The organism is Prescottella sp. GW823-FHT02E09 (genome assembly GCF_058797375.1).
This window is the reverse complement of sequence record NZ_JBXAJP010000002.1, coordinates 459,539-515,423: the sequence shown is the minus strand read 5'-3', so window position 1 is coordinate 515,423 and position 55,885 is coordinate 459,539. Positions and strand designations below refer to the sequence as shown.

The window sequence follows — 55,885 nt, the reverse complement described above, 5'->3', positions numbered from 1 at the left end:
CGCGTCGCCGAGAACGTCCTCGACGGCCAGGGCGTCGGTGCGTGGCCGGTGTGCGGCCAGTACCTCACCGGCGGCAGCACCCCCGGTGCCTCGGTCGAGTCGATCGCGCAGCCCGCCCCGGCCCCGGTCGTCACGCAGGCTCCCGTCCAGCAGCAGGTGAACGAGTGGGCGCAGACCCTGCCCGCCGGTGTCGGCGCCTACGTCGTCCAGCTCGGCGACACGCTGTCGCAGATCGCCGCGAACCACGGTGTCTCGCTGGAGAACCTCGCCAGCCAGGTCACCAACCCCGATCTGATCTTCCCGGGGCAGAGCCTCTCCCTCTGATCGGCCCCGCGCCGAACAGCTCGCAGCCCCGCCGGTGTCCCCCTCCCGGCGGGGCTGTGTCATGTCGCAGGCACGGTGCAGTCCCATCGCACGACCTGTCGTCGTAACGATCGGTCTCCTCGATCCGACGGTTCGGGTACCACCTCTCGAACTCGAAGGAGTCATCGTGACCCGATCTGTTCGACGCGCCGCCGCGGCGTTCGCCGCCCTGGCCGCCCCGCTGGTGCTTGCCACGTCACTCGGTGCGGGTGCCGCGGACGCGGCGCCGTGGAAGTTCGGCCCCGTCTATCGGGGTGAATTCTCGGGCGAGGGCGCCGAGTATCTGTGCAACAAGGCGCTGTCGCTCGAGAAGGCCTATCGGGCGGTGGTCATCGAGCCCTGCACCTACGATGCCGCCGAGGACGTGTGGTACCGCGTGGTGTTCGCCCCTGACATCGTCGGCTTCGGCAGCAGCAGCTGAGTCTCTCGTCGGATCCGGTCAGGCGTTCGGTGTGCGGCGGTTCAGGCCGTGATCGTGCGTTCGGACCGCACCCGGCCACCGACCTCGACCCAGTCGTCGTGGCCGAACGTGGTCCGGATCTGCGAACCCCGTCCCTGTCTGATGAGCAGGGAGCGACGCAGGTGCGCCGTGATGTGGACGGCGGCCGAACCGGTGGCCTCGTCCTCGGGTATGCCGAGCCCGGGGGCGAACATCCGGGATCGGATCCGGCCCTCGAACTCGTCCTCCCACGCCCACACGTAGTGGTGGCCGGAGGTGAAGTCGTGCGCGCGGGCGGCGAGGACGTCCGCGACGTCCGGCATCGGGTACAGCGCGAACTCGGGCGCCCAATCGGCCTGTGCGCGAACCCAGGTCGCGCCGTGGCGCTCGCACGTGGCGACGCGGCCCGCGGGTACGTCGAGGGCCGCGACGCCCAGACCCTGCTCGCCGAGCCACCACGCCAGGCCCACGGTGGGATGCCCGGCGAAGGGCAGTTCGGCGACCGGCGTGAAGATCTGTGCCCGGGCGGTGTCGTCGCCGCGCCGGGGGAGATCGACGAAGACGGTCTCGCTGAAGCCGAGGTGCTTCGCGAGTGCCTGACGCCGGGAGACGTCCACGGCCGCGGCGTCGACGATGCCCAGTGGGTTCCCGTGCTTGCCGTCGGCGTCGGTGAATACGCGGACGACGTGAACCTCGATCGGCATGGGGCCCAGACTAACTCCATCGACGAGCGAAGGCCCGGCACGCGACGTGACGTCGTGTGCCGGGCCTTCGCTCGAACGGGGACCGATCAGGCGAGCGTCTCGCTCGCGACGACGGCCTGGGCGACACCCTGGAGAGTCGCGGCGACCTTGACGGACTCCCAGACCTGCTCCTTGGTGAGGCCTTCCTTGCGCACGACAGCGTCGTGTGCGGCGGTGCAGTCGTGGCAGCCGTTGATCGTCGACACCGCCAGCGACCACAGCTCGAAGTCGGCCTTCTCGACGCCGGGGTTGCCGATGATGTTCATGCGAAGACCCATACGCACCTGAGCGAACTCGTCACCGAGGAAGCTCTTGGCGCGGTAGGCGACGTTGTTCATGCCCATGATCGATGCGGCACCGAGAGCGGCGTTGTAGGCCTCCGCCGACAGCACGTCGGCGGCTTCCTCCGCGATCTCCTTGAGCACGGTCGCCGACTTGGTGGCGGCCGCGCAGGCGAGGAAGGTGCCCCACAGCTGCTGCTCGTTGAGTTCCGTCGAGCGTGCGAGGGAGCTCAGGTTGAGCTTGAGATCCTTGGCGTACTCGGGAAGCGAGTTCTTGAGGTTCTCGACCGACATGGGTCAGACACCCTCGGTCATGAGAGCGCCCGCGTCGATGGTCGGATCGCCCTTCTTCCAGTTGCACGCGCACAGCTCGTCGGACTGCAGGGCGTCGAGGACGCGCAGGACCTCGTCGACGTTGCGGCCCACGGAACCGGCCGTGACGGACACGAACTGGATCTCGTTGTTCGGGTCGATGATGAAGGTCGCGCGGTCCGCGACACCGTCGGCGTTCAGGACGCCGGTGGCCTCGGCCAGCTCGCGCTTGAGGTCCGAGAGCATCGGGAAGGGGAGGGTCTTGAGGTCCTCGTGCTGTGCACGCCACTGGAAGTGGACGAACTCGTTGTCGACCGAGGCGCCGAGCACCTGGGCGTCGCGATCCGCGAACTCGTCGTTCAGCTTGCCGAACGCGGCGATCTCGGTGGGGCACACGAACGTGAAGTCCTTGGGCCAGAAGAAGACGACGCGCCACTTGCCGGCGTAGTCGTCACTGGTGACGGTGGTGAAGTAGTCGTCGGGCTGCTTGGCGTCGACCTTGGACAGGTCGCCACCGATCACGGCGGTCAGGTTGTATGCCGGGAACTGGTCGCCGATGGTCAGCAGAGCCATGTGTCGTCCTCCTACTTGATTTGTGAACATCTGTCTGCGCAGGTCACACACCGTGGATCGGTGGTGGGCGCTACCTCGAGCGGGTCTGCGGTGGCTCTCGTCGGAGGCCCCGTGTCCTGCGCTCTTCGGTATGACTCCATAGTGCCCGAAACCTTTCAAAAGGTAAAGGTGATAGGTGGCACTACACTGATAGGTATGGCTGATGGGACTTATCAACCGACACTGTCACAGCTGCGTGCCTTTGTCGCGGTGGCGGAGTATCGCCACTTCGGAACGGCCGCAGCACGTTTGAGTGTGAGCCAACCCACACTTTCGCAGGCGCTGGCGTCCCTCGAGAACGGTCTGGGAGTCCAGCTGATCGAACGCAGCACCCGGCGTGTCCTGGTCACCGCGGCGGGGGAGCAGTTGCTCACCCAGGCCAAGCTGATCCTCGACGCCGCCGACGGTTTCGTAGCCGCAGCCGCCGGAGTCGGTGACCAGTTGGTCGGGCCGCTGCGCCTCGGGCTGATCCCCACCGTGGCCCCGTACGTGCTTCCGGCCCTGCTGCCCGCCCTCCGCACGAAGTATCCAGCCCTGGTGCCGCAGGTGATCGAGGATCAGACGGCCCGACTGCTCGAGGCGCTGCGCACCGGTGCGATCGACGTCGCGGTGCTGGCGCTGCCGTCCGAGGCGGCGGGGCTGATCGAGATTCCCTTGTACCGAGAGGATTTCGTTGTCGTGCTGCCGCGGGAGCATCCGCTCGCCGGTCGCGACGACCTGGCGCTCGACGTCCTCGACGAGTTGCCGCTGCTGCTCCTCGACGAGGGGCACTGCCTGCGTGATCAAACGTTGGATCTGTGCCGGTCCGTCGACGCGCACCCGCTGTCCGGCGACACCCGGGCCACGTCGCTTGCGACCGTCGTGCAGTGCGTCGCAGGCGGATTGGGCGTCACGCTGGTGCCGGACTCGGCGGTGCCCGTCGAGACCCGGCGCGGTGACCTCGCGACCGCGAGATTTGCCGCCCCGACGCCCGGCCGGACCATCGGGCTGGTGTTCCGCGCCTCGAGCGGGCGCGCCGACGGGTACCGGCAGCTCGCCGAGTTGCTTCGGGGCGCCGCACCGGCTGGAGTAGTCGCCGCGCTGGAGTGACTCGAGCGGCGGGCGCTCAGCGCCGCTTGCGGCCGCCCGGCTTGGCCTTACCGCCCGGCTTGGCCTTGCTGCCGGGCTTGCCGCGCCGCGAGTCCTTGGCGCGGGCCTTGCCGGACGTCGGAGCCGACTGCTTCGCGGTGCGCGCCGGAGCCGTCCGAGGCGCCGTGTCCTTGGTCTTCGGCGTCTCGTGTGGATTGGGTCCGCGCGAGGAGTTGGCGGTGCGCCCGCGGACGATGCCGATGAACTCCTCGACCAGTTCGGTGGTCCGGTCCTGGACCCAGGCCAGGCCCACCTCCGACTCCGGGGCGCCCGCGACCGGTCGATACGTCAGGTCCTTGCGGTGATGCAGTCGGGCCAGTGATTGGGGCACGATCAGGACGCCGACGCCCGCAGCGACCAACTCGATCGCGTCCCCGGTCGATGCCGGGCGGTCCAGCGCGGGCCGCCCGGGCAGCGCATCCCACGTGATCGGGGTGTCCAGTGGATCCAACACCAGTTCTTCGGCGAGGTCGGACAGCGTGACCTCGTCGGCCGCGGTGAACACGTGGTCCTTCGGCACCACGACGACCGGAGTCTCGGCGTACAGCGTGATGACGCTCAGGCCGTCGCGGTCGATCGGCAGTCGCACGAGCGCGGCGTCGGCGCGGTCGCCGAGCAGTGCCGCGGTGGACTCGGCAGCGGGCAGTGCCACCAACTCGAGCGGGGTGTCGGTGATGCGTTCGTTCCAGATGCGGACCCACTTGGCTGGGGTGACGCCGGGGACGTACGCGAGCCGGAACGGTCGGGGATCAGTCGCCTCTGTCACTCGGCAAGGCTACCTGCAGCGGTGGGTGCAGCCGCGCGGCGCGTGCTCGTTACCCTTGACGTATGACGTCGCAGAAGACCCCCCAGACGATGAAGCCCGCAACCGCGGCGAAGAAGCTGGGTGTGTACCTCCAGGCCACCCCCGCCGAGTTCCAGGACGGCGTGGTGACCCGCGACGAGCTCGACGAGTGGCAGACCAACCCGCCGGCATGGCTCACCGAGCTGCGCGCAGACGGCCCGCACCCGCGCCCCGTCGTCGCAGCCAAGCTGGGCGTGTCGATCTCGGGCCTGACCCGCGGTGGCATCGAGGACGCCCTGACCACCGAGCAGATCGAGGCGCTCCTGGCCGATCAGCCCGACTGGCTGGTGGCCGAGCGCGCCAACCTCGTCGAGGTCCGCAAGGAGGAGAAGCGGGTCAAGGAACTGCAGGCGGCCCGCCGCGAGGAATCCAACCGCCGGCCGCGCAACGCCGGGCCGTTCAAGCCCCAGAGCTAGCGTCGACGCTTTCCGTCGGGCTGTTGCTGCGGTCGCCGCTCGGCGGATGCCGCAGTAACGGCCCGACGTCGTCTCCGGACGGTCAGGTGTTCGACGGGACGGGCTGCGCGGAGTCGGCACGCCACTGGTCTCGGAGCAGTCGCTCACGTCCCAGCGCGCGGGTCTGCGTGATGGTGCCGGCGACGACGAGCACCACGTAGAGGGCGTACCACCACCATTCGTGCGTGACGGTCGCGGTGAGGGTTGCGTCGTCGAAGTCCGCCGTGTCGAACGTGCCGGCGAGCAGCATCACGCCGCCGGTGGCCGCGACCGCGCCACCGAGGACACTGACCACGACGAGCAGTACCGCGGGCAGGTTCACCGCCAGCGTGAGCGCCGCCAGCGCCACGCCGATCAGCACGCCCACCACAACGATCACCCAGTTCCAGGTCACGCCCAGCGCGGCCATCGCGGCCGCGCCGAGAGCGAACCCGACGGACGCCATCGTCAGTGTCACCGCCACCGCGTAGTACAGGTACGCCAGGACGGAGAAGAGCACCCCCACGAGGATGCCGACGATCCAGCCGAGGACGGTGCCGAGGTATCCGTCGCCGGTGATGGCGGCCACCAGCCCTGCACCCAGGTTGAGGCCGGCGAACGCACCCCACAGTGCGATGACGAACCGCATCGCCGGCACGCCGCGGAAACAGAACACCGCGCCGACGAGGATGGCCAGGATGCCGATCACGATGTCAGACATGCCGGAACCGTACCTGTCGGCGGCGCCCTCGTCGGGCTGTTACCGGATACGACACTCGGGCGCCGCGGGACTCAGCCCTCGGCGACCTCGAACTCGTCGAAGATCACCTCGCCGGCGGCATCGGACTCGGAGAGGTTGACCTCGGCCAGCAGCGCCCAACCATGGTCGCCCTGAGGATCCTCGAGGACCTGCCGGACCCGCCACAGCGTCGGTTCGACGGTGACCTGGAACAGCTGGGGGCCACGCGCGGACGGCCCGGTCCCGATCTCCTCGTACTCGTCGAAGTACAGCTCGAGCAGGTCGGCCCAGTCGTCGGCGTCCAGACCGTCGCCGAGTTCGGCGAGCTGGTCCCAGCGCCGACGCGACGCCAGTTCGACGCGCCGGAACATCGCGTTGCGCACCATGACCTTGAACGCTCGGGTGTTGGCGGTGATGGGACGCGGGATGTCGGCGCCGAACGCGACCTGCTGGTCGTCGGACTCGGCGCCCGGATTGGTGAGCTGCTCCCACTCGTCGAGCAGGCTGGAATCGACCTGGCGGATCAGCTCGCCCAGCCACTCGGTGAGGTCTTCGAGTTCCTCGGTGCGTGCCTCGGCCGGAACGGTCTGCCGCAGCGCGCGGTACGCGTCCGCGAGGTAGCGCAGGACCAGGCCCTCCGAGCGGGCCAGCCCGTAGTGGCTGACGAGTTCGGCGAACGTCATCGACCGTTCCACCATGTCGCGGACGACCGACTTGGGGGAGAGCGCGAACTCACTCATCCACGGATGACCGGCGCGGTAGATCTCGAACGCCGGGAACAGCAGATCCGCCAACGGCTTCGGCCACGTGATCTCCTCGAGCAGCTCCATGCGCTCCTCGTACTCGATCCCATCGGCCTTCATCTCCGCGACGGCCTCGCCGCGCGCGGCGTGCTGCTGCGCCATCAGGATCTGGCGCGGGTCGTCGAGCGTCGACTCGATGATCGACACGACATCGAGTGCATAGGTGTGCGATTCGACGTCGAGGAGCTCGAGCGACGCGAGCGCGAACGGCGACAGCGGCTGGTTCAACGCGAAGTCGCGCTGCAGGTCCACCGTCAGGCGAGCCATGCGGCCGTACTCGTCCGGCTCGTCGAGTTGCTGCACGATGCCCGCCTGCAGCAGGCCCCGGTACAGCCGGATCGCCTTGAGGATGTGCTTGCGCTGCGCCGGGCGTGACTCGTGATTGTCCTCGAGCAGATGCCGCATCGCCTGGAAACAGTTGCCGGGGCGCGCGATCACGTTCAGGAGCATCGAATTGCTCACCGAGAAGCGTGAACTCAGCGGCTCCGGCGAGGCCGCGATCAACTTGTCGAACGTGCCCTCACCCCACGACACGAAACCCTCGGGCGCCTTCTTGCGCTGCACCTTCCGGCGCTTCTTCGGGTCGTCGCCGGCCTTCGCCAGCGCACGCACGTTCTCGATCTCGTGCTCGGGCGCCTGCACGACGACGGTGCCCATCGTGTCGTAGCCGGCGCGGCCGGCGCGGCCGGCGATCTGGTGGAACTCGCGGGCACGCAGCTGACGGGTACGGGTGCCGTCGTACTTGGTGAGGCCGGTCAGCAGCACCGTGCGGATGGGCACGTTGATTCCGACGCCGAGCGTGTCGGTCCCGCAGATGACCTTGAGCAGGCCGTCCTGGGCGAGCCGCTCGATGAGACGGCGGTACTTCGGCAGCATGCCGGCGTGGTGCACGCCGATGCCGTGACGGACCAGGCGCGAGAGCGTCTTACCGAATCCGGTGGTGAACCGGAACGCGCCGATGGCCTCGGCGATCGCGTCCTTCTCGGCGCGGCTGCACAGGTTCACACTGGTGAGCGCCTGCGCGCGTTCGAGCGCTGCGGCCTGTGTGAAGTGCACGACGTACACCGGTGCCTGATGCGTGGTGACGAGTTCCTCGATCTCCTCGCCGATCGGGGTCTGCGAGTACGAGAAGTGCAGCGGTACCGGGCGCTCCGACCCCGACACTTCCGTGGTGGGTCGACCGGTGCGACGGGTGAGGTCCTCGCGCAGATGACTCACGTCGCCGAGGGTCGCCGACATCAGCAGGAACTGTGCCTGCGGCAGCTCGATCAACGGCACCTGCCACGCCCAGCCGCGGTCCGGCTCGGAATAGAAGTGGAACTCGTCCATCACGACCTGGCCGATGTTCGAGCCCGACCCCTCGCGCAGCGCGAGGTTCGCGACGATCTCGGCGGTCGCGCAGATGATCGGCGCCGACGAGTTCACCGACGCGTCGCCGGTCATCATGCCGACGTTGTCGGCCCCGAAGACTTCGCACAGTGCGAAGAACTTCTCACTGACCAGGGCCTTGATCGGCGCGGTGTAGAACGTGCGCCGACCTTCGGCGAGCGCGAAGAAGTGGGCGCCGAGCGCCACCATCGACTTTCCGGAACCCGTGGGCGTGGCCAGGATGACGTTGGCCCCGGAGACCAGCTCCATGAGCGCCTCTTCCTGCGCAGGGTACAGCTGCAGGCCGCGATCGCTCGTCCACGACGTGAACGCGTCGAACAGCGCGTCGGCATCTACGCCGTTGGGGTCGACGGTTTCGGGAAGAAGATCGGGAAGCAGCACCGTTACAGGCTAGAGCCTCACCGAGCGATGCCGGGCTTCCGGACCCGCGAGCCCGCCGCGATCGATGGTCAGGTGGCGCTGCGTTCGTCGGAGCCCATCGCGTCGAGCACCGCCATGCGGGTCGCCGGGGCGCCGGTGATGGTGCCCTCGCCGACGCCGTCGGTGAGCAGGTTGCGCCACCGGGTCTCGTCGAACTCCAGTGGTGCGGTCGACTCGAGGAACTTCTCGACGACACCGAGGAAGCGGAGCGGGTCGTCGCGGAACGGGAAGTGGCCGGCGTCCTCGAAGATCTCGAGGTGGGAGCCGGGCATCGCGGAATGCGCCAGATGCGCGTGACTGACGGGGATCACCGAGTCGCGGGCACCCCAGATCAGTTGCACCGGGAGGTTTTCGGTCAGATAACACCGGTCGAGCATCGTGACGACCTGGCCACGCCAGTCCACGACCGAGCGCAACGTCCGCAGGTACGCCTCGTATGCGGTCGGATCGGGCAGACCGCCGAGCACTCGAACCAGGTCGGGGGTGTCGTGCAGCATCGTGCCGGGACGCAGCGGCGACCCGTGGAGGCGGGACACGACCTCGCCGATCGCCCGCACCGATGTCATCGCACCCGGAAGGCGCAGCAGTTTGAGGGCCTCGTTGACGACCGGCATCGAGATCAGGCGCAACAGCGGATGCACGTCCTTGGTGACACCGCCCGCCGACACCAGCACCAAACGGTCGACCATGTGCGGGAACTGGTAGGAGAACTGCATCGCGACACCGCCGCCGAGCGAATGGCCGACGACGGTGACCTTGTCGATGTCCAGCACCGAGAGCAGATCGCGCATGCCGTTCGCGTACGCGGCCACCGAGTAGTCGGCGCGTGGCTTGTCGGAGCGTCCGTGGCCGAGGAGGTCCGGGGCGATCACCGTGTAGTTCTGCGCCAGGTGCGGGATGATCTCGCTCCACGTCGACGAGTTGTCGCCGATGCCGTGTAACAAGAGGACGGCCGGACCCTCCCCAGCGATGCGGAAGGCGCGCCGGTACCCGTGGATGGTGCGGAACATGAGCCGCGGCTCGGTGTCCGGCACCGGGCGGAGCATTCGCGTGCGGGAGTCGCTCATATCGCCTCCTGAAGCCGTTGCCCGGCACGCGGGCACCGCTCAGATATCGATCGTCCGAGTATATCCGTGCACCGAGACGCTATGCGCCATATGAGTCGTCAGTGTGACTTCGGATAACGGAAAGGTTTCGACGTCCACGATACCTGGACGAACGACCGAATGTTGGGTTGATCGGACGTCAGTTCTGATCGTCGTCCGGTGCGGTGTCGTCCGGTGCTGCGCCGTCGTCGAGTCGGGCCTGCTCGGCGAGGAAGCGCTCGAACTCCGCACCCAGTTCGTCACCGCTCGGCAGGTCGTCGTCGCTCGCGAGCAACGTCGACTGCTGTTCCTGCGCCGCGACGTACGAGTCGTACTGGTTTTCGAGCGCCCGGACCACCGACTGGACCTCCTCGTTGGACGCGATGTGCTCGTCGATCTGCTCGCGGACCCGGGCCGACGCCTCGCCCAGCGCGACGAGCGGCAGTTCGAGGTCGGCGATCTCCATGACGTTCTCGAGCAGCGTCTCCGCGGCGGCCGGATAGTCCGTCTGGGCCAAGTAGTGCGGAACGTGCACCGAGAAGCCCACGGACTCGTGGCCGTGCTGGCTCATCCGCAGTTCCAGCAACGACGAGGCGCTGCCGGGGACCTGGAGCTCGCCGGACCAGCGGTGGTGATCCTTGATCAAGTCCTTGTTGGTCGAGTGCGCGGTGACGCTGAGCGGTCGCGTGTGCGGGATGGCCATCGGAATGGCATTGATCCCGACCGTCCGGCGCACACCCAGCTGCTCGGCGAGCAGGCGGACCGCGGTGGTGAACCGCTCCCAGCGCAGATCCGGCTCCATGCCCGCCAGCAGCAGGAACGGGGTACCCGCGGTGTCGCGCAGCGCGTACAGGTTGAGCTGAGGAGCCTCGAAGTCCGAGAAGTGGTCGGCCTTGAACGTCATGGTCGGGCGCCGCGATCGGTAGTCGACGAGTTCGTCGACCGCGAACGACGCGACGAGTTCGGTCTCGAGGCTCTCGCGCAGGTGCGTGGTCGCCAACTTCACCGCGTGCCCGGCATCGGAGAATCCCTCGAGACCGTGAATCAGTACCGGCCCCAGGCCGTCGGCGGAAGACAGATGCGGTGCCGGGAACTCCAGCTCGTACATCTTCGACTGCTCGTCCATGACGGCTCCTTCCTTCGAACTTCTGCTTCCAGTGTCCCTCACCGGCTCCCGCGTGCAGAAACCGGAGCGGTGGACCAGCTGTGGAGCGCTGGGCGCCACTGTCGACAAGATCATCTGATCTCGTCTCCCGAGGGCCAACACCGGGTGGCGCTCGTTGATTCCCGGCGCCGGTGCGACGACGCCGTTGCCCGTCGTGATGGACGTTCACCTGGATCGGCGTACCGATGTGACAGGCTGTCCGCGCGGGACGGGAACGAGGCGGACGTCCCGACGCCGGGACGATGGAGGCTCGAGCATGTCGCAACGGAAGCGGTTCGCCGCAGCGGTGCTGCTGGGCACGGCCGTCCTCCTGGCGGGTTGTTCGGAGACGGTGACGGGTACTCCTCGCTCGGACGAGTCCGTGACCGCCGATGCTCGGCCGCTGGCGGACCTCCTCCTCGACCCGGCGGCGTTCCCTCCACGGTATCCGGCGGTCGTGCTTCCGCCGCAGGCAGTTTCGCAGGCAGCGCCCGACCTGGCCGGCATCGCGCCGGGCGCCAGGGTGGAACCCGCCGGCTGCAAGCCCCCGGTCCAGGACTACGGCCCCGGCGGCACCGCGATGGTGGTGGGCACCGACAACGCCAACCGGTCCACGATCACGGTCGAGCTGATCCGGGTCGCCACACCGCTCGCGGAACTCGGATCGCAACTGGCTCAGTGCCCTGAGGTGACAGCCACCCGGAACGATGTGGATTCGGTGGTCCGGACCGCCCTCACCCCGCCCCCGCCGATCGATGCCGACGACACCCTCGCGCTACGACGTTCGGTGAGCTCGGGCCAGGCGGGCCAGACGGTGACACAGTCGATGCTCACGCTGATCGCGCAGGTCGGCGACGTGCGTGTACAGGCGACGTTCATGTCGTTCGGTGCCGATGCCGACACCGCCGCACTCGACGAGTTGTTCACCGCGGCCGTCCTGAAGGTCCACGCGGGTTGAGTCGCCGAGGCTAGCAGGGGCAACCGACAGGGGAGTGGGCCCCGGGGGCCGTGGACCCGGGGTTCTGCACAGGCTGCGGGAACATCCACAGGTTCACCGAATCCCCAGGTCGTGTCGGTGCCCGAGGTCACCCCGCGCGGCAGGGTCGGGGCATGACGACACCGGCCTTCTCACACGACTCGCCCTGCCCCCACGACCCGGTCCTGTCCGGCGACCGCGACGGCGGGATCCCACGCGCGGTCCGGATATCCGATCCCGGCGACCTCATCAGTGCCGTGCCGGCGCTGCTGGGATTCCATCCCCGCCGTTCACTGGTGGTGATCTGTCTGACCGGAACCAGCGTCGGTGCGGTCATGCGCCACGACCTCGTCCTCCACGAGCGGAGGGAGATGAGCGATGTGATGGAGGTGGTTCTCGACCAGTTCGCGGCGGTCGCGGTCCGGGAGGGCGCCGACCGGGTCCTGGTGGTCGTGGTGGACGACCGGATCCCACCCCGCGCGCGCTCTGGCGACCTGGTGCGGCACCGCACGATAGTCGATCGGTTCCGGGAGATGTTGCGCGGCGGAGGAATCGAGTTGGCGGCCGCGCATCTCGTCCCGGTCATCGAGGCCGGCGCGTCGTGGCGCGACCTCGAGGGTGAGCACCGTGGAACGGTGCCGGACCCCAGCGCATCCGAGGTCGCGGCGGCCCAGGTGTTCGGGGGGAGAGCGATCCGAGGATCGCGTGAGGAGCTGGAAGCAGTGCTCGATCCGATTCCGCCCGGTCAGCGGGCGTGCATCGCGGAGATCATCGACGCGGCGCGGGAGGCGAGGGTGCGGGGGCGTGCGCTGGCCCACGCGGCGACCGATCCTGCGGGCGCGGAACGTGTGGACCTCGAACGTGTCCTCGCCCGCATCGCGGCCCTCGACTCGGGCGCCGCGATCACCTTGCGCGAGTGCTCCGACATGGCGCTGGCACTGGAAAATCCCCATGTCCGGGATGCGCTGCTCGCGCTGTCGGTCGGGGACTACGCCGACGCGGCCGAACAGATGTGGATTCTGCTGGGGCGATCGCTGCCGGATCCGGAGCGCGCCGAACCACTCGCGTTGCTCGGGTACAGCTCGTACGTGCGCGGCGACGGTCCGATGGCTGGTGTCGCGCTGTGTGCCGCGCTCGCGGCCGATCCGTCTCATCGGCTCGCGAATCTGCTCGACGACGCGCTGCAGGCCGGGATCAGGCCGAGTGCTCTGCGTGACCTCGCCGATCTGGGACACACGGTGGCGCAGGACCTCGGCGTGCAGCTGCCGTCGCCGTGATTACCGCCGGGCGGCGTGTGAACGGTCGCCGAGCGCCTGCAGGTACGTCCACGCGTCGGAGACGATCTCGTCGAGATCGGTGTGCCGAGGCTTCCAGCTCAACTCGCCGATCGCACGGTCGCTCGACGCGATGAGGACCGCCGGATCCCCGGCGCGACGGGGGGCGTCCTCGGCGGCAATGGGGAGTCCGGTCACCCGCTCGCAGGCCGAGATGACCTCGCGGACAGTAAATCCTGCGCCGCTGCCGAGGTTGTAGATCCGGTGGCGCCCGGGCTCGGACGACTCGAGGGCGAGCAGGTGGGCTTCCGCGAGATCCAGCACGTGGATGTAGTCCCGCACCGCGGTGCCGTCCTTGGTCGGCCAGTCGGTGCCGAAGACCGAGATCTTCTCGCGCTGACCGAGCGCGACCTGGAGCACGAGGGGGATGAGATGCGTTTCCACCACGCGGTTCTCACCCGCGCCCTGGTAGGCGCCCGCGACATTGAAGTAGCGCAGGCTCGTCGCCGCGAGGGAATGCGCGGTCGCGTACGACGTGATCGCATGGTCGATCGCGAGTTTCGTGGCGCCGTACGGGTTTGTCGGGCGAGTCGGATCGTCCTCCGTGATCGGCGTCCGCTCGGGCTCGCCGTAGGTGGCGGCCGTGGACGAGAACACCAGTCGCGGTGTGCCGGACAGGCGCATCGCCTCGAGCAGTGCGAGCGTCGTGACGACGTTGCCCTGCCAGTACTGCTCGGGACGCTCGACCGACTCGCCGACGAGCGACTGTGCGGCGAAATGCAGTACACCGTCGAATCGTGGTGCGCTGTCGCCGGATCCGAGAACGGATCCGGCGACAGCGGCCACGTCACCTTCGATGAACTCGGCGCCCACGGGCACCGCGTCGGCGTTACCGGTCGACAGGTCGTCGACGACGACCACCTCGTGGCCGCGCTCGAGCAGTACCGTCGCGCACACACTGCCGACGTAGCCGGCACCGCCGGTAACCAGAAGTCTCACCGTTCATCTCCTCTGGCACCGGCGTCGACCCGGCGAAGCGGTCTGTCAGACCTGCTTCACCTGGACCGCGTGGGCCATTTCCTCGGGAAGGTCGAATTCGTCGTGACCGGACACGGTGATCGTCACCGAGCCGGGTCGCGTCTCGACTGTAACCCGGGCATCGGGAACCACGCCCGCCTGACGGAGCTGGCCGATCAGTTCGGGATCGGACTGCACGTGCTCGGCGAGACGCCGCACCACGACGGCGGTCGGCTTGCCCGGCGGTACGTCGGTGAGCCGGATCAGCGTTTCCGTGCTGCCGGCCGGGCGGTCGAGTCCCAGTTCGGCAAGCCCGGGGATCGGGTTGCCGTACGGCGACGTCGTCGGGTTGTTGAGCACCTCCACGAGGCGTCGCTCGACGTCCTCGCTCATCACGTGCTCCCACCGGCAGGCCTCGGCATGCACCTGGTCCCAGTCGAGCCCGATGATGTCCACGAGCAACCGCTCTGCGAGACGGTGCTTGCGCATGACCGAGACCGCGAGAGTGCGGCCCTTCTCGGTCAACTCGAGATGACGGTCACCTGCCACCTGGAGCAGTCCGTCGCGCTCCATGCGGGCTACCGTCTGGCTCACCGTCGGCCCGCTCTGCTCGAGCCGTTCGGCGATCCGCGCGCGGAGCGGGACGACGCCCTCTTCTTCCAAGTCGTAGATCGTCCGGAGATACATCTCCGTGGTGTCGACCAGATCCTTCACTCTTACACCCCTTCGTCCGGAGTGATTCTACCGGGCAAATCTCTTTCCGGGTTCCGCTCGGTCACCAGGCGCGTCCTGTCCGCCGGACGGGTCCCGAACCGGCCTCCGACACGGCGCCTCGCGCCCGCGGTGCCGCGGCAAGTAACTTGAGTCCATGACCGCGTCGACAGGTCCCGTCGAGGGCATCTCAGCTTCCGGTAGCGACCGCGTCGTGGTGTGGAGCCCGGACTATCTCAGCTACCGCTGGAGTCCCCAGCATCCGATGAATCCGACCCGGCTCGAGTTGACGATGGACCTCGCGCATGGACTCGGGCTCGTCGAGGGTGCCGAGGTGGTGCGGCCGGCCGCGGCCACGGACACCGAACTGCTCCGCATCCACACTCCGGCGTACATCGATGCGGTCAAGCTCGCCGGGTCGGTGCAGGACGGCGCGCTGCCCGCGGAGATCGAGTCGCGGCACGGGCTCGGCACCGAGGACAACCCGGTCTTCCCCCGGATGCACGAAGCCAGCGCGATTCTGGCAGGCGGAACCCTGGCGGCCGCCGAGGCGATCGCGTCCGGCCGGGCCCGACGCGCTGTGAGCATCGGCGGTGGGATGCATCACGCGATGGCCGATTGGGCGTCGGGGTTCTGCGTCTACAACGACGCCGCGATCGCGATCTCGTGGTTGCTCGACAACGGATTCGACCGCGTCGCGTACGTCGACATCGACGCGCACCACGGCGACGGCGTGCAGCATGCGTTCCTCGGTGACCCGCGCGTGCTGACGGTCTCGATCCACCAGCACCCGGCGACCCTGTGGCCGAACACCGGCTGGTCCAGCGAGGTGGGTTCGGGTGCGGCCGAGGGCACCGCGATCAATCTCCCGGTGCTGCCCGGTACCGGCGATGCGCTGTGGCTGAGGGGATTCCACGCGGTGGTTCCCGCCGCGATCGCAGCCTTCCGGCCGCAGATCGTGATCAGTCAGTGCGGCGCCGACAACCATCGGGAAGACCCGCTGGCCGATCTCGCGCTCACCGTCGACGGGCAACGGGCGGCGTACCTGGCGATGCGCGACCTCGCGGACAGATACGCGGAGGGGCGGTGGCTCGCGGTCGGAGGCGGCGGCTACGGGTTGATCCGGGTGGTGCCGCGGTCGTGGACCCACCTGATCGCGGCCGCGCTCGACCGGGAGATCGACACCGGCACCGCGATACCCGAGTCGTGGCGTGAGAAGGCGCACAGCATCGCCCCGAGTGTCGCCCTGCCGACCACGATGGGGGAAGGGGGTGACACGAAGTACCTGCCGTGGGACGGACCCGGAGGTACACCGGAAACGGGTGTCGCCTCGATGGACCGGGCCCTGACCCGGATCGACGCGGCAATCATCGCGACCCGCCGCGCCACGTTCCCGCTCCTCGGCCTCGATCCGGAGGATCCCCGTGACTGACGGCACCGCCAAAGACGCCAACGAAGTCGCTGTCGAACGGGCACGGAACTTTCCGCGCCACTGGCTGGCGGACGTCCTCGCCTCCGACGGCGGTGTCGTCCACCTGCGGCCGATCGTGCCGGACGACGCGGACAAACTCGTCGAGTTCCACAGCAAGCTCTCCGAGCGCACCCGGTATCTGCGCTACTTCGGCCCGTACCCGACGATGTCCAAGCGCGACATCGTCAACTTCACCACCGTCGACCACCACAACCGGGTGGCGTTCGTCGCTATCCTCGGCGACGAGATCATCGCCGTCGGCCGCTACGAGCGGCTGCTCGACGTGGGCGACGGCCGGTCCGCGGAAGTCGCGTTCGTCGTCGCGGACGCACACCAGGGCCGTGGGCTCGGGCCTATCCTGCTCGAACACCTCGCCGGTGCGGCCGCCGAGAACGGTCTGAACATGTTCGTCGCGGAGGTGCTCGCGGAGAACCGGAACATGGTCTCGGTGTTCCGTGAGGCCGGATACCAGGTGAGCCGCAGCTTCGACGGCGGAGTGTTGCGCCTCGAGTTCGCGATCGACCCCACCGAAGCGCTGCTGTCGGTGCGGAACTCCCGTGAGCGCGCTGCCGAGGCGCGCAGCGTCCGCAACGTCCTGAGCCCGCGGTCCGTCGCCGTCATCGGCGCGTCCACCGACAGCTCCAAGGTCGGCAACGCGGTGCTGGTGAATCTGTTGCGGGGCAACTTCTCCGGGCCGGTGTATCCGGTGAACGCCGAACACCGGTCGGTCCGCGGCGTCCGCGCCTACCCCACGGTGCGCGACATCCCCGACGACGTCGACCTCGCCGTGGTCGCCGTGCCGGCGGAGTCCATCGACGCGGTACTCGACGACTGCCTCGCGAAGGGCGTCAAGGCGCTGGTCGTGGTGTCGGCGGGGTTCAGCGAGACCGGTCCGGACGGAAGGCACTCCGAACGTCGGCTCGTGCACGCCGCGCGGGCGCACGGCATGCGGCTCATCGGCCCCAACGCGCTCGGCGTCGCCAACAACGACGTCGCCGTCTCGCTCAACGCGACGCTGGCGCCGGTGCTCCCCGACCCGGGCAAGGTCGGCTTCTTCTGTCAGTCCGGTGCCCTGGGCATCGCGATTCTCGACCAGGCCGCCAAACGTCAACTGGGACTGTCGACCTTCGTCTCCGCCGGCAACCGTGCCGACGTGTCCGGCAACGACCTGCTCCAGTACTGGGACACCGACCCCGACACCGAGGTCGTGCTGCTGTACCTGGAGAGCTTCGGCAATCCCCGCAAGTTCTCCCGGATCGCCCGGCGGGTGGCCCGGAACAAGCCGATCGTCGCGGTCAAGAGCGGCCGGCACGCCGTGCCCCCGGCCCTCGCGGCCACCGGAGTCGAGATGGACGACTCCATCGTGCGGGCACTGTTCGAACAGTCCGGTGTCGTGCAGGTCGGGTCCATCTCCCAGTTGTTCGACTGCGCGATGCTGTTCGGATATCAGCCGCTGCCGGCGGGGCCCCGGGTCGCGGTGGTCGGCAACTCGACCGCCCTCGGGGTACTCGCGTCCGATGCCGCGCGCCGCGAGGGGCTGCAGGTGGGCGAACCCGTGGATCTCGGCGCACAGGCGACCCCCGAGATGTTCGCCGGCGCCGTCTCGCGGGCCCTCGCGTCGTTCGACGTGGACGCGGTCATCGCGGTGTTCGCGCCGCCGGTTGCGGTGGCCGTCGAACCGTACGCGCAGGCTCTGCGGGAGGCGGTGGTCGGCGCCGACAAGCCGATCCTCACCACGTTCCTGGCGACCGAGGGCATCCCCGACGTCCTGGCGGTGCGCGGCCCCGACGGGTACCCGACCCGTGGCTCGGTGCCGTCGTTCCCCGGCCCGGAACGTGCCGCTCTGGCGCTGGCGCGGGCGTGGCGGTACGCCGCGTGGCGGGGACGGCCGGTGTCGAAGGTGGTCCGCCCCAACGGGATCGACCCGGACCGTGCCAAGCGGCTGGTCGCCGGCTGGCTGGGGGAGTCGAACGGGCGGTGGCTGTCGGACTTCGAGGCGGCGCAGCTGCTCGAGTGCTACGGGATCCACGTGGTCGAGTTCAGGGCGGCGACCACCGAGGACGAGGCCGTCGAGGCGGCGGGGGAACTGGGCTACCCGGTCGCGGTCAAGGCGACCGGTGAACAGTGGCGGCACCGACCCGACCTCGGCGGTGTGCGACTGGACCTGGTGGGGCCGGACTCCGTGCGGCTGGCGTACCGCGACCTGGCGGCCGCGTCCGGCGAGCCGCTGCTGCACGTGCAGAAGATGGCAACCAAGGGCATCGGCTGCGTCGTCGGGGTGCAGGACGACCCGTCGTTCGGCTCGCTCATCTCCTTCGGTCTGGCCGGCGTGATCTCCGATCTCCTGGGGGACCGCGCCTACCGCGTGCTGCCACTGACCGAGGACGAGGCCACCGAACTGATCGACGCGCCCAAGGCCGCACCGCTGCTGTCGGGGTATCGCAGTGCGGTACCGGTCAACAAGAAGGCACTGGTGGATCTGGTGCAGCGGGTGTCTGCCCTCGCCGACGACCTGCCGGAGGTTCGCTCGCTCGCGTGCGAACCGGTGCTCGCGTCCGCTCAGGGTGCCGACGTGACCGACGCTCGGGTGCGGATCGGACCGGAGCCGAGCATGGTGGATCTGGGTCCGCGGCGACTGCGGGAGTGGTGAGGCCGCCGGGAAACCGCACGAGCCCGGCCGCGAAACGCGAAAACCCGGCCGGTCGTGGCCCCCGAGGGGGAGGGGGCACGACCGGCCGGGAAGCGGGGGACGAGGCTCGGGTCAGCTGGCGTAGGAGCGCAGTCGATCGGCGCGCTCACCCTGGCGGAGCTTGCCCATCACCTCGCGCTCGATCTGCCGCACCCGCTCGCGCGAGAGGCCGAACAGCTTGCCGATCTGGTCGAGCGTGCGGGGCTGGCCGTCGTCGAGGCCGTAGCGCAGGCGGATCACCTGCTGCTCGCGTTCGTCGAGCGTCGCCAGGACGCTGCGGACGTCGCTGTGCAGCAGACCGGCGATGACGGCGTTCTCCGCGGACGTCGCCTCGGAGTCCTCGATGAAGTCGCCCAGCGGCGCCTCCTCGTCGTTGCCGACCGGCATGTCGAGGCTCACCGGGTCGCGGCTGTGATCGAGCAGGTCTGCGATCTTGTGCTCGGGGATGCCCGACTCCTGCGACAGCTCCTCGTCGGTGGCCTCGCGGCCCAGCTGCTGGTGCAGTTCCCGCTTGATCCGGGCCAGCTTGTTCACCTGCTCGACGAGGTGGACGGGCAGTCGGATGGTGCGGCTCTGATCGGCCATGCCGCGGGTGATGGCCTGACGGATCCACCACGTCGCGTATGTCGAGAACTTGAAGCCCTTGGCGTAGTCGAACTTCTCCATCGCACGGATCAGGCCGAGGTTGCCCTCCTGGATGAGGTCCAGTAACGGCATGCCGCGTCCGGTGTACCGCTTCGCCAGCGACACCACGAGACGCAGGTTCGCCTCGAGGAGATGGCGCCGGGCGGCCTCGCCGTCACGAATGATCGTGGCGAGGTCGCGCTTCTTGACGGCCGTGAGGCGCTTCTTGGTCTCCAGCACGTGCTTGGCATAGAGCCCAGCTTCGATCCGCCGCGCCAGGTCGACCTCGTCAGCAGCTGTCAGCAGTGCTGTCCGGCCGATCCCGTTCAGGTAGACGCGAACGAGATCCGCGGCCGGGCTCTGGCTGTCCAGATCGGAATCGGCGGTGCGGGGTCGAGTGGTGCTGGGGCTTGTCATGACGTGCCTCCTCGTCGGGGTGTCTCATATGGCTCAACGCTCCGACGGCCCGGGAAAGTTCCCGAACGAATTCACCTCAGTGGCCCGTGACCTGCGCGTTTCGGGCGCCTCCCCTGAGAAGTTCCTGAGAAGGTGCGCACCGGGGAACGCGCGTCAGGCGGGCTCGATCAGCCCGTGACGCACCAGCGAATGGACCAGCGGTACTGCCGTGGCCGTCAGCGACTCCTCGTCCTCGCCGTGCGCGAAGGCGAGCAGCGTGATGAGTTCTTCCAACGCGAGCCCGTCGCCCCGCATTCCCGCGAGCAGAGCCGCGGCCAGATCGTCGACCTCGTGCTGCCACTGCGGACCGTTGCCGCGATGCACGCGCGCCACCACCTGAGCCCAGCCGTCCTCACCGGGGAGGAACACCCGCTCGAGCGCGGTGTCGGGCCGGACCGTGAACCGCGCGGACAGGACGTCGTGGTCACGCAGCCACGCGAGACGCTCGAAGTAGGCGAGGGCCTCGTCGCCGAGCGGGTCGGTGAAGCCGTGGCGCAGGTCCTCGCACAGGATGTCCGACGGCTCGTCCGTGCGCCGCAGGTAGACGAAGCCGAAGCCCACGCCCTCGACGTCTGCCTGCTCCAGGTGGTCGAGCCATCCCTCGGCGCGCTCCTGCACGGCCGGGTCCCGGAGGTCCCCGCCGCCGTCACGCAGCCACGTCCCGACATACAGGGCGGGGTCGGCGACGTCGCGCTGGACGATCCAGGCGTCGACTCCGTGCGCCGGCAGCCACGACGCGATCCGGTGCCGCCAGTCCTCACCCTCGACGTGCAGCCACGACGCCAGCAGCGCCGCCGTCCCACCGGGGTTCAGGTACTCCGCCGCCCGGGAGATCATCAGCTCGCTCGCCTCGTCCAGGTTCAGGCCCGAATCGCGGTAGCTGTTGACGACGCGGGCCTCGCTCACCACGAACGGCGGATTCGCGACCACCTGATCGAACGTCCGGCCGTCGACCGGCTCGAACCACGAGCCCTCGAAGAGCTCGAAGTCGAGGCCGTTGAGTGCCGCGGTGGCCGCGGTCAGATCCACTGCCCGCGGATTGATGTCGGTGGCGGTGACCGACCCGGCATAGTCCGCGGCGCGCAGAGCTTGGATGCCGCACCCGGTACCCACGTCGAGCACCGTGCCGACCGGGCGGGTGGGGGTCCCCTGCAGCAGCGACAGCGACGCGTGCCCGACGCCGATGACGTGGTCGTCGGCCGTCGGCCGGACGCGCATCGACCCGTCGAGATCCGACAGCACCCACCGGTTCCCCGTACCCAGGTCGAGCGGGCGGAGATCGAGTTCGGCGCGCACGCAATCGCCGGTGCGTGCGAGCAGGCCGGCCGCGACCGCATCATCCAGTCCGAGTGGTGCGAGCGCCGGCGCGACGTCGGCCGCGGCACAGTCGTCGCCGAGCAGGAACAGGCGCACGAGCTGTCCGAGGTCGCCGCCGTTCGCGGTGGCGCGGCGGACCGGTACCGGCTCGTGCCGGTCGAGCGCCGCGTGTGCCTCGGCGCCGAGTAGATCGAGAATCGAGTCGGTGTCGTACGCGCAGCGGGTCAGCGCCTCGCGGAGGGGGCCGCAGATGGAGAGCAGGAGGTCACGGGTCACGCCTGCATTGTCGCAGCCAGCTACGCACGGTCACGCCCTGGACGGATGAGTCCGCTCAGCCCTCGATCGTGCGGTGCGTCCTGGATTCGATCGCGTGCGACGCGTCCCGGTGGTCGTACCTGCTCGGCTCGTCCTTCGATCGCGGCGGCCTGTCGTTCGCGATGAGAACCGCGATCCAGGGCAGCGGGATGGAGGCGGCGATGATGGCGACCGAGAGCCAGCCGTTCTGGAACATGCCGTACGCGATGGCCGCGAGGATCAGCGCCGGGAACCGGAACGCCATGATCATCAGGTACTTCCGGACGCGCGCCCGATGCTGATCCTCGATGGACTGCGCAGCTTCGGTGATCAGAGCCGGGTTGCGGGGTGTGCCGCTCTCGGCCGACTCGCCGAACCCCGATGTTCTTGCCATGGGTTCCACTGTTCCACTCTCGCGAAGCAATTGCACATGCGGTTACGGCATTATTGGGGTGTGAGCACTTTGACGAAGGAACGTCCCGACACCACCACCGACGAGACGACCGACGACGACACCCCGAAATTCTTCCACTACGTGAAGAAGAACAAGATCGCCGAGAGCGCCGTGATGGGTACCCACGTCGTCGCGTTGTGCGGCGAGGTGTTTCCGGTCACCAAGTCCGCGAAGCCGGGTTCGCCGGTGTGCCCCGAGTGCAAGAAGATCTACGACGGATTGCGCAAGGGCGACTGAGCGGGCGCGTCGTCGGTGGACACGTCGGGCTCCGGGGCGTCCACCGATCCGCACGCCTCCGCTTCCGCCGCGGACTGTGAGCGATCCGACGTGAACCGGATCGGTCCGGTCGCGAGCCGTCGCGTCAGATTCGTCACCGGGCCGGCGTCCTCCGACGCCTCGATCGCGGCCTGCGCGGCGATCCAGTCGCGGACCTGTTCCATGCGGGTGGCGCGCGCCGGCCAGAACTCCTGGATCGTCGCGTTGAATTCGGCGCCGAGCACGACGGCGAATCCGAGGAAGAACGTGAAGAGCAGGAAGGCGATCGGCGTCGCGAGCGCGCCGTAGGTGTACCCGGTACCGGCCACCGCACTCAGGTACCAGCGCAGAATCGTGCTGGCGGCCATGAAGAAGATACCGGCGAGGAGTGCGCCCCCGAGCAATCGATGCCACGGGAGCGACCGCGGCAGCGCCACCTTGTAGAGGGTCGTCAGGCCGACGAGCAGGAGCAGGCCGACCGCGGGGTAGTAGAACGCGTCCACCATCTCCGTCCCGACCGTGTGCCAGGACTCCGGGAGCGCGCGGCCGATCATCGTCGGGCCCAGTGCGACCAGCGGCAGGGTGAAGACCGCGAGGACGAGGAACCCGACGTAGAGCAGCAACGCGAACACGCGCTGCCACACCGGGTGCCGGGCGTCCTGCTGCCCGTGCGCCTCCACGATCGAGTCGACGAAGGTCGAGATCGCCGACGACCCGGCCCACAGCGACAGCAGAAAGCCCACCGAGATGATCTCCGGGCGGCCTCGTCCGAGGACGTCTCCGACGGTCGGCTGGATGATCTGGTCGACGACATTCTCGCTGAACACGGTGTGACTGAAAGTGATGATCTTGGACTGGATGATCTCCACCGTGTTGGGGCCGAACCACCCGCCGACGTAGCCGAGACTGCCCAGCAGTCCCAGCAGCAGCGGTGGCAGCGACAGGGTCTGCCAGAACGCCGCGGTGGCCGACTTGCCGAAGATCGAATCGTTCCAGGCCTTGGATGCCGTCCGCCCCACCACCTGAGCACACCGACGGAGTGGTCGGCGTTTCGTGGCGGGCGGCGTCTCACTCATGATGCTTCCAGGATTCCTGACATTGCGCCGGGATGCCCGGTGGGGCGCCGCCGTGTCGCCGTCGATTCTGCCACCCCACCGATCCGCCGGGTCTGTTCAGGATCACCGCCGCGACCGCGCGGCTGATGCGGAATCGGTCGGTCCCGGGCGCTAGGCTCCTCGGGGGTCGTCGCCCGAGGGCGCGGCCGAGACTGTGGTCGGGCAGCGGCCGAGTGCCCCCGTCAGCGAAGCAAGGAGTGGGAACAACTGTGCGAAGCCAGTGGCGAGGTGCGATGTGAGCGCTGAACCCGGAAGTGTCGAAACTGCACCAGCTCCCACCGGCTCCCTCCGAGCGTGGCAGCGGCGTGCCCTGACCAAGTACCTGGCTACCAAACCCCGCGACTTCCTGGCAGTGGCGACGCCGGGCGCCGGCAAGACGACGTTCGCGCTGCGCGTGGCGGCGGAACTGCTACGTGACCGCACCGTCGACCAGATCACCGTCGTGGCGCCCACCGAGCACCTCAAGCATCAGTGGGCGGAGTCCGCGGCCCGCAACGGCATCGCGTTGGATTCACACTTCTCGAACTCGACGGGGCAGACGTCGTCGGACTACCACGGTGTCGTCGTCACGTATGCGCAGGTCGCGTCGCACCCGTTCAAGCATCGTGTCCGGACCGAGGCGCGCCGGACGCTGGTGATCCTGGACGAGATCCACCACGGTGGCGATGCGAAGAGCTGGGGTGACGCGATCCGGGAGGCGTACGGCGACGCGACACGCCGTCTGGCGCTGACCGGTACCCCGTTCCGCAGCGACGACAGCGCGATCCCCTTCGTGACGTACGAGCCCGACAACGAGGGCCTGATGCGCTCGAAGGCGGATCACTCGTACGGCTACTCCGACGCGCTGGCCGACGGCGTGGTCCGTCCGGTGGTGTTCCTCGCCTACTCGGGGGAGGCCCGCTGGCGCAACAGCGCCGGCGAGGAGTTCGCGGCCCGGCTCGGTGAGCCGCTCAGCGCCGAGCAGACCGCCCGCGCGTGGCGCACGGCGCTCGACCCGGCCGGAGACTGGATCCCGGCGGTCCTGACGGCCGCCAACACCCGTCTGGGGCAGCTGCGCGGCGGTGGCATGCCCGATGCGGGTGGCCTGATCATCGCGACGGACCAGACGGTGGCCCGGGCCTACGCGAAGACCCTGGAGACGATCACCGGTGAGGCGCCGGCGCTGGTGCTGTCGGACGATCCGACGGCGTCGAACCGGATCGCGGAGTTCGCCAAGAGCACGCAGGCGTGGATGGTTGCGGTGCGCATGGTGTCCGAGGGTGTCGACGTGCCGCGGTTGGCGGTCGGCGTCTACGCCACGAGCGCGTCCACACCGCTGTTCTTCGCGCAGGCCATCGGCCGGTTCGTGCGGTCGCGGACCAAGGGCGAGACGGCCAGTGTGTTCCTGCCGTCCGTGCCGGTGCTTCTGGACCTCGCGAGTCAGCTCGAGGCGCAGCGCGACCACATCCTCGGCAAGCCGCACCGCGAGAAGGACGGTCTCGACGACGATCTGCTCGCCGACGCGAACAAGCAGAAGGACGAGCCGGGTGAGGAGGAGAAGGCGTTCGTCTCGCTGGGCGCCGACGCCGAACTGGACCAGGTGATCTACGACGGCTCCTCGTTCGGCACCGCGACGTTCTCCGGGTCCGACGAGGAGGCCGATTACCTCGGCCTGCCCGGACTGCTCGATGCCGAGCAGATGCGGGCGCTGCTGCGGCAGCGCCAACAGAACCAGCTCGACAAGCCCGCCGCTGCCGCGTCGGCCGCACCACCGGTCCCGGCACCTCAGGTGGCGGAGCGGGTGGCGTCCGCGGGTCAGTTGGCGAACCTGCGCCGTGAACTCAACTCACTGGTGGCGATGCACCACCACCGGACGGGCAAGCCGCACGGTGTCATCCACGGTGAACTGCGTCGCGTGTGCGGCGGCCCGCCGACGGCGATCGCGACCGTCGACCAGCTCACCGACCGGATCGCGACGCTCCGGCAGTGGTAGTCGACGGGTAGGTCGTTCCGGAACGCCGAAGCGGGTGACCACCGATGGTGGTCACCCGCTTCGGGAACTGGGGACGGACGAGCGTCCGCCCGGAGGGCTGACGCGCTAGACGGTCGCCGCGGATGTTTCCGAATCGCTCACGATGGTGGCGTTCATCTCACGAAGACGATCTGCATGCTCGTTGGCGTGGTGCTGGCAGAAGAGAAGCTCTCCACCACTCGCGAGCACGGCGCGCACGCGGGCTCCTGCGCTGCACCGGTCGCACCGGTCGGCAGCGGTCAACGGGGGGCTGGTCAGTGTTCCGGGCATGACTCCTCCGAACTGGCTGTGGGGTGGTACCCACTGCCTGGGGTCTTCCGCCGCGTCGGGGGTGACGCGGTAGGTCCACTCTGTCAGACGTTCGACTTGATCGGGTTGTTCCCGATACTTCGTCGGTGTGTCCTCCCTAACACCACCCGTCCTGAACTCGCACTATGCGATTCAGGACGATTCGGGTGTTCGCTGACAGCTGAGCGCTGTCCTATCGTTCGGGGTCTCGGCGGCAGAAAGGACGACACATGTCGACACCGGAACAGGCGGGCCACATCGCGGGCGGACGGCTGCTGCACCTGTGCAGCAGGGACGAATGGGCCGCAGCGCAGCGCGTCGGCGAGCGCGTGCCGCGCGGCTTCGCGGACGACGGCTTCGTGCACCTGTCGGCGCCGGCGCAGGTGCACCTGCCGGCGAACCGGCTCTTCGCCGGCCGCCGGGACCTGGTGCTGCTGAGCCTCGACCCCGACCGGCTCGGTGCCGAGGTGCGCTGGGAGCCGGGCATGCAGTCCGACCCCGCCTCGATGCGGTTCCCGCACCTCTACGGACCCCTCCCCGTTGCCGCGGTCGTGGAGGTGACCGACTATCTCCCGGACGACGCCGGAACGTTTCCTCCGATCGGTCGGCCGTAGTCCGACAGGTTGGCGCTACCGTTGAGCCATGAACGTGGAAGTGACCCCGCTGCCCGGTATCGGAGTTCGTAAGGACTTCGCGCTCGCGACGGGCCGACGCATCGGTGTGGTCACCCACCGGGACGGCCGAACCGAGCTGATCGTCTCCAAGCTCGACGACCCGGATGCGTGCATGGCCTCGATTCCGCTCGAGTCCGAGGAGGCATCGGTGCTGGCGAATCTGCTCGGGGCGCCGCAACTCGTTGCCCAACTCCGTGAGGAGCACCGGGACCTGCCCGGAATCAGCACCCGCCAGATGCCGATCACCGAGAACTCGCCGTGGGACGGTCGCACGCTCGGCGAGACCTCGATGCGGACCCGCACCGGGGTGTCGGTCGTCGCCGTCATGCGCGCCGGGCAGGTGGCACCGTCGCCCAACCCCGACTTCACCTTCACGGAAGGCGACCTGCTCGTGGCGGTCGGGACGCAGGAAGGCCTCGACCACGCGGCCAAGATCCTCGCGCACGGCTGATCCCGACGCGGCGACGCACACACGATGACCGGAACCTCCCTGGCACTCGTCGAACTCGGCGCCGTCTTCTTCGCTCTCGGTGTGCTCGGTCGACTCGCCGGACGCATCGGCCTGTCACCGATCCCGCTCTACCTGATCGGCGGCCTGTGCTTCGGTCAGGGTGGATTCATCCAACTCGGCGACATCGGCGAGTTCAGCCACCTCGCGAGCGAGATCGGCGTCGTCCTGCTGCTGTTGCTGCTCGGTCTGGAGTACACCGCCGCCGAGTTGGTGACCGGTCTGCGCCGCTCCTGGATGGCCGGCGTCGTCGACCTGGCCCTCAACGCGGTGCCCGGCGCGGTCATGGCGTTGATGCTGGGCTGGGGTCTGGTCGGTTCGCTCGTGCTCGGGGGCGTGACCTACATATCGTCGTCCGGCATCATCGCCAAGGTGCTCGGCGACCTGGGGCGACTCGGTAACCGTGAGACGCCGATCGTGCTGTCGATCCTGGTGTTCGAGGATCTCGCGATGGCCGTGTACCTGCCGATCCTGACGGCCGTCCTGGCCGGTGTCAGCTTCCTCGGTGGGCTGCAGGCGGTCGGCGTCTCGTTCCTGGTCATCACCGCCGTGCTGCTGATCGCGCTGCGGTACGGGAACGTCGTCTCGGCCGTCGTCGACAGCACGGACCGCGAGGTGTTCCTGCTCAAGTTGCTGGGCGCCGCGCTCCTCGTCGCCGGGTTCGCTTCGTCGTTGCAGGTCTCGGCGGCCGTCGGCGCGTTCCTGCTCGGAATCGCGATCTCCGGTTCCACGGCCCGCAACGCGACCCGACTCCTCGAACCGCTGCGGGACCTGTTCGCCGCGATGTTCTTCGTCGTGTTCGGCCTGAACACGGATCCGACGACCATCCCGCCGGTGCTGCTGCCCGCGATCGGCCTCGCCGTCGTGACGACCGCGACCAAGGTCCTCACCGGATGGTGGGCCGCCGGACGGCAAGGGATCGGCGTGATGGGCCGCGCCCGCGCGGGAGCCGCGCTGATCGCGCGTGGAGAGTTCTCGATCGTCATCGCCGGGCTCGCCGTGTCCGCCGGCGCGGTGGAGGGCGAACTCGCGGCACTGGCCACCGCCTACGTACTACTGATGGCCGTGCTGGGTCCGGTCGGCGCGCGGGTGGCAGAACCGTTGGCCCGGCTGTGGCAGCGCCCTCGACCGAACGAAGAAGGGGCCCCGAAGGACCCCTTCCTCAGGGCCTGACCGGGGTTGGTTCCGACCGCTCCCGTGCCCCACTGATACCCTCAGGGGGTATCTCTCACTGCGTGACGGAGTGTGACTGTGACAGCTCGGACCAGCCCCTCGAACGTCGTCGCCTATGCGGCGGCGTTCGCATTTGTACTGCTGATGGTGGGCATCGCCGACCTGGTCGACGACCGCGAGATCGTGCTACCGGAGATTGCGGCCATGGCCGTCGGACTGTGGGTCTACCGGATGCCGGGCTGGGTGCGGCGGCCCGAGATGGTGTTCGTGGCGCCGACAGTGACGGCGGTGATCGGGTTCGGCGTGAACGCCCTCGCGCTTCCGTACGCGGTGAAGCTCGTCGCCGTGCTCTTGGCAATGCTCGCGGTGTTCGCGGTCGTGCGCTATGCCCTCGCACCGGCCCTTGCGACGGGATTCCTCCCCGTCGTGACGAACGCGACCGAGTGGACGTTCATCGCGTCGATCGTGGTGACCACGCTTGTCCTCGCCCTCGGGGTGTGGTTGCTGCGACTGAACGAGGGTGTCGACCGTGCTGCCGACCTGTCGCTCGAACGCGTCGCGGTGTACGGCGCGATAACACTCATGGGAATCGCCGTCGCGACGGCCTCCGGGGCCGAGCACTTCGCCGTCGTTCCGCCGATCGCCGTAGTGGTGTTCGAGGCGTTGAACGCTCCGATGTACCGCGCGCGGATGTACGTCCGTCACGTTGCGGTTCTGACGATCTCCGCGACGGTCGGCGTGCTTCTGTTCCTCGCGATCGACGCGTGGGTGCTGGTGGTCGCGCTCGACCTGGTCTTGATCTATGCGCTGCTGCGCGTGCTCGGGATGCGTCTGCCGGCGGCATACGCGTTCCCGCTCCTCCCGTTCGTCTTCCCCCGCGAGAGTGTCGCCGCGATGCCGATCGCCGCGTTCGTCGTCTCCACCGTGATGCTCGGTGCGGTTCTCGCCTACCGCGTGTACAGCCCGCGGTTGGTGCGGGACCGCACACACGCCTGACCCTGACCCCATCGGCGCAAACGACGAAGGTCTCCCGTCGGTGAGTGGCTGATTCGACAGCTCCACTTCACGACGGGAGACCTTCGTGGTTCAGTGCATCTAGTCCAGGTAGTCGCGCAGCACCTGCGAACGCGACGGGTGGCGCAGCTTGGACATCGTCTTCGATTCGATCTGGCGGATCCGCTCGCGGGTCACGCCGTAGACCTGGCCGATTTCGTCTAAAGTCCGCGGCTGACCGTCGGTGAGACCGAAGCGCAGACGCACCACGCCGGCCTCGCGCTCGGAGAGCGTCTCGAGGACCGACTGCAACTGGTCCTGCAGCAGCGTGAAGCTGACCGCGTCGACGGCCACGACGGCCTCGGAGTCCTCGATGAAGTCGCCGAGCTGGCTGTCGCCCTCGTCGCCGATCGTCTGGTCGAGCGAGATGGGCTCACGCGCGTACTGCTGGATCTCCAGCACCTTCTCCGGCGTGATGTCCATTTCCTTCGCGAGTTCCTCCGGGGTGGGCTCGCGGCCCAGGTCCTGGAGCAGCTCACGCTGGATGCGGCCGAGCTTGTTGATGACCTCGACCATGTGCACCGGGATACGGATGGTGCGGGCCTGGTCGGCCATCGCGCGGGTGATGGCCTGACGGATCCACCACGTGGCGTACGTCGAGAACTTGTAGCCCTTGGTGTAGTCGAACTTCTCGACCGCGCGGATCAGGCCCAGGTTGCCTTCCTGGATGAGGTCCAGGAACGCCATGCCGCGTCCGGTGTATCGCTTGGCCAGCGACACCACGAGACGCAGGTTGGCCTCGAGCAGGTGGTTCTTGGCGCGGTTGCCGTCGCGGGTGATCCAGTTCATGTTGCGGCGATCGGCGGGGGAGGGCTTCTCGCCCTTCTCGGCCATCTCGGCCATCTTGAAGGTCGCGAACAGGCCGGCCTCGATGCGCTTGGCGAGCTCGACCTCCTCCTCGGCGTTGAGGAGCGCGACCTTGCCGATCTGCTTGAGGTATGCGCGCACCGAGTCGGCGGACGCGGTGAGCTCGGCATCCTTGCGGGCCTGGCGGAGTGCCTCGGACTCCTCCTCGTCCCACACGAAATCGCCGGACGCCTTGTCCTTCTCGGTGGGCTCGGCGGTCTCCTCGTCGTCTTCCTCGACGACGACGTCCTCGACCTCTTCCTCGACGAGTTCGCCGTCGGCGACGTCGAGATCGGCGATGTCGATGTCCTCGTCCTCGCCGATGTCGTCGCCGCCCTTGGCGGCCTTGGTGGTCGCCTTCTTGGTGGTCTTCTTCGCGGCCGTCTTCTTCGCGGCGGCCTTCTTCGCGGGCGCCTTCTTGGCGGCGGCCTTCTTGGCAGGCGCCTTCTTGGCGGCGGCCTTCTTCGCGGGAGCCTTCTTGGCGGCGGGCGCGCTACCGGTAGTGGCCTCGGCAGTGGAAGCAGGGGTCGCTGATTCGGCTGTGGAATCGGCGGTCTGACGCGTATCGGTGGCTGCCACGTACGCCCTTTCGTGACGGTGTCGTGCGGCGTCACGCCAGAGTGGAATTCCGGCGGAGAGGTCTGTCGGGTTTCGCCGACTCACAGTCGGCCGCTATCCATTGTAACGACAGCTTCGAAATTGTTACGGAGCGATGCCCTTTTCCAGGCTGTTCTGCGTGGCCATGGCCGCTCCGACGATCCCCGCGGTGTTCAGAAGTGCGGCGGGAACGACGGGGGTGCGGTTCTCCAGACGGGGGATCCACTTGTCGTGTTTGCGGCTGATGCCGCCGCCCGCGACGAACAGGTCGGGCCACAGCAGGTCCTCGAACCGGCACAGCACGCGGGTCACCTCCGCGGCCCATTCCTTGTACGACAGCGACCGGGTGTCCTTGACCGACGACGCGGCACGATGCTCGGCCTCCATGCCGTCGACCTCCATGTGGCCGAACTCCGTGTTCGGGAGCAGGACGCCGTTGTGGAGCACGGCCGAGCCGATCCCGGTGCCGAACGTCAGCAGGACGACGACCCCGTCGACGTCCTTGCCTGCCCCGTACCGGTCCTCGGCCAGTCCGGCCGCGTCGGCGTCGTTGAGTACCGTCACTGTGCGGCCGCCCAGCGCCGTGGAGAACAGTGTCCGGGCGTCCGTCCCGATCCACGACTTGTCGATGTTCGCCGCGGTCCGGGCGATGCCGTTCGTGACGACACTGGGCAACGTGATTCCGACCGGCCCGTCCCATCCGGCCCGGGCGGCGATCTCGGCGACGGTGGCTGCGACGGCGTCGGGGGTCGACGGGTGTGGTGTGGCGATCTTGATCCGTTCCTCGACGAGCTCGCCGGTCTCGAGATCGACGAGTGCGCCCTTGATGCCGCTGCCGCCGACATCGACTCCGAAGCCGCGCATGCCCACGATGGTTCCCTTCCGTCGAGATGACCGCCTGGGTCGGAACAGTAGTTGGTTCCGGCACGTTCGGCCCCGGGATACGGGTGGTGGGGTGTCCGTGGTCTGTGATGCGATACCTCCATGCGTGCCACCGACAGCCCCACCCACGAATCCAGTTCGATCGATCCGGGAGTGCTCCTCCGCACCGCGATCGCGGTCGCCGAGGCGGCGGCCGCGCACGTGCGGTCCCGTCGACCGGAGGTGTTCGGCGTCATGGGCGCCGTGGTGCACGGGAGCGACGGCGACTCGGTGCAATCCAAGAGCACCCCGACAGATCCGGTGACGGTCGTCGACACGGAGACCGAGCAACTCATCCGGGCGCGCCTCGCGGAACTGCGCCCGCACGACAGCATCCTGGGCGAGGAGGGTGGCGGTGAGGAGCACGGTGTGGCCGGCACCCGCTGGGTCCTCGATCCGATCGACGGCACCGTGAACTTCCTCTACGGCATCCCGGCTTACTCGGTGTCGGTGGCCGCGCAAGTGGACGGGGTGTCCGTTGCGGGAGCGGTCGTGGACGTCGCCGGTGGTGTCACCTACTCGGCTGCGCTCGGCGGGGGCGCCTCGTTCACCGACGCGGACGGCAACACCGGAGCGCTCTCGTGCAACCCGGTGACCGATGCCTCCCTGGCGCTGTTGGCCACCGGGTTCGGCTACGGCGCGCAACGCCGCGAAGCGCAGGGCAGGCTGATCGGTGAACTGCTTCCCCGCGTCCGCGACATCCGGAGGATCGGGTCGGCCGCCCTCGATCTGTGCATGGTCGCGTCCGGCCGAGTGGACGCGCATTTCGAGCACGGCCTGAACCCGTGGGACTGGGCCGCGGGTGCACTGATCGCGAGCGAGGCCGGCGCCCGGGTCCACGTCCCGGCGCCCGACACGCGTAGTGCTGCGGGCGAAGTCGTGATCGCGATGGCGCCCGGCGTCGCCGACGATCTGGAGGCCGTCTTCCGGTCCGCGGGTGCGTTCGACCCGATCCCATGACCGGATCGGGTGTCAGCAGCGCGCGGTGCGGGCTGCGGAGAGCAGACCCGGGTCCAGTGGGGCCGGCTCGGTACCGGCAGGTGGATCCTTCAGCGCGTTGAGGACTTCCGCGGCGTCGGGATTGGGATCGATCTGCTTGGCGAAGTAGGTGCCCAGCGCGAGATCGACGGTGTCGTCGGTGCGGGCGTCCTGGATCAACTCGGCACAGGGCGCGACGAGCCACAGTGCGCTCGCGGCGGACAGTCCGTTCGGTCCGAACCGAATCTGGCCGTGGCACTGCAGGTTCTGGTCGACGTACACCGGGTCGTTGCCGACCTGTACGTCGGGCGCGCCCGCGAACCCGTAGTCACGCAGCTGGGTCGCGACGTCGGACGCCTGGCCGCGTTCGCCGTTGGCGTTGAACACACGAACCTTGGTCGCGGACAGCGCAGCCGGTTCGACGTCGAGCAGGGTGTCGCGCCCCACCTTCTCGCCGAGCGGCTGCGGCGCGGGCGCATCGGCCGCCTTCGGTTTGACCGGGGGATTGCAGTCCACCGTGGTGGCGTACACCTCGGGCTTGGTGAGGATCTGGACCCAGACGACGACGCCGAGCAGCGCCAGCACCGAGATCAACGCGAGCACGGGGACCGCGCGCCGGCGACGGAACGGACGGCCCTGATCGTCGGTCGAACTGCCGTCGGTGATCAGTGAAACCACGGTGTATGTCGGCCTCTCCGTAGGCGAGTGCGGGGAGTGAACCCGCGACAAGGAAAAGAGTTGGTGTGGTTCCGGCCACCATCTCGGTGCCGCCGCCGTCCCGCTGCCCACTGTAGATCCCCGGCCGATCACCGTCCGGCACATGGGCGGTGCAGGAATGTCTCGGCTCGAGCAGTGGTTGGTGACGATTGACGGACAGTTTCCGACAGTGTCCGGTTCGGTTGCCACTTTTCCTGACGCGTCGGCTATTGTCTGGCGGCCCCAGTCGTGAGAACACACGATTTCGAGAGGGTCCGGAGAGAACGGAAGGTGAGGTGTAGGTCATGTTTTCCGGAGGGCTTTTCGGGCACTTCCGGGCATCCTGGGGCGTTGTCAATGCCACAGGAATGGATCTGCATCTCTGACGGTTCTCCAGGATCGCCGACCCCGTGAGGGGCGGCGGCCCGGGCACCGGGGATACACGCAAGAGGACGAGGGGAAGAGGAAATGGCAACCGACTACGACGCACCCAGGCGATCGGAAACCGACGAGGTTTCGGAGGATTCGCTCGAAGAACTGAAGGCACGACGCAACGAGGCGCAGTCGGCAGTCGTCGACGTGGACGAGTCCGACACCGCGGAGTCGTTCGAACTCCCCGGCGCCGACCTGTCCGGCGAAGAACTGTCCGTGCGGGTGGTGCCCAAGCAGGCGGACGAGTTCACCTGCTCGAGCTGCTTCCTGGTTCACCACCGCAGCCGTCTCGCGAGCGAGGAGAACGGCGTCATGATCTGCATGGACTGCGCCGCCTGACGCGAGTCCTGAAGCAGACGGACTAGTCCTTCGGGGCTGTCTCGCGGCCGATGGCGGCCAGCAGTTCGGCTGGCCGCCTCGTGCTCACCAACCAGTAGGGCGTGGGGTCCTCGGGATCGTCGAGGACGATCAGCGCAGTCTGTTTGATCCAGGATCGGTTCTGGACGTATGCGGCCGGATCGAGCTGGCGCCCCATGGCTGCACTCTTCGCCGACGGCGGAATTGTGGCCGTGCGGGAGATGGCGGTCAGCGGCAGATGTGCACGACCCACCCGCAGTTCACCCTCGGGGCCGCCGTACACCTCGATCCGGAGCCTGGACACCCACAGCAGTGCCCACACCGGGAACGGGAACAGCAGGACGTAGGGCAGCCAGGCACGGACGCCCGGCGAACCCATGTGGACCTCCGCCGCGAGCAGGCCGGCGATGAGCAATCCAGCGGGCCACCACCACAACGGCACCCACAGGCGCTCCGAATAGATCGGTGCTCGGGCATTGTCGGGCGTGGTCGCTGCGGGCTGAGACGATTCGGACACGTAGTCCAGAGTAGTCTCGGTGCACGTGAGCGATCTTCCTGCCATTGCGCTGAAGCGACTGGACCCCGGTATCCCGATTCCTCAGCGCGCGCACGACGGTGATGCCGGCGTCGATCTGTGCACCACCACCGATGTCACGATCGAGCCGGGCCGCCGCGTCCTGGTCGGTACGGGCATCGCGGTCGCGCTGCCGATCGGTACGGTCGGCCTGATCCATCCGCGTTCCGGCCTGGCCGCGAAGGCCGGGCTCTCGATCGTGAACACTCCGGGCACGATCGATGCCGGCTACCGCGGAGAGATCAAGGTCTGCCTGATCAATCACGACCTCGAGACGCCCATCGAACTGCGCCGCGGTGACCGTGTCGCGCAGTTGGTGGTCCAGAGGGTCGAATTGGTCGACTTCGTCGAGGTCGACTCGCTGGACGAAACTGTCCGCGGCGCAGGCGGTTACGGCTCCAGTGGGGGTCACGCGAGCCTCGTCGAGCACAATGCCGATCAGGATGTCGACGGTAAGGAAGGCCGCCCGCACGAGCTGACGCGGCTGCCGAGGGAAGGGGCCTGATCATGTTCGGACGTCGCAAGAAGAATGAGGCCGGCCGGTCCGAGGCCGTCGAACCTGCGGATCTCGTCGACACCGAGACGCCGGACGAGGACGCCGCGTCGGACGAGCCCGTCGGCGCGCTCGACGGCGGCCCGTACGACGCTGCAGATCTTCCGGAGGGCGAGGAGCCGGCGGCGACGCGGCTCGATCTCGGCTCGGTCCTGCTGCCGATGCCGCAGGGGGCCCAGCTGCAGGTCGAGATGTCGCCCGAAGGTGCGCCGCAGGCGGTGCACCTGGTCACCGAGCACGGCCGTATCACCGTCTCCGCGTACGCCGCTCCCAAGTCGCCCGGTCAGTGGCGCGAGGTTGCGTCCGAGCTCGCAGAATCGCTGCGTGCCGACAACGCCGAGGTCAGCATCGAGAGCGGCCCGTGGGGTCGTGAGGTGGCCGCGACCACCCCGAACGCCGACCTGCGTTTCATCGGTGTCGACGGCCACCGCTGGATGCTCCGGTGCGTCGTCGCCGGCCCCACCGGTGCGGTGGCGGCCGGTGGTCCGCTCGTCGCGATCGCGCGCGCCGTCCTGCTCGACACGGTCGTCAATCGCGGCACGGAGCCGTATCCGGTGCGGACCCCGCTGTCGGTGGTCCTGCCGCAGGCACTCGTCGACCAGCTGATGGCTGCCCACCAGCAGCAGCAGTTGGCGGCCCAGCAGCAGGCACAGCTCGCGGCCACGGACCAGGCCCAGCAGCAGGCCCAGCAGCATCCGCAGCAGCAGTCCGCGCCGCAGACGCCGCAGCCGATTCAGGAGTCCCCGAACGGGGCCGAGCCGCCCCGGCGCGGGGAGTCCGGTTCGGCGATGCAGCAGCTCGGGCTCTAGCGCACCGCGCTCAGCCGATCCGGTCGAGCGCGGCGAAGCACGCCTGTCCCAGCACGCCCGGGTCCGCGCCGATCTCCTGCAACGTGAGTTCGGCCAGTGCGGCGTGCGGAAGCGTCGCCGCCCACTCCTTCGCCACCGTCAACGGGTGGACGGCGTCGTCGACGGCCGCGGCGATGCCCACGGGAACGTGGATGTCGGCGAGCGTCGCCGGGTCGGGTGCGTGGTACGCGGCGGCCTCCTCCAGCGCGGCCGGCAGATCGGGCCACTGGCTGCGCCAGGACCGGGCCAGTTCGTCGGCCAGCCAGGGCGGGCTCGACGCCGTCATCTCCGCGGTCACCGCTGCGAGTCCGTGCGCGCGCAACTGCGACGCCGTGAACGTCGCACTGGCCGCCGCCGGCGCGTCGCGCGGTGACCCGGTCCATGCCGGCAGTGCGGCCAGTACGGCGCCGACGCTGTCAGGGTTCTCCGCCGCCCACGCCAGGGCCACGGCGGCCCCGATCGACACGCCGCCGACCAGGATCCGGCCGTGTTCGCGCGCGGCGCGGTCCATCGCGTCGCGGTAGCTCGCGACGATCGCCCGCGGATCCGGTTCGACCGCCATCGTCGAGACGCCTACCTGCATCATTGCGGGCCGGAAGGCGCGGTCCGCGAAATCCGCATCCGACCCGGTTCCCGGGAGTACGACGGCCACTTCGGGCCAGGTTCGTTGCTGCATGAATCGATCTTGCACTGCCCGGTTCGCGGGGGTTCCGGACGGCGGTGGGTTTCGGATCACTTTGGGGTTACAGTGGCCCTCGTACAGACCTATCGCGCGGCGCGAAGATGCGCCGCCATTTGTCCAGGAGCACGCTATGGCCCCCGCCGCGGCAGGTTACTTTCGCCGGCTCACCCGCAGACTCACCGAGGACCTCGAGCAGTTGGATGCCGAGGAGATGGTGGAGACCGCGCAGGCATCGGGCGCCAAGCGCGCCTGCGACTGTGCGCGTGGTGAGGAGGTCACGATCCTCGGGCGCCTGCGCAGCGTCGAGGCGTGTCCCAAGTCCGCGAACGCCAGCGTCCAGGCGGAGTTCTTCGACGGCACCGACCCGGTCACGCTCGTCTGGATCGGCCGTCGACGGATCCCCGGTATCGAGCCGGGCAAGACGCTGATGGTGCGTGGCCGCATCGGCGACCGTGACGGTCAGAAGGTGATCTTCAATCCCTACTACGAACTTCGCGGCGATTCCTGAGCCGATGCCGTTGCACTGCAACCGGGCCCGTCGCGGGACGGGCCTCGACGGCGTACCGCCCGGATATGGCAGTCTCGTCGCGTGACCGAAACGAAGCAGCAGACGATCCTCGAACAGCTCGGTGGACTCAGCGGGCTGGTCTACTCGTCGCTGCCGATCGTCGTGTTCGTGCCGGCGAACAGCCTGTGGGGTCTGGCCCCGGCCGTGTGGATCGCGCTCGGTGTGGCCGCCGCGATCCTGGTGTGGCGAATCGTTCGCCGCAGTCCCGTGCAGCCCGCGATCTCAGGTTTCCTCGGAGTCGGCGTCTGCGCGTTCATCGCCTACCGCACCGGTGACGCGAAGGGGTACTTCCTCTTCGGGATCTACACCAGCCTGGTGTACGCCGCTGCGTTCGTCGTGTCGATCCTGGTCCGGTGGCCGCTCGTCGGTGTCGTCTGGGGCTACCTCAACGGGCACCGCAATGCGTGGCGTGCCCACAAGGGCGCCGTGCGCGCGTACGACATCGCCACCGTCGCGTGGGCGGCGGTCTTCGGTGCCCGGTACCTGGTCCAGTCTCAGCTCTACGACGCCGATCAGACGGGATGGCTCGCGGTGGCACGGATCGGCATGGGCTGGCCGCTCACCGGTGTGGTGCTGCTCGTGACGATCTGGGCCGTTCGACGTGCCGACCGGATCGTGGAGCCTGCCCCCGATGAGACCGAGCCGGAAGCCGCCGACGGCAAGACTGCCGACGGAAATACCGCCGACGGCCCTGTTGCCGACGCGTCAGATATCGATCGCGGCGCGTAGTTCGTCCTCGACCTCGACGGCCGCGACGAACAGCAGCTCGTCGCCGCCCTCGACCGGGTCGTCGGGCTGGGGGACGATCACCCGGCCGCCACGCAGGATCGTCACCAGGGCGACGTCACGCGGGAGCCGAATCTTGCGCACCGGCTTGCCCGCGAGCGGGGTGTTGTCGGGCAGGGTGATCTCGACGAGGTTCGCCTGACCCTGACGGAACGTCATCAGTCGAACCAGGTCACCCACCGTGACGGCCTCCTCGACGAGCGAGGCGAGCATGCGCGGCGTGGAGACCGCGACGTCGACGCCCCACGACTCGTCGAACAGCCACTCGTTGCGGGGGTCGTTCACACGGGCCACCACCCGCCCGACCCCGAACTCCGTCTTCGCGAGCAGGCTCAGCACGATGTTGGCCTTGTCGTCGCCGGTGGCGGCGATCACGACGTCGTACGTCTCCAGCTGCGCGGCTTCGAGCAGGCTGAGCTCGCACGCATCCGCATGGATCCACTCGGCCTGCGGAATCACCTCGGGCTCGACGTGCTCGAGCTTGCGTTCGAGCAGCATTACGTGGTGGTTGCTGCGGACGAGTTCGCGGGCGATGGAGCGGCCTACGGCGCCGGCTCCTGCGATGGCCACTCTCATCGGAGGTTTCCAATCGGGTAGTCGATCGAGAAGGGAGTCATTGACCGGTCTCGGGCTGTCAGTCGTCGGACGGCGGGGGATTGCCGGCCAGGGCGACGGCCTCGGCGACGGTGCCCGACACGGCGGCGACGTACACCTGGTCCTGGGACTGGATGACGGTCTTGCGGTCGGGAAGGATGCCCGATCCGAAACGGATGACGAACGAGACGCGGGAGCTGGTCGCGGCTTCGAGTTCGGAGATGTTGCGGCCGACCCAGTCCTCGTGGAAGGGCAGTTCGGTCACGACCACCGTGCCGGACGGATCCCGCCACTTCGAGATCTGATCGTCCTGCGCGAGGGCGAGCATGAAGCGGTCGGTGGTCCACGGCACGGTTGCGATGGTGGGGATGCCGAGACGCTCGTACACCGCGGCGCGCTTGGCGTCGTAGATCCTGGCCACGACCCGCTCCACGCCGAACGTCTCGCGGGCCACGCGGGCCGAGATGATGTTCGAGTTGTCGCCGGAGGACACCGCGGCGAATGCCTCGGCGCGCTCGATGCCGGCACGGACCAGCACGTCGCGGTCGAATCCCATCCCGACGACGGTGTGCCCGGTGAATTCGGTTCCGAGTCGGAGGAATGCACTCGCGTCGCGGTCGATGACGGCCACCTCGTGGCCGATCCGGCACAGTGCGGTAGCGAGGGAGGAGCCGGCGCGGCCACATCCCATGACTACTACGTACACCTGTCCACTCCGTTCATCGAAATTCGCGCCCGTGCGGGATGCCGCCGGCGTCGAATCGAACCGTACAGCGCGCGCAGGGAAGAGCAAGTTGCCACCGCAGGGAAACGCCGACTTCGGCTCCTGGCTGCTGTGCATTCCCTCGGACGGCTTACGCTTTGGCAGTGTCGAAGGTTTCCACCGCTGCGAAGCGGCTGATTCTGGGCCGGCCGTTCCGGAGCGACAAGCTCGGGCACACGCTTCTGCCCAAGCGGATCGCGCTGCCGGTTTTCGCCTCGGATGCGATGTCGTCGGTCGCCTACGCACCGGAAGAGATCTTCCTGGTGCTGTCCGTCGCGGGCATTTCCGCGTACGTGTACGCACCGTGGATCGGGCTGGCCGTCGCCGTCGTCATGGCGGTGGTGGTCGCCAGCTATCGGCAGAACGTGCACGCGTATCCGTCCGGCGGCGGTGACTACGAGGTCGCGACCACCAATCTGGGGCCCAACGCCGGTCTGACCGTGGGCAGTGCGCTGATGGTGGATTACGTGCTCACCGTCGCGGTGTCGATCTCGTCGGCGGCGTCGAACATCGGTTCCGCGGTGCCGTTCGTGGCGCAGCACAAGGTGCTGTTCGCGATCGCCGCGATCGTGCTGCTGACGGCGATGAACCTGCGGGGTCTGCGGGAGTCCGGCACCGCCTTCGCGATCCCCACGTACGCGTTCATCGTCGGCATGCTGATCATGCTCGGGTGGGGCCTCGCCCGGATCTACATCTTCGGCGACGACGTCCAGGCGGAATCGTCCGGCTTCATTCTCGATGCCGAGGATTCGCACCTGTACGGCATCGCGTTCGCGTTCCTCATCGCCCGGGCCTTCTCGTCCGGCTGCGCGGCGCTGACCGGCGTCGAGGCGATCAGCAACGGGGTGCCGGCATTCCGGAAGCCGAAGTCCCGCAACGCTGCCACCACGCTGCTGCTGCTCGGCACGTTCGCGATCGTCCTGCTGATGGGCATCATCATTCTGGCCCAGAAGATCGGGATCGTGTACGCGCACAATCCGGAGACGCAGTTGATCGGGGCTCCGGAGGGCTACCACCAGAAGACACTCATCGCGCAGCTCGCCGAGGCCGTCTTCTCCGGATTCCCGGCCGGCTTCTACTTCATGGCGATCGTCACCGCGCTCATCCTCGTGCTCGCCGCGAACACCGCGTTCAACGGTTTCCCGGTGCTGGGCTCGGTACTGGCGCAGGATCGCTACCTGCCGCGCCAGCTGCACACCCGCGGCGACCGTCTCGCGTTCAGCAACGGCATCCTGTTCCTGTCGGGTGCGGCGATCGCGTTCGTGGTGGTCTTCGGCGCCGAGGTCACCAAGCTGATCCAGCTCTACATCGTGGGTGTCTTCGTCTCGTTCGTGTTGAGCCAGACCGGAATGATCCGACACTGGACCCGGCATCTGAGGGCCGAGACCGATCCGGCGCAGCGCCGGCGGATGAAGCGCTCGCGCGTGGTCAACTCGATCGGTCTCGCGATGACCGGTGCGGTGCTGGTGATCGTGCTGCTCACGAAGTTCGCGGCCGGTGCGTGGATCGCGATCGTCGCGATGGTCGTGATCTTCGTGGTGATGAAGTCGATCCGGCGCCACTACGACAGCGTCGCCGCCGAACTCGAGGAACAGGAGTGGGACGGCGTCCTGCCCAGCCGCACCCACTCGATCGTGCTGGTGTCCAAGATGCACATGCCGACGATGCGCGCGCTCGCGTACGCCCGTGCGACGCGTCCGGACACGCTCGAGGCGGTCACGGTCAACGTCGACGAGCCCGACACTCGCGCGCTCGTCCGTGAATGGGAGAAGAGTGACATCACGGTGCCGCTCAAGGTGATCGAGTCGCCGTATCGCGAGATCACCAAGCCGGTGCTCGACTACGTGCGCCGAGTCCGGAGGGACTCGCCGCGGGACGTCGTCACGGTGTTCATCCCGGAGTACGTCGTGGGGCACTGGTGGGAGCAGATCCTGCACAACCAGAGCGCCCTGCGGTTGAAGAGCCGACTGCTGTTCCAGCCGGGCGTGATGGTCACCAGCGTGCCGTGGCAGCTCAGTTCGTCGGAGAAGGTCAAACGTGAACGCGTCGACAACGCACCCGGTGCGACTCGCCGCGGGTTCGAATCAGAAGGCAAGTGACGGGCGGTACGTGGTGAGTGAGAACTGGACGGGTCTTCGGCTCGAGGTGGAGTTGGGGAATCCCGGCCACGGTGGCTTCTGCGTGGCCCGCCACGAGGGCCGGGTGCTGTTCGTGCGGCACGGGTTGCCCGGTGAGCGCGTCGTCGCACACGTCACCGAGGATCGCGGCGGTTCGTTCTGCCGCGCCGACGCCGTCGAGATCATCGAGCCGTCACCGGACCGGGTCGCACCGTTGTGCCCGATCTCCGGTCCGGGCGGGGCAGGATGCTGCGACTACTCGCACGCCACGCTCGATGCGCAGCGGGCGATGAAGGCAGCGATCGTCGCCGAGCAGTTGCGCCGGATCGCGGGTCTCGACCTCGAGGTCGCCGTCGAGGAGTTGCCGGGGACCGGGCACGGCGCGGGGTGGCGCTCGCGGGTGCGTCTCGCGGTCGACACCGCCGGACGTCCGGGTTTCCACCGGTTCCGCAGCAACGACATCGAGACCTTCCTGGCGTGTCCGCAGATCGACGCGTCGGCGTACTCCGGTCTGGCCGAGCGGTCCTGGCAGCCCGGGGCCGAGGTGCAGGTGGTGCTCGACGCGGTCGGTGAACGCCACGTGGTCGAGATCGCGCCGGCCAAGATCTCGCGGACCGGACGTCGCAGCCCGGGACGGCGCGGCGCGACGGCGCGCCGGGCGGCGTCGGCGGGCAGTCGCGCGGAACGGGTCGTCATCGGCTCCGGGCGAGCCGTCGAGCGGGTCGGCGACCGGGAGTGGACGCTGTCCGCCACCGGATTCTGGCAGGCACATCGGAGTGCGGCGCAGACGTATTCGGAGGTCGTGGGGGAGTGGGCGCAGGCGTCGCCCGGCGCTGCCGTCTGGGATCTCTACGGCGGTGTCGGCGTGTTCGCCGCGACGCTCGCCGAGCAGGTCGGCGTGACCGGCCGGGTCGAGTCGGTGGAGTTCTCCCGCACCGCGGTGGCCGACGGGTCGGCGGCGCTGGCGGACCTGCCGCAGGTGCAGTTGCATGCGGCGCGCGTCGAACGCGCGCTGCAGGATCTCCCGGCCCCCGAGGTCGTGGTGCTCGATCCGCCCCGCGCCGGTGCCGGAAGGGACGTCGTCGCGGCCCTCGCGGCGGCGGGTCCGGACCGGATCGTCCACGTCGGCTGCGATCCGGCGTCGTTCGCGCGTGACATCGCGCTCTACCGCGAGCACGGCTTGACCGTGGCGCAGGTCCGGGTGTTCGATGCCTTCCCCCTCACGCACCACATGGAGAGTCTCGCCCTCCTCACCCGCTGAGGTGTTCGGCACACCCCTCGAGGTCGAGCTTCGCAAAAGCCCAGGTCAGGGCATATGTAGTGCGGTATGTCGCTTTTGCGAAGTAATTGCTTGACGCACGCAACTATGCCTATAGTTGCGTTCTGCAAGTAATTCACCAATCCATTCAGGGGATTCGGGGTGTCCGATGGCCGTTCAGGCCGACACGGCGCAGGCCTTGGTCGACGCGATCTTCCTCTTCGGACGATCGCTGCGTACCGCCCTCACCAGCGCCGTCGACGATCCGCTCGCGCCGGCGCTGGCCGCGGTGCTGTTCGTGCTGTCGACGCGGGGTCCGTGCCGGCAGAACGAGCTCGCGTCGGTGTTGTGCGTGAGCCAGTCGGCACTCAGCCGGCAGATGACGGAGCTGGTGGACTCCGGTCTCGTCGACAGGCAACCGGACGCGGACGACAAACGGGCGTTCCTGGTCCAGGTGTCGGAAAAGGGCGACGAGGTCCTGCGGAGCACCAAGGAACGCAGATCGGCGCGATTGCACGAACTGCTCGGCGGGTGGAGTCAGGACGAAGCGGCGGCGGCGTTGTCGACCATCGAACGTCTCACCGACACCCTCGCCGCCCGCAACGAATCCTCGCCGCTAGCTGCAAATGACCGTGGGAGAGCACTTCAATGACGACATCAGTGGGGGAGAGTCGGGCAGGCTCCGGCAACGAGGCGATGACCCACCGCCAGATTCTCGAGGTCCTCGCGGGCCTCATCGCGGCGCTGTTCACCGCGCTGCTGAGCACGACGATCGTCTCGACGGCACTGCCGACGATCATCGGCGACCTGAAGGGCACCCAGACCCAGTACGCGTGGGTCATCACGACCGCGCTGCTCGCGAACGCGGCGTCCACCCCGATCTGGGGCAAGCTCGCCGACCTGTTCAACAAGAAGATCCTGGTCCAGACCTCGATCGTGATCTTCGTGATCGGATCGGTCATCGCAGGCTTCGCGCACAACGTGCCCGTCCTGCTGGCGGCCCGCGTCGTGCAGGGCATCGGCATGGGAGGTCTGACGGCGCTGGTGGTCGCGATCATCGGCAGCATCATCCCGCCGCGTGACCGCGGGCGTTACTCCGGATACATGGGTGCCGCGATGGCAGTGTCCATGTCCGGCGGCCCGATCCTCGGTGGCGTCATCGTCGACAGCCCCCTGGGCTGGCGGTGGACGTTCTTCGTGTGCGTTCCGCTGGCCGTGATCGCCCTGTTCCTGCTGCAGCGCACGCTGCACATCGCGGCCGACCGCAAGGAGGACGTCTCCATCGACTGGTGGGGCGCGATGCTGCTCACGGCGGGCGTCAGCGTCCTGCTGATCTGGGTGTCGTTCGCCGGCAAGGCCGACTACTACGCGTGGTTCTCCAAGGAGTCCGCGATCTACGTCGGTGTCGGGCTGCTGCTGCTGATCGCGACCGTGATCGTCGAGTCCAAGGTGAAGTCGCCGATCATCCCGCTGAAGATCATCACCGAGAAGACCACCGGTCTGGCGATCATCGCCTCGATCGCGGTCGGTGTCGGCATGTTCGGCGCCACCACGTTCCTCACCCAGTACTTCCAGACCGCCCGCGGTCACAGCCCGACCGTCGCCGGTGTCCTGACGATTCCGATGGTGATGGGCATGCTCGTCTCGTCGGTCGTCTCGGGCCAGTTGATCACCCGGTTCGGAAAGTGGAAGCCGTTCATCGTTGCCGGCGCCGGGTTGCTCGTGGTCGGCTTCGGTCTGCTCTCCACGATCGATCACGCGACCAGCCTGTGGCTGATCGGTGTCTACATCGCCATCGTCGGCGTCGGTGTCGGCAGCCTGATGCAGAACCTGGTGCTCGCGGTGCAGAACACCGTCAGCGTCGACAACATCGGCGCGGCCAGCAGTTCGGTCGCGTTCTTCCGCACCTTCGGTGGTGCCATCGGCGTGTCGGTGCTGGGCTCGATCCTCGCGACCCGGGTCACGACCCTGTCCGCCGAGGGCTTCGCGGAACTCGGTATCGACACCCACGCGGCGGGCAGCGGCGGCAACCTCGACATCAACGCCCTGCCCGCACCGATCGCGGCCGTCATCCGCGCCGCGTACGGTGACGCGACGGGACGGTTGTTCCTGGTGGCGGCGCTGGTCGCGCTGATCACCCTGGCCTGCGTCATCGTGATCCCGAACACCCCGTTGCGCAGGACCATCGACATCCAGAAGCCGGCCGAGGGCGAGGAGTCGGACGCCGCTCGCGACACCGAGCAGGACGTGAAGGCGTAGCTGCCCGAGCGGACGACCGGAGGCCCGCAACCGACACGGTTGCGGGCCTCCGGTCTGTCGGGATATCTGCTAGGTCTTGCGGTTGTACAGCCGCATCGTCAGCGGGCCGAACACGACGATGAAGCCGGCACACCAGATCAGTACGACGGAGAGCTGCCCGAACTCGAACGAGCCCTCGCACAGCGCCCGCAGGGTCGTCACGAGGTGACTGATCGGGTTCACGTCGACGAACGCCTGCAGCCAGCCCGGCATCGTCGACGGGTCGACGAAGATGTTGCTGGCGAACGTGAGCGGGAACAGGATGAACATCGAGACGCCCATGACGGCCTGCTCGGTCCGCATCAGCATCGCGAACATAGTCCACACCCACGACAGGCTGAACGAGAACAGCAACAGCAGCAGCACCGACGCGACGACGCCCACGATCCCGCCGGCGGGGCGGAAGCCCAGGATCAGACCCAGGATCAGCACGATCACCGACGCGATCGTGTAGCGCACGATGTCGCCGAACAGGGCGCCGACGAGCGGTGAAGGCCGCCAGATCGGCAGCGAGCGGAAGCGGTCGAACACGCCCTTCTCGATGTCCTTGTTCAGGGTCAGCCCCGTGTACATCGTGATCATCACGACGGTCTGCACCAGGATGCCGGGGATCAGGAACTGCACGTAGGCGTCGGTCGAGCCGGCGAGCGCGCCGCCGAACAGGAACGTGAACATCAGCGTGAACATCACCGGGAACATGGTCACGTCGAAGAGCTGCTCCGGGACGTGCTTGATCTTGAGCAGCGCCCGCCATCCGAAGGACAGGGACGTCGACAGTGCGTTGGGGCGCGCCGGTCGGGGACCCGGCATCTGCAGGACGTTGCCGACCGCCTGCGCCGAGGTGGTGATGGTGTCGGTCATGACGCGCTCTCCTCGATGATGTCGGTGTCGGCAGTGCCCTCGGCGTCCTCGGTGCCGTGGCCGGTCAGGGCCAGGAAGACCTCGTCGAGGCTGGGTTGGCCGAGGGCGAAGGTGGTGACGGCGAGACTCGCGTCGTCGAGCGCCGCGAGTGCGCGGGCTACCCGCTGCGGGTCGTCGATCCGAGCGGTCAGGGCCGCCGGGTCCGATTCGAGGCTCACGGGAACCCCCAGAACCGGTTCGAGGATCGTGGCGGCCTCGGCCCGTCGGGCCGGCTGCGCGACCCGCACGTGCAGAGCCCCGGAACCCACCGACGCCTTGAGCTCACCGGTGGTGCCCTCCGCGATCACCTTGCCGCGGTCGATGACGGCGATCCGGTCGGCCAGCTGGTCGGCCTCGTCGAGGTACTGCGTGGTGAGGAGCACCGTGGTGCCGCCCGCAACCAACGCGCGGACGATCTCCCACACCTGGTTGCGACTGCGGGGATCGAGGCCGGTGGTCGGTTCGTCCAGGAAGATCAGTTCGGGTGTCACGATGATGCTGGCGGCGATGTCGATGCGCCGCCGCATGCCGCCGGAATAGGTCTTGACCTGACGACTCCCGGCCTCCTGCAGGCCGAAGGCGTCGAGCAGTTGCTCGCACCGGGACCGCGCGGCGGCCCGCGAGTAACCGTAAAGGCGGCCGAGCAGGACGAGATTCTCGACGCCGGTCAGATCTTCGTCGAGCGATGCGAACTGGCCGGTCAGCGACACCTTGCTCCGGACGGTTTCCGCCTCGGTGGCGACGTCGTGTCCCAGGACCCGCGCGGCGCCCCCGTCCAGGGGGAGCAGGGTGGCCAGCATCCGGATCGTGGTGGTCTTGCCGGCGCCGTTGGGGCCGAGCACGCCGTACACGCCGCCGGCCGGTACGGCGAGATCGACGCCGTCGACGGCGACATTGGAGCCGAATCGTTTGATCAGGCCGTGCGTTTCGATTGCCAGTGCGTTGTCGGGGAGCATAAGGTCCTCGTGGTCTGCGTCGGGCGCGGATGGTGGACGAAACTGTTCGCTCGTCGCCCCAGACTGGCGGACGACGGGTACCCGGTGCAAACACTTTTCCGGGACCCGCGGCGCGGCGTGGTCCGATTCGCGGGCAGCGGCGGCGTGCGGTATACGAGACGTGTGGACTCCGAATTTACCCTGACCGTCGTCGTGCCCGCGTACAACGAAGAGACCTATATCGGTGCCTGTCTGGTGTCGTTGCTCGAGCAGGAGCGGGAGCTGCACGAGATCGTCGTGGTCGACAACAATTCGACCGACGGCACGGCCGCGATCGTCGAGGAGTTCGCCGCCCGGCATCCCATCGTGCGGCTGATCCGGGAAGAGAAGGCCGGCACCGTGCACGCGCGCAACGCCGGATTCGACGCCGCAACCGGTGACATCATCGGACGCATCGACGCGGACACCCGGGTCGCGCCCGACTGGGCCCGCTCGATTCTCGACTTCTTCACCCGTACCGACACCGCGGACATCGGGGCTGTCACCGGGCTCAGCAACTCGTACGACTCGCCGTACCGCGGCCTCAAGGGCTGGTACGTGGACCGGCTCGTCCGGAAGGGGATCCTCGGTGGCGAGCGGCGGATCCGGAACCTCCACGGTGCGAACATGGCGGTGCGCCGGTCCACCTGGGATCGGGTCCGCGGAGCGGTCACCGCAGACCTGGACGTGCACGAGGACGTCGATCTCGCGTTGTGCATCTGTGCCGAGGAGATCGGCATCGTGCAGTTGACACAGATGCGGGCGGATGTGTCGCCGCGCCGCGCGCTGACTCCGCCGTTCGAGTTCTCCCGCTACCTCGACGCCGGCGTCAAGACGCTGGAACGGCACGGCGCGATGACACCGCAGCATCGCAGGATGCTGCGGCTGCACTGGTTCACACACCTCGCCGGCTACCTCGCGTACCGCCCGTACGATCCCGATCTGGGTAAGTTCACCGTCCGCAGGTTCTTCTTCGGTGGACCGGCGCGGACCATGCCGGTGGTCGCGACGACCGGTCGGTAGATCCGCCGGCGACACCGACGTGTCAGGCGCGCCCGCGCTGTTCGAAGCTGTGCAGCAGCATCTCCAGTTGCCCGTATGCGGCCATGGCGAGGCGTTCGAGCAGCGCCGACTTGATCTGTGGGGCCTCCGCGGTGAGCCGGACGAAACCGTCGGGCGGCAGCACCGCGAGGGTAACCGTGGTGTCGGCGCGAACGTCGTTGAGGAACGTCGAGTCCAGTAGCGTCGGCATCTCCCCGAAGGTCATCCCCGCAGCCAGGGTCGTGATCCGATGGATCGCGCCGTCCGCGGAGGTGACGGTGGTGCTCGCGCGGCCGGACAGGATCAGGAAGATGCCGGCGGCGGGGTCGCCACGGCGGGCGATCAACTCGCCGCGGGCGACGGTCCGCGACTCGAGTTCGTCGGTGAATCTCTCGAACTGGTCGGCGGTGAACTCGGCCAACAGAGGGTGCTGCTCGAGCTCGATCGCTTCGGGCTGACGGCCCCCGCGGCAGTGCCGGGCGAGCAGGACCTCCTCGCACCACTCGGTGGCCCAGTCCAGGTCCGCGAACACCCGTCCGCCGGGATCCTCGGGGGCGAGGCTCGACAGGGTGTGCCCGAAGTGCCCCTCCGGGTCGACGAGAGCGCTGTGGCACCCGCTGTCGGCGAGATCGGCCCGCAGCGACTCGATCATCCGGCGGGCGATCCCGCTGACCTCGTCGACCCGGCGCACATCCACCACGACCGCTTCGAGGTCGGCGCGTTCGGCGTCGATCTCCCGGACCGCCGTCTCGGCGCCGGTGAACAACAGATCGCCGTGCAGTTCGTAGATGCGCGCGCGGCCGCCGAAGGCGTCGAGGGTGGCCCTCTCGGCGTCGGTCCGGCGGGTGCGCGACGGCGCGGAGCCGACGTCGTACCGCGCCCGGATCGACGAGCGGGCGGCGCGGGTGACGTGGAGGAAGTGCAGTTCGAGGTCCCGGGACAGTTCCCGGCACGCCTGCACACCGCGGACGCTGTTGCCGTGCCGGTCGAGCCGGGGTGAGAAGACGGCGATACCCAGCTGTCCGGGCAGCACAGCGAGGACTCCGCCACCGACACCGCTCTTGGCGGGCATCCCCACCTCGGTGACCCACTCACCGGCGGCGTCGTACATCCCGCACGTGGTCATCACGCTCAGGACCCGCTCGACGAGGGCGGGATTGAGGACCCGGTCCCGGGTGACCGGGTTGACGCCGTTGTTCGCGAGGGTGGCCGCCATCAGTGCGAGGTCGCGGCACGTGACGTCGATCGAGCACTGTCGGAAGTACAGGTCGACAGCCTCGTCGGGGTCGCCGCTGATGACGCCGAACGAGCGCAGCATGTAACCGATCGCGCGGTTGCGGTGCCCGGTGCGGGCCTCGGACGTGTACACCGCCTCGTCCAGCGTCAGCTGCCGTCCCGCGCAGCGCGAGTAGAGCTGCCGGATCCTTTCGAACCGCTCGGCCGGATCGGCGCCGGCGACCAGCGATGCCGACGTGATCGCGCCCGCGTTGATCATCGGATTGCGTGGCCGTTCGGTGTCGGGGTCGAGGCTGATCTCGTTGAACGCCTCGCCGGACGGTTCCACGTCGATCTTCTCGGCGACGGCGTCGACTCCCCGGTCGGCGAGCGCCAGCGCGTAGGTGAACGGCTTGGAGATGGACTGGATGGTGAAGGCGACACCGCAGTCGCCGACCTCGTAGACGTGCCCGTCGGACGTCGCGACGGCGATCCCGAAGCGATCGGGCACCACCGCGGCGAGCTCGGGAATGTAGTCGGCGACATTGCCGCCCCGATCGGCCCGGACCACGTCGTACACCCGGTTGATGAACTCGTCGACCACGTTGCCCATGGAGCAACAGTAGGATGAGCGAACAGTCCGGGATGTGTATTCGAGCACGCGCGGCGCGGTCGGATCCGATGCCGAGCGGCTCCGTGTTCGGCAGCTCCGTAGACTTGTCGGGCTGTCGAGTGACAGCCCGTGAACCTGCTGGAGGGAGCGATCTCGTTGGGTGTGCTTGCCCGTATCCAGACGCCTGACGACCTGCGTCGGCTCGATCCGGAGGAGATGAAGGAGCTCGCTGCGGAGATCCGCGAGTTCCTGGTGCAGAAGGTGTCCGCCACCGGTGGTCATCTCGGCCCCAACCTCGGTGTCGTCGAATTGACGCTGGCGCTGCACCGGGTGTTCGATTCGCCCGCCGACCCGATCGTCTTCGACACAGGCCATCAGGCCTACGTCCACAAGATCCTCACCGGCCGCAAGGACGAGTTCGATTCGCTGCGCAAGCAGGGTGGTCTGTCGGGTTACCCGTCGCGCGCCGAGAGCGAGCACGACTGGGTCGAGTCGTCCCACGCGTCGGCCGCGTTGTCCTACGCGGACGGTCTCGCGAAGGCGTTCGAGCTGTCCGGGCAGCACCGCCACGTCGTCGCCGTGGTCGGAGACGGCGCGCTCACCGGCGGCATGTGCTGGGAGGCACTCAACAACATCGCGGCCGGCCGGGACCGCTCGGTCGTGATCGTCGTCAACGACAACGGCCGCTCCTACGCCCCGACCATCGGCGGGCTCGCCGACCACCTCGCTGCACTGCGCCTGCAGCCGGGCTACGAGCGGATCCTCGACAACGGCCGCCGCATGGTGAAGAAGATGCCGTGGGTGGGTCGCGCCGCATACCAGTTGCTGCACGGGATGAAGGCCGGACTCAAGGACGCCGTGAGCCCGCAGGTGATGTTCACCGACCTCGGGATCAAGTACCTGGGTCCGGTGGACGGGCACGACGAGGTCGCGATGGAGTCGGCGTTGCGGCGGGCCAAGGCTTTCGGTGGCCCGGTGCTGGTGCATGCCGTCACCCGGAAGGGCATGGGCTATGCGCCCGCCGAGAACCACGTCGCCGACCAGATGCACGCCACCGGCGTGATCGACCCGCTCACCGGTCGTTCCCGCGGAACCTCCGCCCCCGACTGGACGTCGGTGTTCTCGGCGGAACTCATCGCGCAGGCCGAGCAGCGCGACGACGTCGTCGCGATCACCGCCGCGATGCCGGGACCCACCGGGCTGGCCGCGTTCGGTGAGCGCTTCCCGGAACGGATGTTCGACGTCGGCATCGCCGAGCAGCACGCGGTCACCTCGGCCGCCGGTCTGGCGCTCGGCGGGATGCACCCCGTCGTCGCGATCTACTCGACGTTCCTCAACCGCGCGTTCGACCAGCTGCTGATGGATGTCGCGCTGCTGAAGCAGCCCGTCACGATCGTGCTGGACCGTTCGGGCATCACCGGTGTGGACGGCGCGAGTCACAACGGAATGTGGGACCTGTCGCTGCTGGGCATCGTCCCGGGCATCCGGGTCGCCGCGCCCCGAGACGCCGCGACACTGCGCGAGGAACTGCAGGAGGCCCTCGCGGTGGACGACGGCCCGACGGTGATCCGGTTCCCGAAGGGCGCCGTCGGCGACGATGTTCCCGCGGTGCGCCGACTCGACGGTGTCGTGGACGTGCTCCAGATGCCGGAGAGCGATCGTGGTGACGTCCTGCTCGTGGCGGTGGGCTCGTTCGCGGGAGTCGCGTTGGAGGCCGCCGAGCGGCTCGCCCAGCACGGCATCACCGCGGCGGTCATCGACCCGCGATGGGTGCTGCCGGTTCCGGAGTCGCTGGTCAAGCTCGCAGAGAACTTCCGGATGGTCGTCACCATCGAGGACAACGGCCTGCACGGTGGCATCGGTGCCACCGTGTCGGCGGCGCTGCGCGCGGCCGGCGTCGACGTGCCGTGCCGGGACCTGGGTGTGCCGCAGCAGTTCCTCGATCATGCGTCGCGCGACCAGATCCACAGTGAGCTCGGTCTGACCGCGCAGGACGTCACCCGCCAGGTCACCGGCTGGGTCGTGGGGCTCGACCGCGCGAAGACCGACGGTGAGCTCGCGGTGGGACTCGACAAGAAGGCGCTGGACAAGTAGGGGCTCGACGAGTCGGATCCGGCTGTCGGACAGATCCGTACTACCGGAACGCCGCCTCGAGTGCCTTGATGCCGACCTTCGGGTCGAGTAGTCCGTGGTAGATCGGGGGGATCGGCTTGTCGACGTCGAACAGTGTGTAGACGGCATGCATCGCGCCGTGCACCGAGTACTCGACGGTGAACACGACGTCCTCGGGCAGGGAAGTGAACTGCCCGAGGAACGCGAAGTTCTCGGAGCCGTCGGGGACAACCTTCGGGCGGTCCTCCGGCACCCGCCGACTGAACAGGGCCGACGCGTACGGCATCATCACCGTCGTCACGTCGGTGGTGGCGAGCACCTCGTCGAGCATGTCCTCGAAGCCGTACTGGTGGATCAGTTCGGTGAGAATCTCCTTGCCGGTCGCCTGCGACATCTTCTTCCTGACGTAGTCGCCCTCGTTGTCGATGTCGAACCCGTACCCCCACAGCGTGTAGATGTCCGCGGGCTGCTGCGGGAAGTGGGGCTGGTACGCGATGACGGTGGACAGGTGCCAGCCCGACTCGAACCACGTGCTCAGCGCGCCGGTCCCGGGCTCGTTGCCGGTGTACTCGGTGATGCGCCGCAGCAGTGCGTCACCGCGCATCGTGAGGGTGAACGACTCCCACTTGTTCTCGTCGATGTTGCCGTAGAAGGTGTTGGGCCGGCCGAAGTCCGGCGCCTTCCTCGCGATCTCCTCCCACAGCGACCAGCCGTGGTCGACGCGGTCGCGGATCAGCGGCGGGACGTCGTCGTTGCCGCCGTAGCTCGAGTCGGCGGTGATCGAACCGAGCGTGACGAACGCGTAGTCGTTCTCGCCGAGGTCGATCGTCGATCTGCCGTCCGCGTTCTCGACGTGCAGGCGGGTCACCCGCCGTGGCTGACCGGCCTGGGCGAAGTCGGCGTCGACGACGCGATTACCGAAGCGGACGTCGACGTTGCGCGCCCACATCCACCGCTGCAGCGGTACCACCATGGAGTCGTACTGGTTGTAGACGGTGCGCTGAACACCGGACAGGGTGTGGATGCGTGGAAACTCCTGGACGAATCGCAGGAAGTAGCGGCGCAACTCGGCCGCCGAGTGCCACTTCTGGAACGCGAAGGTGGTCCGCCACATCTGCCAGAAGTTGGTGGTGAAGAAGCGGTCGCCGAACATCTCGTCGATCCGGCGGGCGCCGAGCGCCCGCTCCGGCAGCCCCAGCAGTCGCATCATCTCGAGGCGGTCGCGATTGTCGAGGCCGAGCTTCGACGCGTCGATGATGTGGTGCCGCGCGTCGATCAGTCGAGCCTTGTCGTCGGTCTCGACCTTCGCGTTGAAGTCGAGGATCTCCTGTCGGACGCTGATGTCGGGATTCTCCAGCGACGGAACCGACTCGAACAGATTCCACGTGCACTGGTAGGCCTCCTCCTCGAACATCCGTCCGCCGCGGGTGACCCAGCCGTCGGTGACGGCGGGGGAGCGCGCACCGTCGAGCGAACCACCCTCGACGTCGAGTTCCTCGAGGATGTGAACATTCTCGCCGGGCACACCGGCGTCCCGGATCGCGAAGGCGGCGACCGCCATTCCGGCGATGCCGCCGCCGACGATCCAGAGGTGGGCCCGCTTCGGGTCGACTGCCATGGGGGCCTCCCGCCTCGGAGCGGCACTCCCGACACCACGCATCCCTTCGACGCCGGGTGCCGCGGGGAGCGGCGTCGCGAGGACCCACGCCAAGTGTTCGCCTCCGGTCGGGTGTCGTCAACCGGACGGTATCCGTCGATCTCGGAACCGTCCGTGAATGGCCTTGCAGATCAAAGCGTTTGGGTGGGGCCCCGGTTCCGGGCGACAATGGTGGTGCCCGGGGAGTCCCGGGGTGGATCGCGCGGAAATTGACGGATACGTCGGAAGGACTCGATTCGGGTGCCGGAAATGACTGAGCTGGCCGCAGATTGCGGGCAGTGCTTCGGGCTGTGCTGCGTCGCGTTGCCGTTCGCGAGGTCGGCGGACTTCGCCGTCGACAAGGACGGCGGGAGGCCGTGCCGCAACCTCCTCGACGACTTCCGGTGCGGCATCCATACCGAGTTGCGGACGTCGGGGTTCGCCGGTTGCACCGTGTACGACTGCTTCGGCGCCGGGCAGAAGGTGTCGCAGGGAACGTTCGGCGGGCGCAGCTGGCGGGACGTCCCGGACACCGCGCGATCGATGTTCGACGTGTTCCCGGTGCAGCGGCAGTTGCACGAGTTGTTGTGGTACTTGGAGGAGTCGCTGCGGATCCGGGCCGCGGCGTCGCTGCGGGCGGAGCTGACGGCGCTGCGGGACGAGACGGTGACGCTGACCGACAGCGCGCCGCACGTGCTCGTGGGCATGGACGTCGCCGCTCACCGCGACAAGGTCAACGCCGTGCTCCTGCAGGTCAGCGAGCGGTTCCGTGCCGGTGCGCCCGGTCGTCCCCGCAATCATCGTGGTGCGGATCTGATGGGTGCGAAGCTTGCCCGCAAGGATCTGCGTGGGGCGAATCTGCGTGGCGCCTGGCTGATCGGTGCGGATCTGCGGAACGCGGACCTGCGGATGGCCGACCTGATCGGCGCCGACCTGCGGGGTGCGGACGTGCGGGGCGCCGATCTGTCCGAAGCGTTGTTCCTCACCCGGTTCCAGATCGGTGCCGCGCGGGGCGACGCGCACACGAAGCTCCCGACGGCGCTGGCACGACCCGATCACTGGTAGCGCTCAGCCGGCCTGCTCGAGGGTGCGGCCGCGGGTCTCGGTCACGAACTTGGCGACCACGATGATCGAGAGCAGCGACATCACCGCATAGCCGCCGTACGTGAGCGACAGGTTCCAGTCCGCGAGGGACGGGAACGTCGCCGACACCAGGAAGTTGGCGACCCAGTTGGCGGCCGTCGCGATGCCGACGGCCGCCGCGCGGACCCGGTTGGGGAACAGTTCGCTGATGAGCACCCACACCACCGGACCCCACGAGAGGGCGAAGAAGAACACGAACGCGTTGGCGGCGATCAGCGCGACGGTGCCGTTGGCGCCGGTCAGGGTGGCCACCGATTCGCCGATCTCGTTCGTCGTGACCATTGCCGAATGGAAACAGACCGCGGCGGTCGCGAGGGAGACGGCCATCCCGACCGAGCCGACCAGGAGCAACGGCCTGCGCCCGATGCGGTCGATCACCGCGATCGCGACGAACGTGCCGACGATGTTGACCAGCGCGCTGACGACACTGATGAGTAGCGAGCGGTCCTCGCCGAAGCCGACGGCCTGCCACAGCGTGCTCGAGTAGTAGAAGATCACGTTGATCCCGACGAACTGCTGCAGTGCGGCCAACGCGATGCCGACCCACACGAGCGGGGCGACTCCGGTGGTCTTCGAGAACAGCGCCCGCACGCCCACCCGGGCCCGCTCGGCGCCGAGGGACTGCCGGATCTCCTCGATCCGGCGTGTGACGGCATCCTCGTCGCCACCCTCGAGTTCGCTGATGATCGTGCGGGCAGTGTCCTCGCGGCCGCAGCGCACCAGGTGCCGGGGTGACTCGGGGATCGTGAAGGTCATCACGAGGTAGAGCAGCGCCGGCACGGCCTCGATCGCGAGCATCCACTGCCACGCCTCGACGCCCAGTAGTTCGCCGCGCCCCCCGCCGGCCGCCGACGACAGCGCAAAGTTCACGAGTTGGGAGATCGCGATGCCGAGCACGATCGCCAACTGGTACATCGAGCCGAGGCGGCCGCGGATCGCTGCGGGCGCGATCTCCGCGATGTAGGCCGGTGCGATCACCGACGCGAAACCGACTGCGACGCCGCCCAGTACACGCCACAGCGTGAGATCGACTATGCCGAACGGGAACGCCGAGCCGAGCGCGCCGATGACGAACAGCACCGCCGCGATCCGCATCACCCGGATGCGGCCGAGCCTGTCGGCGATACTGCCGGCGACCCAGGCGCCCAGCGCGGCGCCGAGTAGTGTCAGCGATACCGACAGGCCGGTGGCGCCGGCGCCGATGTCGTACCGATCCCGGATGGAGCCGACCGCACCGTTGATCACTGCAGTGTCGTAGCCGAACAGGAAACCGCCGAGTGCGGCGGC

54 protein-coding genes (2 of these 54 cut by a window edge) are annotated in these 55,885 nt (G+C 68.5%); 27 read left to right on the top strand and 27 right to left on the bottom strand.

What is annotated here, in order from left to right; all coding sequences use genetic code 11:
- Together AC1RIF_RS06545 and AC1RIF_RS06540 are read left to right on the top strand one after the other, a co-directional pair.
- Positions 1–324 carry the 3' portion of a transglycosylase family protein gene (locus AC1RIF_RS06545; RefSeq protein ID WP_492600551.1) on the top strand. Its footprint begins 264 nt before the window's first position, so the window shows 324 of its 588 coding nt (coding positions 265–588); its start codon lies beyond the left edge, outside the window; the stop codon is at positions 322–324.
- 166 nt (positions 325–490) lie between these two features.
- Positions 491–784, top strand: a complete 294-nt coding sequence (locus AC1RIF_RS06540) for a hypothetical protein (RefSeq protein WP_492600550.1) — start codon at positions 491–493, stop codon at positions 782–784.
- A 41-nt stretch (positions 785–825) separates the two neighbouring features.
- On the opposite strand, the gene AC1RIF_RS06535 is transcribed toward AC1RIF_RS06540, so the two are convergent.
- From AC1RIF_RS06535 to AC1RIF_RS06525, 3 genes are all read right to left on the bottom strand, one after another.
- Complete coding sequence (locus AC1RIF_RS06535) at positions 826–1,506, bottom strand: PhzF family protein (protein ID WP_492600549.1); 681 nt, start codon at positions 1,504–1,506, stop codon at positions 826–828.
- 86 nt (positions 1,507–1,592) lie between these two features.
- Entirely contained in the window at positions 1,593–2,120 is a 528-nt protein-coding gene (ahpD, locus tag AC1RIF_RS06530; RefSeq protein ID WP_492600548.1) for an alkylhydroperoxidase, AhpD family, read from the bottom strand.
- Between the two features lie 3 nt (positions 2,121–2,123).
- Positions 2,124–2,711 carry a peroxiredoxin gene (locus tag AC1RIF_RS06525; RefSeq protein ID WP_114719895.1) on the bottom strand — a complete coding sequence of 196 codons (588 nt, stop codon included), beginning with the start codon at positions 2,709–2,711 and terminating at the stop codon, positions 2,124–2,126.
- A 195-nt stretch (positions 2,712–2,906) separates the two neighbouring features.
- On the opposite strand from AC1RIF_RS06525, the gene AC1RIF_RS06520 reads away from it, so the two are divergent.
- A complete protein-coding gene (locus tag AC1RIF_RS06520) occupies positions 2,907–3,839 on the top strand; it encodes a LysR substrate-binding domain-containing protein (protein WP_492600547.1) in 933 nt (310 codons plus the stop codon).
- A 16-nt stretch (positions 3,840–3,855) separates the two neighbouring features.
- Here the strand turns inward: AC1RIF_RS06520 and AC1RIF_RS06515 are convergent, their stop codons facing one another.
- Entirely contained in the window at positions 3,856–4,644 is a 789-nt protein-coding gene (locus tag AC1RIF_RS06515) for a LysR family substrate-binding domain-containing protein (protein WP_492600546.1), read from the bottom strand.
- Positions 4,645–4,706: 62 nt separating this feature from the next.
- Between AC1RIF_RS06515 and AC1RIF_RS06510 the strand changes: the two genes are divergently transcribed.
- A complete protein-coding gene (locus AC1RIF_RS06510; protein ID WP_492600545.1) occupies positions 4,707–5,138 on the top strand; it encodes a DUF5997 family protein in 432 nt (143 codons plus the stop codon).
- 82 nt (positions 5,139–5,220) lie between these two features.
- Here AC1RIF_RS06510 and AC1RIF_RS06505 read toward each other — a convergent pair whose 3' ends face one another.
- From AC1RIF_RS06505 to AC1RIF_RS06490, 4 genes are all read right to left on the bottom strand, one after another.
- A complete protein-coding gene (locus AC1RIF_RS06505) occupies positions 5,221–5,877 on the bottom strand; it encodes a TM7S3/TM198-like domain-containing protein (RefSeq protein ID WP_492600544.1) in 657 nt (218 codons plus the stop codon).
- 71 nt (positions 5,878–5,948) lie between these two features.
- Positions 5,949–8,468, bottom strand: coding sequence for a DEAD/DEAH box helicase (locus AC1RIF_RS06500; RefSeq protein WP_492600543.1), 2,520 nt, complete (start codon positions 8,466–8,468; stop codon positions 5,949–5,951).
- Positions 8,469–8,536: 68 nt separating this feature from the next.
- Positions 8,537–9,574, bottom strand: coding sequence for an alpha/beta fold hydrolase (locus AC1RIF_RS06495; protein WP_492600542.1), 1,038 nt, complete (start codon positions 9,572–9,574; stop codon positions 8,537–8,539).
- 178 nt (positions 9,575–9,752) lie between these two features.
- Positions 9,753–10,718 carry a proteasome assembly chaperone family protein gene (locus AC1RIF_RS06490; protein WP_492600541.1) on the bottom strand — a complete coding sequence of 322 codons (966 nt, stop codon included), beginning with the start codon at positions 10,716–10,718 and terminating at the stop codon, positions 9,753–9,755.
- Positions 10,719–11,013: 295 nt separating this feature from the next.
- On the opposite strand from AC1RIF_RS06490, the gene AC1RIF_RS06485 reads away from it, so the two are divergent.
- A complete protein-coding gene (locus AC1RIF_RS06485; RefSeq protein ID WP_492600540.1) occupies positions 11,014–11,694 on the top strand; it encodes a DUF5642 family protein in 681 nt (226 codons plus the stop codon).
- A gap of 152 nt (positions 11,695–11,846) precedes the next feature.
- Entirely contained in the window at positions 11,847–12,989 is a 1,143-nt protein-coding gene (locus AC1RIF_RS06480) for a DUF4192 domain-containing protein (protein ID WP_492600539.1), read from the top strand.
- On the opposite strand, the gene galE is transcribed toward AC1RIF_RS06480, so the two are convergent.
- Both galE and AC1RIF_RS06470 read right to left on the bottom strand, forming a co-directional pair.
- Positions 12,990–13,985, bottom strand: coding sequence for a UDP-glucose 4-epimerase GalE (gene galE / locus AC1RIF_RS06475; RefSeq protein ID WP_492600538.1), 996 nt, complete (start codon positions 13,983–13,985; stop codon positions 12,990–12,992).
- Between the two features lie 45 nt (positions 13,986–14,030).
- Positions 14,031–14,717, bottom strand: coding sequence for an iron-dependent transcriptional repressor DtxR (locus AC1RIF_RS06470; RefSeq protein WP_492600537.1), 687 nt, complete (start codon positions 14,715–14,717; stop codon positions 14,031–14,033).
- A 154-nt stretch (positions 14,718–14,871) separates the two neighbouring features.
- Here AC1RIF_RS06470 and AC1RIF_RS06465 point away from each other — a divergent pair, with 154 nt between their 5' ends.
- Both AC1RIF_RS06465 and AC1RIF_RS06460 read left to right on the top strand, forming a co-directional pair.
- A complete protein-coding gene (locus tag AC1RIF_RS06465; RefSeq protein WP_492600536.1) occupies positions 14,872–16,146 on the top strand; it encodes an acetoin utilization protein AcuC in 1,275 nt (424 codons plus the stop codon).
- A complete protein-coding gene (locus AC1RIF_RS06460; protein ID WP_492600535.1) occupies positions 16,139–18,835 on the top strand; it encodes a bifunctional acetate--CoA ligase family protein/GNAT family N-acetyltransferase in 2,697 nt (898 codons plus the stop codon). The genes AC1RIF_RS06465 and AC1RIF_RS06460 overlap by 8 nt, the downstream gene beginning before the upstream one ends.
- Before the next feature lie 111 nt (positions 18,836–18,946).
- On the opposite strand, the gene AC1RIF_RS06455 is transcribed toward AC1RIF_RS06460, so the two are convergent.
- From AC1RIF_RS06455 to AC1RIF_RS06445, 3 genes are all read right to left on the bottom strand, one after another.
- Positions 18,947–19,915, bottom strand: a complete 969-nt coding sequence (locus AC1RIF_RS06455) for a sigma-70 family RNA polymerase sigma factor (RefSeq protein WP_492600534.1) — start codon at positions 19,913–19,915, stop codon at positions 18,947–18,949.
- Positions 19,916–20,068: 153 nt separating this feature from the next.
- Positions 20,069–21,547, bottom strand: coding sequence for a DUF7782 domain-containing protein (locus AC1RIF_RS06450; protein ID WP_492600533.1), 1,479 nt, complete (start codon positions 21,545–21,547; stop codon positions 20,069–20,071).
- A 55-nt stretch (positions 21,548–21,602) separates the two neighbouring features.
- The gene (locus AC1RIF_RS06445; protein WP_492600532.1) at positions 21,603–21,959 is read right to left on the bottom strand and encodes a DUF3099 domain-containing protein; all 357 of its coding nucleotides are present in this window, start codon (positions 21,957–21,959) and stop codon (positions 21,603–21,605) included.
- A 60-nt stretch (positions 21,960–22,019) separates the two neighbouring features.
- Here AC1RIF_RS06445 and AC1RIF_RS06440 point away from each other — a divergent pair, with 60 nt between their 5' ends.
- A complete protein-coding gene (locus AC1RIF_RS06440) occupies positions 22,020–22,256 on the top strand; it encodes a DUF3039 domain-containing protein (protein WP_005513641.1) in 237 nt (78 codons plus the stop codon).
- Here AC1RIF_RS06440 and AC1RIF_RS06435 read toward each other — a convergent pair.
- Positions 22,229–23,350, bottom strand: coding sequence for a YihY/virulence factor BrkB family protein (locus AC1RIF_RS06435; protein ID WP_492600531.1), 1,122 nt, complete (start codon positions 23,348–23,350; stop codon positions 22,229–22,231). The two genes, AC1RIF_RS06440 and AC1RIF_RS06435, sit on opposite strands and share 28 nt — an antisense overlap.
- A gap of 274 nt (positions 23,351–23,624) precedes the next feature.
- On the opposite strand from AC1RIF_RS06435, the gene AC1RIF_RS06430 reads away from it, so the two are divergent.
- Positions 23,625–25,361 carry a DEAD/DEAH box helicase gene (locus AC1RIF_RS06430; protein WP_492600530.1) on the top strand — a complete coding sequence of 579 codons (1,737 nt, stop codon included), beginning with the start codon at positions 23,625–23,627 and terminating at the stop codon, positions 25,359–25,361.
- A 105-nt stretch (positions 25,362–25,466) separates the two neighbouring features.
- On the opposite strand, the gene AC1RIF_RS06425 is transcribed toward AC1RIF_RS06430, so the two are convergent.
- The gene (locus AC1RIF_RS06425) at positions 25,467–25,670 is read right to left on the bottom strand and encodes a DUF7455 domain-containing protein (RefSeq protein WP_492600529.1); all 204 of its coding nucleotides are present in this window, start codon (positions 25,668–25,670) and stop codon (positions 25,467–25,469) included.
- A 248-nt stretch (positions 25,671–25,918) separates the two neighbouring features.
- Between AC1RIF_RS06425 and AC1RIF_RS06420 the strand changes: the two genes are divergently transcribed.
- From AC1RIF_RS06420 to AC1RIF_RS06405, 4 genes are all read left to right on the top strand, one after another.
- Entirely contained in the window at positions 25,919–26,302 is a 384-nt protein-coding gene (locus AC1RIF_RS06420) for a DUF952 domain-containing protein (protein WP_492600528.1), read from the top strand.
- A 28-nt stretch (positions 26,303–26,330) separates the two neighbouring features.
- On the top strand, positions 26,331–26,813 hold the full coding sequence (locus AC1RIF_RS06415) for a cation:proton antiporter regulatory subunit (protein WP_492600527.1): 483 nt from the start codon (positions 26,331–26,333) through the stop codon (positions 26,811–26,813).
- Positions 26,814–26,837: 24 nt separating this feature from the next.
- A complete protein-coding gene (locus tag AC1RIF_RS06410; RefSeq protein ID WP_492600526.1) occupies positions 26,838–28,043 on the top strand; it encodes a cation:proton antiporter in 1,206 nt (401 codons plus the stop codon).
- 78 nt (positions 28,044–28,121) lie between these two features.
- On the top strand, positions 28,122–29,039 hold the full coding sequence (locus tag AC1RIF_RS06405) for a hypothetical protein (protein ID WP_492600525.1): 918 nt from the start codon (positions 28,122–28,124) through the stop codon (positions 29,037–29,039).
- Between the two features lie 99 nt (positions 29,040–29,138).
- Here the strand turns inward: AC1RIF_RS06405 and AC1RIF_RS06400 are convergent, their stop codons facing one another.
- Both AC1RIF_RS06400 and ppgK read right to left on the bottom strand, forming a co-directional pair.
- Entirely contained in the window at positions 29,139–30,521 is a 1,383-nt protein-coding gene (locus AC1RIF_RS06400; protein WP_492600524.1) for an RNA polymerase sigma factor, read from the bottom strand.
- A 123-nt stretch (positions 30,522–30,644) separates the two neighbouring features.
- Positions 30,645–31,409: a polyphosphate--glucose phosphotransferase gene (ppgK, locus tag AC1RIF_RS06395; protein ID WP_492600523.1), complete on the bottom strand. Its 765-nt coding sequence runs from the start codon at positions 31,407–31,409 to the stop codon at positions 30,645–30,647.
- Between the two features lie 114 nt (positions 31,410–31,523).
- Here ppgK and AC1RIF_RS06390 point away from each other — a divergent pair, with 114 nt between their 5' ends.
- Complete coding sequence (locus tag AC1RIF_RS06390; protein WP_492600522.1) at positions 31,524–32,420, top strand: inositol monophosphatase family protein; 897 nt, start codon at positions 31,524–31,526, stop codon at positions 32,418–32,420.
- A gap of 12 nt (positions 32,421–32,432) precedes the next feature.
- On the opposite strand, the gene cei is transcribed toward AC1RIF_RS06390, so the two are convergent.
- Positions 32,433–33,116: an envelope integrity protein Cei gene (gene cei / locus AC1RIF_RS06385; protein WP_492600521.1), complete on the bottom strand. Its 684-nt coding sequence runs from the start codon at positions 33,114–33,116 to the stop codon at positions 32,433–32,435.
- A 486-nt stretch (positions 33,117–33,602) separates the two neighbouring features.
- On the opposite strand from cei, the gene AC1RIF_RS06380 reads away from it, so the two are divergent.
- Entirely contained in the window at positions 33,603–33,905 is a 303-nt protein-coding gene (locus tag AC1RIF_RS06380; protein ID WP_031939713.1) for a DUF4193 domain-containing protein, read from the top strand.
- Positions 33,906–33,927: 22 nt separating this feature from the next.
- On the opposite strand, the gene AC1RIF_RS06375 is transcribed toward AC1RIF_RS06380, so the two are convergent.
- Positions 33,928–34,485 carry a DUF3093 domain-containing protein gene (locus AC1RIF_RS06375; protein ID WP_492600520.1) on the bottom strand — a complete coding sequence of 186 codons (558 nt, stop codon included), beginning with the start codon at positions 34,483–34,485 and terminating at the stop codon, positions 33,928–33,930.
- On the opposite strand from AC1RIF_RS06375, the gene dut reads away from it, so the two are divergent.
- Positions 34,460–35,002 carry a dUTP diphosphatase gene (gene dut / locus AC1RIF_RS06370; RefSeq protein ID WP_492600519.1) on the top strand — a complete coding sequence of 181 codons (543 nt, stop codon included), beginning with the start codon at positions 34,460–34,462 and terminating at the stop codon, positions 35,000–35,002. The genes AC1RIF_RS06375 and dut overlap by 26 nt on opposite strands.
- A gap of 2 nt (positions 35,003–35,004) precedes the next feature.
- A complete protein-coding gene (locus AC1RIF_RS06365) occupies positions 35,005–35,859 on the top strand; it encodes a DUF3710 domain-containing protein (RefSeq protein WP_492600518.1) in 855 nt (284 codons plus the stop codon).
- A gap of 10 nt (positions 35,860–35,869) precedes the next feature.
- Here AC1RIF_RS06365 and AC1RIF_RS06360 read toward each other — a convergent pair whose 3' ends face one another.
- Entirely contained in the window at positions 35,870–36,574 is a 705-nt protein-coding gene (locus AC1RIF_RS06360; protein WP_492600517.1) for an alpha/beta hydrolase, read from the bottom strand.
- A gap of 136 nt (positions 36,575–36,710) precedes the next feature.
- Between AC1RIF_RS06360 and AC1RIF_RS06355 the strand changes: the two genes are divergently transcribed.
- Together AC1RIF_RS06355 and AC1RIF_RS06350 are read left to right on the top strand one after the other, a co-directional pair.
- Positions 36,711–37,088, top strand: coding sequence for an OB-fold nucleic acid binding domain-containing protein (locus tag AC1RIF_RS06355; RefSeq protein WP_492600516.1), 378 nt, complete (start codon positions 36,711–36,713; stop codon positions 37,086–37,088).
- A gap of 81 nt (positions 37,089–37,169) precedes the next feature.
- A complete protein-coding gene (locus AC1RIF_RS06350; protein ID WP_492600515.1) occupies positions 37,170–37,877 on the top strand; it encodes a DUF3159 domain-containing protein in 708 nt (235 codons plus the stop codon).
- Here AC1RIF_RS06350 and AC1RIF_RS06345 read toward each other — a convergent pair.
- Both AC1RIF_RS06345 and AC1RIF_RS06340 read right to left on the bottom strand, forming a co-directional pair.
- Positions 37,854–38,510: a potassium channel family protein gene (locus AC1RIF_RS06345; protein ID WP_492600514.1), complete on the bottom strand. Its 657-nt coding sequence runs from the start codon at positions 38,508–38,510 to the stop codon at positions 37,854–37,856. The two genes, AC1RIF_RS06350 and AC1RIF_RS06345, sit on opposite strands and share 24 nt — an antisense overlap.
- Positions 38,511–38,568: 58 nt before the next feature.
- The gene (locus AC1RIF_RS06340) at positions 38,569–39,234 is read right to left on the bottom strand and encodes a potassium channel family protein (RefSeq protein ID WP_492600513.1); all 666 of its coding nucleotides are present in this window, start codon (positions 39,232–39,234) and stop codon (positions 38,569–38,571) included.
- Positions 39,235–39,395: 161 nt separating this feature from the next.
- Here AC1RIF_RS06340 and AC1RIF_RS06335 point away from each other — a divergent pair, with 161 nt between their 5' ends.
- From AC1RIF_RS06335 to AC1RIF_RS06320, 4 genes are all read left to right on the top strand, one after another.
- On the top strand, positions 39,396–41,390 hold the full coding sequence (locus tag AC1RIF_RS06335) for an APC family permease (protein WP_492600512.1): 1,995 nt from the start codon (positions 39,396–39,398) through the stop codon (positions 41,388–41,390).
- Positions 41,391–41,403: 13 nt separating this feature from the next.
- Positions 41,404–42,669, top strand: coding sequence for a class I SAM-dependent RNA methyltransferase (locus AC1RIF_RS06330; RefSeq protein ID WP_492600791.1), 1,266 nt, complete (start codon positions 41,404–41,406; stop codon positions 42,667–42,669).
- Positions 42,670–42,835: 166 nt separating this feature from the next.
- Positions 42,836–43,318, top strand: coding sequence for a MarR family winged helix-turn-helix transcriptional regulator (locus tag AC1RIF_RS06325; RefSeq protein ID WP_492600511.1), 483 nt, complete (start codon positions 42,836–42,838; stop codon positions 43,316–43,318).
- A 44-nt stretch (positions 43,319–43,362) separates the two neighbouring features.
- Entirely contained in the window at positions 43,363–44,925 is a 1,563-nt protein-coding gene (locus AC1RIF_RS06320; RefSeq protein ID WP_492600790.1) for an MDR family MFS transporter, read from the top strand.
- A gap of 69 nt (positions 44,926–44,994) precedes the next feature.
- Here the strand turns inward: AC1RIF_RS06320 and AC1RIF_RS06315 are convergent, their stop codons facing one another.
- Both AC1RIF_RS06315 and AC1RIF_RS06310 read right to left on the bottom strand, forming a co-directional pair.
- On the bottom strand, positions 44,995–45,825 hold the full coding sequence (locus tag AC1RIF_RS06315; RefSeq protein WP_492600510.1) for an ABC transporter permease: 831 nt from the start codon (positions 45,823–45,825) through the stop codon (positions 44,995–44,997).
- A complete protein-coding gene (locus AC1RIF_RS06310; RefSeq protein ID WP_492600509.1) occupies positions 45,822–46,820 on the bottom strand; it encodes an ATP-binding cassette domain-containing protein in 999 nt (332 codons plus the stop codon). The genes AC1RIF_RS06315 and AC1RIF_RS06310 overlap by 4 nt, the downstream gene beginning before the upstream one ends.
- A gap of 162 nt (positions 46,821–46,982) precedes the next feature.
- On the opposite strand from AC1RIF_RS06310, the gene AC1RIF_RS06305 reads away from it, so the two are divergent.
- Positions 46,983–47,861: a glycosyltransferase family 2 protein gene (locus tag AC1RIF_RS06305; RefSeq protein ID WP_492600508.1), complete on the top strand. Its 879-nt coding sequence runs from the start codon at positions 46,983–46,985 to the stop codon at positions 47,859–47,861.
- Between the two features lie 22 nt (positions 47,862–47,883).
- On the opposite strand, the gene glsA is transcribed toward AC1RIF_RS06305, so the two are convergent.
- Positions 47,884–49,707, bottom strand: coding sequence for a glutaminase A (gene glsA, locus AC1RIF_RS06300; RefSeq protein ID WP_492600507.1), 1,824 nt, complete (start codon positions 49,705–49,707; stop codon positions 47,884–47,886).
- A gap of 156 nt (positions 49,708–49,863) precedes the next feature.
- Between glsA and dxs the strand changes: the two genes are divergently transcribed.
- Positions 49,864–51,801 (top strand): 1-deoxy-D-xylulose-5-phosphate synthase, encoded by a 1,938-nt coding sequence (dxs, locus tag AC1RIF_RS06295; protein WP_492600789.1) that lies wholly within the window; start codon positions 49,864–49,866, stop codon positions 51,799–51,801.
- Positions 51,802–51,841: 40 nt separating this feature from the next.
- On the opposite strand, the gene AC1RIF_RS06290 is transcribed toward dxs, so the two are convergent.
- Positions 51,842–53,437: an oleate hydratase gene (locus AC1RIF_RS06290; RefSeq protein ID WP_492600506.1), complete on the bottom strand. Its 1,596-nt coding sequence runs from the start codon at positions 53,435–53,437 to the stop codon at positions 51,842–51,844.
- Between the two features lie 288 nt (positions 53,438–53,725).
- Here AC1RIF_RS06290 and AC1RIF_RS06285 point away from each other — a divergent pair, with 288 nt between their 5' ends.
- Complete coding sequence (locus AC1RIF_RS06285; RefSeq protein WP_492600505.1) at positions 53,726–54,520, top strand: pentapeptide repeat-containing protein; 795 nt, start codon at positions 53,726–53,728, stop codon at positions 54,518–54,520.
- Between the two features lie 3 nt (positions 54,521–54,523).
- On the opposite strand, the gene AC1RIF_RS06280 is transcribed toward AC1RIF_RS06285, so the two are convergent.
- Positions 54,524–55,885, bottom strand: the 3' portion of a protein-coding gene (locus AC1RIF_RS06280) for a sugar porter family MFS transporter (RefSeq protein WP_492600504.1). The gene runs 75 nt beyond the window's last position; the window shows 1,362 of its 1,437 coding nt (coding positions 76–1,437); the start codon falls outside the window, past its right edge — the gene reads right to left on this strand; its stop codon occupies positions 54,524–54,526.

What these genes read in the sequence shown, in the direction of transcription:
- AC1RIF_RS06535 (WP_492600549.1), bottom strand. Translation starts at nt 1,506, where the DNA reads ATGCCGATCGAGGTTCACGTCGTCCGCGTATTCACCGACGCCGACGGC.
- ahpD (WP_492600548.1), bottom strand. Translation starts at nt 2,120, where the DNA reads ATGTCGGTCGAGAACCTCAAGAACTCGCTTCCCGAGTACGCCAAGGAT.
- AC1RIF_RS06525 (WP_114719895.1), bottom strand. Translation starts at nt 2,711, where the DNA reads ATGGCTCTGCTGACCATCGGCGACCAGTTCCCGGCATACAACCTGACC.
- AC1RIF_RS06520 (WP_492600547.1), top strand. Translation starts at nt 2,907, where the DNA reads ATGGCTGATGGGACTTATCAACCGACACTGTCACAGCTGCGTGCCTTT.
- AC1RIF_RS06510 (WP_492600545.1), top strand. Translation starts at nt 4,707, where the DNA reads ATGACGTCGCAGAAGACCCCCCAGACGATGAAGCCCGCAACCGCGGCG.
- AC1RIF_RS06505 (WP_492600544.1), bottom strand. Translation starts at nt 5,877, where the DNA reads ATGTCTGACATCGTGATCGGCATCCTGGCCATCCTCGTCGGCGCGGTG.
- AC1RIF_RS06495 (WP_492600542.1), bottom strand. Translation starts at nt 9,574, where the DNA reads ATGAGCGACTCCCGCACGCGAATGCTCCGCCCGGTGCCGGACACCGAG.
- AC1RIF_RS06490 (WP_492600541.1), bottom strand. Translation starts at nt 10,718, where the DNA reads ATGGACGAGCAGTCGAAGATGTACGAGCTGGAGTTCCCGGCACCGCAT.
- AC1RIF_RS06485 (WP_492600540.1), top strand. Translation starts at nt 11,014, where the DNA reads ATGTCGCAACGGAAGCGGTTCGCCGCAGCGGTGCTGCTGGGCACGGCC.
- AC1RIF_RS06480 (WP_492600539.1), top strand. Translation starts at nt 11,847, where the DNA reads ATGACGACACCGGCCTTCTCACACGACTCGCCCTGCCCCCACGACCCG.
- AC1RIF_RS06465 (WP_492600536.1), top strand. Translation starts at nt 14,872, where the DNA reads ATGACCGCGTCGACAGGTCCCGTCGAGGGCATCTCAGCTTCCGGTAGC.
- AC1RIF_RS06455 (WP_492600534.1), bottom strand. Translation starts at nt 19,915, where the DNA reads ATGACAAGCCCCAGCACCACTCGACCCCGCACCGCCGATTCCGATCTG.
- AC1RIF_RS06445 (WP_492600532.1), bottom strand. Translation starts at nt 21,959, where the DNA reads ATGGCAAGAACATCGGGGTTCGGCGAGTCGGCCGAGAGCGGCACACCC.
- AC1RIF_RS06435 (WP_492600531.1), bottom strand. Translation starts at nt 23,350, where the DNA reads ATGAGTGAGACGCCGCCCGCCACGAAACGCCGACCACTCCGTCGGTGT.
- AC1RIF_RS06425 (WP_492600529.1), bottom strand. Translation starts at nt 25,670, where the DNA reads ATGCCCGGAACACTGACCAGCCCCCCGTTGACCGCTGCCGACCGGTGC.
- AC1RIF_RS06420 (WP_492600528.1), top strand. Translation starts at nt 25,919, where the DNA reads ATGTCGACACCGGAACAGGCGGGCCACATCGCGGGCGGACGGCTGCTG.
- AC1RIF_RS06415 (WP_492600527.1), top strand. Translation starts at nt 26,331, where the DNA reads ATGAACGTGGAAGTGACCCCGCTGCCCGGTATCGGAGTTCGTAAGGAC.
- AC1RIF_RS06410 (WP_492600526.1), top strand. Translation starts at nt 26,838, where the DNA reads ATGACCGGAACCTCCCTGGCACTCGTCGAACTCGGCGCCGTCTTCTTC.
- AC1RIF_RS06390 (WP_492600522.1), top strand. Translation starts at nt 31,524, where the DNA reads ATGCGTGCCACCGACAGCCCCACCCACGAATCCAGTTCGATCGATCCG.
- AC1RIF_RS06380 (WP_031939713.1), top strand. Translation starts at nt 33,603, where the DNA reads ATGGCAACCGACTACGACGCACCCAGGCGATCGGAAACCGACGAGGTT.
- AC1RIF_RS06375 (WP_492600520.1), bottom strand. Translation starts at nt 34,485, where the DNA reads ATGGCAGGAAGATCGCTCACGTGCACCGAGACTACTCTGGACTACGTG.
- AC1RIF_RS06365 (WP_492600518.1), top strand. Translation starts at nt 35,005, where the DNA reads ATGTTCGGACGTCGCAAGAAGAATGAGGCCGGCCGGTCCGAGGCCGTC.
- AC1RIF_RS06360 (WP_492600517.1), bottom strand. Translation starts at nt 36,574, where the DNA reads ATGCAGCAACGAACCTGGCCCGAAGTGGCCGTCGTACTCCCGGGAACC.
- AC1RIF_RS06355 (WP_492600516.1), top strand. Translation starts at nt 36,711, where the DNA reads ATGGCCCCCGCCGCGGCAGGTTACTTTCGCCGGCTCACCCGCAGACTC.
- AC1RIF_RS06345 (WP_492600514.1), bottom strand. Translation starts at nt 38,510, where the DNA reads ATGAGAGTGGCCATCGCAGGAGCCGGCGCCGTAGGCCGCTCCATCGCC.
- AC1RIF_RS06325 (WP_492600511.1), top strand. Translation starts at nt 42,836, where the DNA reads ATGGCCGTTCAGGCCGACACGGCGCAGGCCTTGGTCGACGCGATCTTC.
- AC1RIF_RS06320 (WP_492600790.1), top strand. Translation starts at nt 43,363, where the DNA reads ATGACCCACCGCCAGATTCTCGAGGTCCTCGCGGGCCTCATCGCGGCG.
- AC1RIF_RS06315 (WP_492600510.1), bottom strand. Translation starts at nt 45,825, where the DNA reads ATGACCGACACCATCACCACCTCGGCGCAGGCGGTCGGCAACGTCCTG.
- AC1RIF_RS06310 (WP_492600509.1), bottom strand. Translation starts at nt 46,820, where the DNA reads ATGCTCCCCGACAACGCACTGGCAATCGAAACGCACGGCCTGATCAAA.
- glsA (WP_492600507.1), bottom strand. Translation starts at nt 49,707, where the DNA reads ATGGGCAACGTGGTCGACGAGTTCATCAACCGGGTGTACGACGTGGTC.
- AC1RIF_RS06290 (WP_492600506.1), bottom strand. Translation starts at nt 53,437, where the DNA reads ATGGCAGTCGACCCGAAGCGGGCCCACCTCTGGATCGTCGGCGGCGGC.
- AC1RIF_RS06285 (WP_492600505.1), top strand. Translation starts at nt 53,726, where the DNA reads ATGACTGAGCTGGCCGCAGATTGCGGGCAGTGCTTCGGGCTGTGCTGC.